The organism is Halobaculum sp. XH14, from assembly GCF_032116555.1.
Lineage (GTDB): Archaea > Halobacteriota > Halobacteria > Halobacteriales > Haloferacaceae > Halorarum > Halorarum halobium.
The window spans coordinates 1,334,038-1,389,037 of record NZ_CP134949.1; the positions used below are offsets into that span (position 1 = coordinate 1,334,038).

Annotated in this window: 56 protein-coding genes and 1 pseudogene (2 of these 57 running past the window's edge); 20 read left to right on the forward strand and 37 right to left on the reverse strand. The window is 69.3% G+C overall.

Going from position 1 to position 55,000, the window contains the following annotated elements; all coding sequences use genetic code 11:
• A protein-coding gene (locus tag RJT50_RS06750; protein WP_313695260.1) for an SOS response-associated peptidase crosses the window boundary here: on the forward strand, positions 1–301 show its end. Its footprint begins 395 nt before the window's first position; only the last 301 of its 696 coding nucleotides appear in the window; the start codon falls outside the window, past its left edge; it ends in the stop codon at positions 299–301.
• 1,225 nt (positions 302–1,526) lie between these two features.
• Here RJT50_RS06750 and RJT50_RS06755 read toward each other — a convergent pair.
• The 7 genes from RJT50_RS06755 to RJT50_RS06785 form a co-directional block, all read right to left on the reverse strand.
• Positions 1,527–2,585 (reverse strand): tyrosine-type recombinase/integrase, encoded by a 1,059-nt coding sequence (locus RJT50_RS06755; protein ID WP_313695262.1) that lies wholly within the window; start codon positions 2,583–2,585, stop codon positions 1,527–1,529.
• On the reverse strand, positions 2,578–2,985 hold the full coding sequence (locus tag RJT50_RS06760; protein WP_313695265.1) for a DUF5805 domain-containing protein: 408 nt from the start codon (positions 2,983–2,985) through the stop codon (positions 2,578–2,580). The genes RJT50_RS06755 and RJT50_RS06760 overlap by 8 nt, the downstream gene beginning before the upstream one ends.
• 1,027 nt (positions 2,986–4,012) lie before the next feature.
• Positions 4,013–4,819 carry a BtpA/SgcQ family protein gene (locus tag RJT50_RS06765; RefSeq protein WP_313695268.1) on the reverse strand — a complete coding sequence of 269 codons (807 nt, stop codon included), beginning with the start codon at positions 4,817–4,819 and terminating at the stop codon, positions 4,013–4,015.
• Positions 4,820–5,164: 345 nt separating this feature from the next.
• Entirely contained in the window at positions 5,165–5,833 is a 669-nt protein-coding gene (locus tag RJT50_RS06770) for a DUF2238 domain-containing protein (RefSeq protein WP_313695270.1), read from the reverse strand.
• Positions 5,830–6,435, reverse strand: a complete 606-nt coding sequence (locus RJT50_RS06775; RefSeq protein ID WP_313695272.1) for a hypothetical protein — start codon at positions 6,433–6,435, stop codon at positions 5,830–5,832. The genes RJT50_RS06770 and RJT50_RS06775 overlap by 4 nt, the downstream gene beginning before the upstream one ends.
• 182 nt (positions 6,436–6,617) lie before the next feature.
• Positions 6,618–6,788, reverse strand: a complete 171-nt coding sequence (locus RJT50_RS06780; RefSeq protein ID WP_313695274.1) for a hypothetical protein — start codon at positions 6,786–6,788, stop codon at positions 6,618–6,620.
• Between the two features lie 192 nt (positions 6,789–6,980).
• The gene (locus RJT50_RS06785) at positions 6,981–7,952 is read right to left on the reverse strand and encodes a formylglycine-generating enzyme family protein (RefSeq protein ID WP_313695275.1); all 972 of its coding nucleotides are present in this window, start codon (positions 7,950–7,952) and stop codon (positions 6,981–6,983) included.
• A 473-nt stretch (positions 7,953–8,425) separates the two neighbouring features.
• Here RJT50_RS06785 and RJT50_RS06790 point away from each other — a divergent pair, with 473 nt between their 5' ends.
• Positions 8,426–10,150, forward strand: a complete 1,725-nt coding sequence (locus RJT50_RS06790) for a SulP family inorganic anion transporter (protein ID WP_313695276.1) — start codon at positions 8,426–8,428, stop codon at positions 10,148–10,150.
• On the forward strand, positions 10,147–10,764 hold the full coding sequence (locus RJT50_RS06795) for a GAP family protein (protein ID WP_313695278.1): 618 nt from the start codon (positions 10,147–10,149) through the stop codon (positions 10,762–10,764). Before RJT50_RS06790 ends, RJT50_RS06795 begins: the two co-directional genes overlap by 4 nt.
• A gap of 241 nt (positions 10,765–11,005) precedes the next feature.
• On the opposite strand, the gene RJT50_RS06800 is transcribed toward RJT50_RS06795, so the two are convergent.
• From RJT50_RS06800 to RJT50_RS06835, 8 genes are all read right to left on the reverse strand, one after another.
• On the reverse strand, positions 11,006–11,464 hold the full coding sequence (locus tag RJT50_RS06800) for an LURP-one-related/scramblase family protein (RefSeq protein WP_313695279.1): 459 nt from the start codon (positions 11,462–11,464) through the stop codon (positions 11,006–11,008).
• 7 nt (positions 11,465–11,471) lie between these two features.
• The gene (locus tag RJT50_RS06805; RefSeq protein WP_313695282.1) at positions 11,472–13,790 is read right to left on the reverse strand and encodes an arylsulfatase; all 2,319 of its coding nucleotides are present in this window, start codon (positions 13,788–13,790) and stop codon (positions 11,472–11,474) included.
• A 483-nt stretch (positions 13,791–14,273) separates the two neighbouring features.
• Positions 14,274–15,590 (reverse strand): AI-2E family transporter, encoded by a 1,317-nt coding sequence (locus RJT50_RS06810; protein ID WP_313695284.1) that lies wholly within the window; start codon positions 15,588–15,590, stop codon positions 14,274–14,276.
• A 318-nt stretch (positions 15,591–15,908) separates the two neighbouring features.
• The gene (locus tag RJT50_RS06815) at positions 15,909–16,808 is read right to left on the reverse strand and encodes a phosphoribosyltransferase HisG-related protein (protein WP_313695287.1); all 900 of its coding nucleotides are present in this window, start codon (positions 16,806–16,808) and stop codon (positions 15,909–15,911) included.
• A gap of 46 nt (positions 16,809–16,854) precedes the next feature.
• On the reverse strand, positions 16,855–18,411 hold the full coding sequence (locus tag RJT50_RS06820; protein ID WP_313695289.1) for a hypothetical protein: 1,557 nt from the start codon (positions 18,409–18,411) through the stop codon (positions 16,855–16,857).
• A 76-nt stretch (positions 18,412–18,487) separates the two neighbouring features.
• Positions 18,488–18,934 (reverse strand): universal stress protein, encoded by a 447-nt coding sequence (locus RJT50_RS06825; RefSeq protein WP_313695290.1) that lies wholly within the window; start codon positions 18,932–18,934, stop codon positions 18,488–18,490.
• Entirely contained in the window at positions 18,838–19,365 is a 528-nt protein-coding gene (locus RJT50_RS06830; protein ID WP_313695293.1) for an ester cyclase, read from the reverse strand. Before RJT50_RS06830 ends, RJT50_RS06825 begins: the two co-directional genes overlap by 97 nt.
• Before the next feature lie 118 nt (positions 19,366–19,483).
• Positions 19,484–20,323 (reverse strand): MBL fold metallo-hydrolase, encoded by an 840-nt coding sequence (locus RJT50_RS06835; protein WP_313695294.1) that lies wholly within the window; start codon positions 20,321–20,323, stop codon positions 19,484–19,486.
• A gap of 177 nt (positions 20,324–20,500) precedes the next feature.
• On the opposite strand from RJT50_RS06835, the gene RJT50_RS06840 reads away from it, so the two are divergent.
• On the forward strand, positions 20,501–21,268 hold the full coding sequence (locus RJT50_RS06840) for an SIR2 family NAD-dependent protein deacylase (protein ID WP_313695295.1): 768 nt from the start codon (positions 20,501–20,503) through the stop codon (positions 21,266–21,268).
• Positions 21,269–21,370: 102 nt separating this feature from the next.
• On the opposite strand, the gene RJT50_RS06845 is transcribed toward RJT50_RS06840, so the two are convergent.
• The 10 genes from RJT50_RS06845 to RJT50_RS06890 all read right to left on the reverse strand — a co-directional run bounded on the left by RJT50_RS06845 (position 21,371) and on the right by RJT50_RS06890 (position 29,162).
• Complete coding sequence (locus RJT50_RS06845; RefSeq protein WP_313695297.1) at positions 21,371–21,934, reverse strand: DUF8173 domain-containing protein; 564 nt, start codon at positions 21,932–21,934, stop codon at positions 21,371–21,373.
• 81 nt (positions 21,935–22,015) lie between these two features.
• Complete coding sequence (dph2, locus tag RJT50_RS06850) at positions 22,016–23,053, reverse strand: diphthamide biosynthesis enzyme Dph2 (RefSeq protein ID WP_313695299.1); 1,038 nt, start codon at positions 23,051–23,053, stop codon at positions 22,016–22,018.
• A gap of 456 nt (positions 23,054–23,509) precedes the next feature.
• Positions 23,510–23,713, reverse strand: a complete 204-nt coding sequence (locus RJT50_RS06855; protein ID WP_313695300.1) for a hypothetical protein — start codon at positions 23,711–23,713, stop codon at positions 23,510–23,512.
• Between the two features lie 671 nt (positions 23,714–24,384).
• Positions 24,385–25,419, reverse strand: a complete 1,035-nt coding sequence (locus RJT50_RS06860) for a sodium:calcium antiporter (RefSeq protein WP_313695301.1) — start codon at positions 25,417–25,419, stop codon at positions 24,385–24,387.
• Complete coding sequence (locus RJT50_RS06865; protein ID WP_425499712.1) at positions 25,420–25,809, reverse strand: hypothetical protein; 390 nt, start codon at positions 25,807–25,809, stop codon at positions 25,420–25,422.
• Between the two features lie 170 nt (positions 25,810–25,979).
• Positions 25,980–26,606 (reverse strand): RAD55 family ATPase, encoded by a 627-nt coding sequence (locus tag RJT50_RS06870; protein WP_313695302.1) that lies wholly within the window; start codon positions 26,604–26,606, stop codon positions 25,980–25,982.
• Between the two features lie 35 nt (positions 26,607–26,641).
• Entirely contained in the window at positions 26,642–27,262 is a 621-nt protein-coding gene (locus tag RJT50_RS06875) for a nucleotide-binding protein (RefSeq protein WP_313695304.1), read from the reverse strand.
• Positions 27,263–27,344: 82 nt separating this feature from the next.
• Complete coding sequence (locus tag RJT50_RS06880; protein ID WP_313695307.1) at positions 27,345–27,746, reverse strand: YlbF/YmcA family competence regulator; 402 nt, start codon at positions 27,744–27,746, stop codon at positions 27,345–27,347.
• A gap of 141 nt (positions 27,747–27,887) precedes the next feature.
• Complete coding sequence (locus RJT50_RS06885) at positions 27,888–28,148, reverse strand: DUF8049 family protein (RefSeq protein ID WP_313695310.1); 261 nt, start codon at positions 28,146–28,148, stop codon at positions 27,888–27,890.
• Positions 28,149–28,163: 15 nt separating this feature from the next.
• Positions 28,164–29,162, reverse strand: coding sequence for an FKBP-type peptidyl-prolyl cis-trans isomerase (locus tag RJT50_RS06890; protein WP_313695312.1), 999 nt, complete (start codon positions 29,160–29,162; stop codon positions 28,164–28,166).
• Positions 29,163–29,383: 221 nt separating this feature from the next.
• On the opposite strand from RJT50_RS06890, the gene cyaB reads away from it, so the two are divergent.
• Positions 29,384–29,974, forward strand: a complete 591-nt coding sequence (gene cyaB / locus RJT50_RS06895) for a class IV adenylate cyclase (protein ID WP_313695315.1) — start codon at positions 29,384–29,386, stop codon at positions 29,972–29,974.
• Between the two features lie 60 nt (positions 29,975–30,034).
• Positions 30,035–31,234 carry a methionine adenosyltransferase gene (locus RJT50_RS06900; RefSeq protein WP_313695317.1) on the forward strand — a complete coding sequence of 400 codons (1,200 nt, stop codon included), beginning with the start codon at positions 30,035–30,037 and terminating at the stop codon, positions 31,232–31,234.
• A gap of 79 nt (positions 31,235–31,313) precedes the next feature.
• Here the strand turns inward: RJT50_RS06900 and RJT50_RS06905 are convergent, their stop codons facing one another.
• Positions 31,314–31,694, reverse strand: a complete 381-nt coding sequence (locus tag RJT50_RS06905) for a thioredoxin family protein (RefSeq protein ID WP_313695319.1) — start codon at positions 31,692–31,694, stop codon at positions 31,314–31,316.
• Positions 31,695–31,893: 199 nt separating this feature from the next.
• Here RJT50_RS06905 and RJT50_RS06910 point away from each other — a divergent pair, with 199 nt between their 5' ends.
• On the forward strand, positions 31,894–32,859 hold the full coding sequence (locus tag RJT50_RS06910; protein ID WP_313695320.1) for a PLP-dependent cysteine synthase family protein: 966 nt from the start codon (positions 31,894–31,896) through the stop codon (positions 32,857–32,859).
• Between the two features lie 41 nt (positions 32,860–32,900).
• Here RJT50_RS06910 and RJT50_RS06915 read toward each other — a convergent pair whose 3' ends face one another.
• From RJT50_RS06915 to RJT50_RS06925, 3 genes are all read right to left on the reverse strand, one after another.
• Positions 32,901–33,356 carry a DUF5804 family protein gene (locus tag RJT50_RS06915; RefSeq protein WP_313695322.1) on the reverse strand — a complete coding sequence of 152 codons (456 nt, stop codon included), beginning with the start codon at positions 33,354–33,356 and terminating at the stop codon, positions 32,901–32,903.
• 93 nt (positions 33,357–33,449) lie between these two features.
• Positions 33,450–34,916, reverse strand: coding sequence for a CoA-acylating methylmalonate-semialdehyde dehydrogenase (locus RJT50_RS06920; protein ID WP_313695324.1), 1,467 nt, complete (start codon positions 34,914–34,916; stop codon positions 33,450–33,452).
• Positions 34,917–35,005: 89 nt separating this feature from the next.
• On the reverse strand, positions 35,006–36,733 hold the full coding sequence (locus RJT50_RS06925) for a glutamate--tRNA ligase (RefSeq protein WP_313695326.1): 1,728 nt from the start codon (positions 36,731–36,733) through the stop codon (positions 35,006–35,008).
• A 229-nt stretch (positions 36,734–36,962) separates the two neighbouring features.
• On the opposite strand from RJT50_RS06925, the gene RJT50_RS06930 reads away from it, so the two are divergent.
• The gene (locus RJT50_RS06930) at positions 36,963–37,406 is read left to right on the forward strand and encodes a MaoC family dehydratase (protein WP_313695328.1); all 444 of its coding nucleotides are present in this window, start codon (positions 36,963–36,965) and stop codon (positions 37,404–37,406) included.
• Positions 37,407–37,485: 79 nt separating this feature from the next.
• On the opposite strand, the gene RJT50_RS06935 is transcribed toward RJT50_RS06930, so the two are convergent.
• Both RJT50_RS06935 and RJT50_RS06940 read right to left on the reverse strand, forming a co-directional pair.
• Entirely contained in the window at positions 37,486–38,310 is an 825-nt protein-coding gene (locus RJT50_RS06935) for an RNA methyltransferase (protein ID WP_313695329.1), read from the reverse strand.
• Entirely contained in the window at positions 38,307–38,897 is a 591-nt protein-coding gene (locus RJT50_RS06940; RefSeq protein ID WP_313695331.1) for a DUF8114 family protein, read from the reverse strand. The genes RJT50_RS06935 and RJT50_RS06940 overlap by 4 nt, the downstream gene beginning before the upstream one ends.
• 496 nt (positions 38,898–39,393) lie before the next feature.
• Between RJT50_RS06940 and RJT50_RS06945 the strand changes: the two genes are divergently transcribed.
• The 3 genes from RJT50_RS06945 to RJT50_RS06955 all read left to right on the forward strand — a co-directional run bounded on the left by RJT50_RS06945 (position 39,394) and on the right by RJT50_RS06955 (position 42,033).
• A complete protein-coding gene (locus tag RJT50_RS06945) occupies positions 39,394–40,539 on the forward strand; it encodes a dihydropteroate synthase (protein ID WP_313695333.1) in 1,146 nt (381 codons plus the stop codon).
• 136 nt (positions 40,540–40,675) lie between these two features.
• A complete protein-coding gene (locus tag RJT50_RS06950; RefSeq protein WP_313695940.1) occupies positions 40,676–41,350 on the forward strand; it encodes a 6-hydroxymethylpterin diphosphokinase MptE-like protein in 675 nt (224 codons plus the stop codon).
• 74 nt (positions 41,351–41,424) lie between these two features.
• Complete coding sequence (locus RJT50_RS06955) at positions 41,425–42,033, forward strand: Ntn hydrolase family protein (protein WP_313695334.1); 609 nt, start codon at positions 41,425–41,427, stop codon at positions 42,031–42,033.
• Here RJT50_RS06955 and RJT50_RS06960 read toward each other — a convergent pair.
• Positions 42,003–43,112: a DUF7351 domain-containing protein gene (locus RJT50_RS06960; RefSeq protein ID WP_313695337.1), complete on the reverse strand. Its 1,110-nt coding sequence runs from the start codon at positions 43,110–43,112 to the stop codon at positions 42,003–42,005. The genes RJT50_RS06955 and RJT50_RS06960 overlap by 31 nt on opposite strands.
• On the reverse strand, positions 43,109–44,107 hold the full coding sequence (locus RJT50_RS06965; protein WP_313695339.1) for a TIGR04024 family LLM class F420-dependent oxidoreductase: 999 nt from the start codon (positions 44,105–44,107) through the stop codon (positions 43,109–43,111). The genes RJT50_RS06960 and RJT50_RS06965 overlap by 4 nt, the downstream gene beginning before the upstream one ends.
• A gap of 222 nt (positions 44,108–44,329) precedes the next feature.
• Between RJT50_RS06965 and RJT50_RS06970 the strand changes: the two genes are divergently transcribed.
• Positions 44,330–45,748 (forward strand): cryptochrome/photolyase family protein, encoded by a 1,419-nt coding sequence (locus RJT50_RS06970; protein ID WP_313695342.1) that lies wholly within the window; start codon positions 44,330–44,332, stop codon positions 45,746–45,748.
• 66 nt (positions 45,749–45,814) lie between these two features.
• Complete coding sequence (locus RJT50_RS06975; RefSeq protein WP_313695343.1) at positions 45,815–46,417, forward strand: DJ-1/PfpI family protein; 603 nt, start codon at positions 45,815–45,817, stop codon at positions 46,415–46,417.
• A gap of 30 nt (positions 46,418–46,447) precedes the next feature.
• On the opposite strand, the gene RJT50_RS06980 is transcribed toward RJT50_RS06975, so the two are convergent.
• Positions 46,448–47,605, reverse strand: a complete 1,158-nt coding sequence (locus RJT50_RS06980) for an MFS transporter (protein ID WP_313695345.1) — start codon at positions 47,603–47,605, stop codon at positions 46,448–46,450.
• Between the two features lie 165 nt (positions 47,606–47,770).
• Here RJT50_RS06980 and sod point away from each other — a divergent pair, with 165 nt between their 5' ends.
• Entirely contained in the window at positions 47,771–48,373 is a 603-nt protein-coding gene (gene sod, locus RJT50_RS06985) for a superoxide dismutase (RefSeq protein WP_313695347.1), read from the forward strand.
• Positions 48,374–48,475: 102 nt separating this feature from the next.
• Here the strand turns inward: sod and RJT50_RS06990 are convergent, their stop codons facing one another.
• Positions 48,476–48,886, reverse strand: coding sequence for a DUF7522 family protein (locus tag RJT50_RS06990; RefSeq protein ID WP_313695349.1), 411 nt, complete (start codon positions 48,884–48,886; stop codon positions 48,476–48,478).
• A gap of 140 nt (positions 48,887–49,026) precedes the next feature.
• Here RJT50_RS06990 and RJT50_RS06995 point away from each other — a divergent pair, with 140 nt between their 5' ends.
• Together RJT50_RS06995 and RJT50_RS07000 are read left to right on the forward strand one after the other, a co-directional pair.
• Positions 49,027–49,353: a DUF5827 family protein gene (locus tag RJT50_RS06995; RefSeq protein WP_313695352.1), complete on the forward strand. Its 327-nt coding sequence runs from the start codon at positions 49,027–49,029 to the stop codon at positions 49,351–49,353.
• Positions 49,350–50,213, forward strand: a complete 864-nt coding sequence (locus RJT50_RS07000; protein ID WP_313695355.1) for an ATPase — start codon at positions 49,350–49,352, stop codon at positions 50,211–50,213. The genes RJT50_RS06995 and RJT50_RS07000 overlap by 4 nt, the downstream gene beginning before the upstream one ends.
• A gap of 29 nt (positions 50,214–50,242) precedes the next feature.
• On the opposite strand, the gene RJT50_RS07005 is transcribed toward RJT50_RS07000, so the two are convergent.
• Entirely contained in the window at positions 50,243–50,875 is a 633-nt protein-coding gene (locus RJT50_RS07005; protein ID WP_313695358.1) for an MBL fold metallo-hydrolase, read from the reverse strand.
• A 431-nt stretch (positions 50,876–51,306) separates the two neighbouring features.
• On the opposite strand from RJT50_RS07005, the gene thyA reads away from it, so the two are divergent.
• A complete protein-coding gene (gene thyA, locus RJT50_RS07010) occupies positions 51,307–52,308 on the forward strand; it encodes a thymidylate synthase (protein WP_313695361.1) in 1,002 nt (333 codons plus the stop codon).
• Between the two features lie 3 nt (positions 52,309–52,311).
• On the forward strand, positions 52,312–52,800 hold the full coding sequence (locus RJT50_RS07015) for a dihydrofolate reductase (protein ID WP_313695363.1): 489 nt from the start codon (positions 52,312–52,314) through the stop codon (positions 52,798–52,800).
• 14 nt (positions 52,801–52,814) lie between these two features.
• On the opposite strand, the gene RJT50_RS07020 is transcribed toward RJT50_RS07015, so the two are convergent.
• On the reverse strand, positions 52,815–53,498 hold the full coding sequence (locus RJT50_RS07020) for a helix-turn-helix domain-containing protein (RefSeq protein ID WP_313695366.1): 684 nt from the start codon (positions 53,496–53,498) through the stop codon (positions 52,815–52,817).
• Between the two features lie 213 nt (positions 53,499–53,711).
• Between RJT50_RS07020 and RJT50_RS07025 the strand changes: the two genes are divergently transcribed.
• Both RJT50_RS07025 and RJT50_RS07030 read left to right on the forward strand, forming a co-directional pair.
• Complete coding sequence (locus RJT50_RS07025; RefSeq protein ID WP_313695368.1) at positions 53,712–54,734, forward strand: lamin tail domain-containing protein; 1,023 nt, start codon at positions 53,712–53,714, stop codon at positions 54,732–54,734.
• Positions 54,735–54,871: 137 nt separating this feature from the next.
• Positions 54,872–55,000 (forward strand): annotated as a pseudogene (locus RJT50_RS07030) (HVO_2922 family protein); its annotated part runs 60 nt beyond the window's last position; the annotation flags it as partial.

Here is a 55,000-nt window from a genome sequence, read left to right on the forward strand (position 1 = left end):
GACTCGCCAGGCGGGCATCGGCGAGTTCGGACGCGACGAACCCACGGGCGAGGAGCGGGTCGAAGCGTTCACCGTTCTGACGACCGAGCCGAACGACCTCGTCTCCGAACTGCACGACCGGATGGCGGTCGTCCTTCGCCCGGAACACGAGCGAGCCTGGCTGGATGGATTCCTCGATCACGAAACGCTGGCGACCCCGATCTCCGACGACGAGTTCCGGGCGTATCCGGTTTCGACCCGGGTGAACTCGCCCGCGAACGACGACCCGTCGCTGGTCGAACCGGTCGAACTCGGTTCCTGAAGCGATTTTCGGCGGATTCGGCTGCACGGGCGGCCGCGCCTGTATAGCGACATTTGCTATAGCTGAATAGGGTTTATATGACTGTGAGGGGGCGCCCTCTGGATTATCTGAATTACGAAACAAAGTAGTATACTTGGGGTGATTTCATCCGACTCGGCCGTCGACGACCCCGGGCCGCGGGGAGAACGCAGGGTTTCGGACGTTCTTCGGAGGGGACCGATCGAGCGGACATGCCGGTGGAAGCTCCTCGTCGGTGACTCCGTCGTCCTCGGCTGGATACTGGCCGTTTCGGATCCCGAATCCCGGTTCGAGAACGCGACGACGTCGAGACGAGCGATCAGGTCCTTACCGAACCTTCTCGAACGCGTGTGCGGTCCTGCACTCGTTTTCGCCACGATTTGCGTCCCCTCAAACTGATGCTCTCTCGCGGGCGTGATACGGGAAATCGCGCCGGCCTCTGGAGCGAAACCTGGCCTGGGAACGCTTCCGAGGGGGACGGCTCTCGACCCGTCTGGAGGGGCTGACGGCCCGTTTCGCGAGGCAAGTTAGTTCGGAACGGTCGGGGAGGTTCCATCTGTGGACGTCCTCAGAGGCACAATTTCGTCCCACCGTCCTCCGACGACCGGAAGTGGGCTCGCTGACCGTCACAACGGTCAGGTTTCCGCTTCCGTCGGAGCTCACGAGGAATCGGCCCGCTCTGGTTCAGTGCCGTCAGAGCGACCCTGGGCACGTGCGGCTGTGCTCCAGGGGCGTCGTGACACTCCGGGGTAGTTCGCGTGCGAGCCGTCCCGTCGATAGGGATTGCCCGCTCTCCTCCCGCTTAGCGTTACTCCGATTCGGCACCACCAGCGGTGTCCTCGCCCTGAAAGCCCTCCCGAGGCGACGATGCACCGGTTCGCAACCCGGAGTCGAGCGCGTTCGACTGGGTGTGCAATCCGGGGGCGGCGATCCTCCGGCTACCGGATCAGCGTCCTGCTGCGGGGAGGTACGACCGCGCGCGGATCGTTCAGCCGGTAGCCGATCCGGAGGGTCGGTCTTCGAACCGGCCGTGGAAGGGTCTCGACGTTTCAACCGGGGCCGATCGAAGTCAGCGTCGGGACCGGGCAGGCACTCGGCTGGCTTGCTTCTCCGTCGGGATCGCACGATCCCGTGCCGTCCTGCTTTCGCGGTCCGCCTGACTGACCGATTACCGCTGAGGAACGCAGATATCTGTCGGCCAGTCCGTTCACAGGAGCGAGTAGATGTGGCGTTCGTACGTTTCGCGGACGTTGTCGCCCCAGTTGTGGGTGTACGTGTCGATGATGTCCTCGGCGACGTCCCCGCGGAGGTACTTCACGATCCCGCGTTCGCCGGTCCGGTCGCGGAGGTGCGTCGTGAAGAAGTGGCGGAAGTAGTGGGGCGTGACGTTCTGTGTCGCCCCGGCACCCGATTCGTACCAGCCCATCTCGGTCGCGTGTTCCCTGACGATCCGCTGAACCTGCTCGGGTGTGAGTCGTTCGCCCCAGCCGCGGGCCGTCCCGAGGAACAGCGGCTCCGCGTCCGAAACCGGGTCCGGACGGATCGCGAGCCAGCGGCACAGCGTCCGTTCGAGTTCCTCGTCGACGGGTACGACGGTCCCACGCTTTCGTTTGTTCGAGGCGCCCCGCATCTCGCCGTTGTACTCGGTCCCGACGCTCGGTTCGGCGGCGACGTACAGCGATTCCGGGCGGCCATCGAGCTGGGCTCGATCCCCGAGGCGGAGTTCGCCCGTCTCGACCGACAGCGAGAGGTCACGGAGGTCCAGGTTGCACAGTTCACCGACGCGCATCCCCGTCTTCAGGAGCGTCACGATCAGCGCCCGTTCCAGCGGGTGGCCGACGGAGGCGACGAACCGCCGCATTCGGGGGACGGAGATCTCCCGGCGGGCGGGGTCGGTCTCGATTCGCTCGTCGAGTTCCTCCATGACCAGCGCCATCGGGTTCGCGTCGAAGGCGCCCACCTGGGTCATGTAGGCGTAGAACCGGTGGAGGTACGCGGCGTAGGTGGCGACCGACGAGTCGGCGAGGTCGGGGTCACGACGCAGTTCGTGGACGAACGACATACAGTCCCGGTGTGATGCGTCTCCGGGCTCGACGGTCCCGGAACTGCCGGGTCCGCCGTCCGCGAGGAAGGACTCGAACCGACGGAGCACCCGACCGTACTCCTCTCGGGTCTGGTCGCTCTTGCCGTGTAGCTCCATGTCCTGAACGAAGTAGCCGATCGGGTCGGCCGGATCGTCGGCGTTCCGACTGTCGGTGCTACTCATCGGTCAACACGTACCCTCCGTCGCGCCCGCTGAACCGGACGCGACCGGACTGTTGCAGATCGCCCATCGTCTCGTCGAGCCGTTCCTCGACGTCGCCGACGACCGAGTCGAGGAGGTCGTCCCACGTCACCGCCCCCTCGCCACGAAGAGTGTCGAGGACACGGTCTTCGAGGCCTTCACCCCCGGGGTCGGCGGGGTCAGAACGGGGTTCCGTTTCGCCGGACGAATCCGGGGTCGATTTCAGATCCAGGCCGAGTTCGCTGCGGCCCGCCTGGACCATCGTTCGGACGAACTCGGTCTGGGACATGTCGAGCCGCTCCGCGTCCTCGACCCATTCGGCCTTCTGGTAGCGCGGGAGGTTCACCCTGACTTCGGTCCGTTCCGTGTCGAGTTCGCTCACGCACCCACGATACGGCGGGGTCCTTATCAATTCCACTGTTTCCCGTCTAAACTTACTAAGACCACGAACAGCGTGCAAAATCGGCGTAATATAGGCTTAGTAACTTGCCTTACATAAGAAGAAGACACGATATCCTGTCTTTCAATATACTCTACAGTTCCACAGGAACTTGCCTTACGAACTGCTTCGCGATTCGCCGCGCTCGTGTCGTCCCACTCGGTTACCTGTTCGAAGCGGACCACCGAACGGAACTGGTGTGGGTGATCGTTACTCGTCGTCGAGCGGGGAGGCAGCTCGTCGACGCACCGTCGAGAACGCCTCCCGACTGGTCGTGGGCGCGATCTCCACGACGAGTTACGAGTTCGCCGAACAATCCCGCCGACGGGGTTCCGGGATACTTCGCCGCCGGCGGCTCGGTCGATCCTCCGTCGGGGTCGATTCGGGATGGCGACCGGCTCCCGTCGAACGCCGAGCGTCGCCACCGCCCGTGGCGTGTGCTCCGTTTGCGGTCGCCCTCCCGTGGTTTTGACTCCGAGCGACCTCTAGGCAGGCTCGGCCGAACTCCCCGTGCCAGTTTCTCTGCGAGGAGAGGAATCCCGCTCTACTCAACTGCGGGTGAGGCTGGCGGCTGCGGTTTCCGGCCGTTCGCTGAAGCGGGGTGTCGTTACGGATTCGACGGACGTCCCCGAAACACTGGCTCCCACTGCCTCCGCCCGAGACCCGCAGACGGAACGGGGAAACGGAGACCGACTTCGTCGCCCGTCGGTGAGGCTCCGAGTGAGTCGGTACGGAGCTCGCAGCCGGTTTCGGCCGGTCCCGAAACAGCCTCCGTGGAGTGGCGCCGTCGATCCCGAAGGCGAGCCCGCGGAGGAACTGTCCATCCCCGGGTTATCGAAACGGAGTTCGGCGCGTGATCTCTCGACGCCCTCGATCACTGCTAGTCGATCCGACCTCGCTCCGATTCGCGCTCTCTGCTTGTGGTTTCCATGGTTCTATCGAACACGTGAGAACCGATGGACTGCGGTAGTTATCGCTCGGCGGCCTCGACGAGTTCGCGGACCCGCGGCTCGGAGACCGGCCCCCGGACGTCTCCGTCCTCCTTGAACGCCGTCCCGACGATGACGCCGTCGGCGACCGAGAGGATTTCCCCGACCGATTCGGTTGTCACCCCGCTCCCGACGAACAGCGGCGTCTCCAGGCCGAACTCGTCGTGTGCGGCCCGTGCGGCCTCGAGGTCGGCCCGCTCGACCCCCTGTCCGGTTCCCGACCCCGTGATGATCGTCCCGTCCGCGAGGCCACGCTGAACGGCGTCGACGATCGATTCAGCGCCCGCGGACTCCGTTCCCACTGCCGTGGAGTGTTTCACCTCGTGATCAGCGAGCACCCGCACGTCGGCGTCGATGCGGTCCTGCAGTCGGGCGGTCTCGTGGGCTTTCCCCTGGATGAGCCCCTGGTCGGTCAGTCGTGCCCCGGAGTGAACGTTCACCCGAACGAAGGACGCGGCGGCGGCCGCAGCGACCGAAACCGCGGCGTTCGCGTCGTTCCGGAGCACGTTGACGCCGACCGGGACGTCGACGGCGTCCCGGACCTCGCCGGCCGCACGGGTCATCATTGCGACGACGTGCTTCGGAACGTCGTCGGGGTAGAACGGGGCGTCCCCGAAGTTCTCGAGCATGACGGCGTCGACGCCGCCGTCCGATAGCCGCCCCGCGTCGCGGCGAGCGTCCGCGAGCAGTGCTTCGCGGGACCCGGCGTACTGGGGCGCTCCCGGGAGCGGCGGGAGGTGGACCATGCCGACGACCGGCCGCGCGGTTCCGAACGTGGATTCGAGCATGGTGTTCGACTGGTTCTCCGGGGGGTAAAGTCCGCCGCGTTCCCCCCGCTGTCGCGTCTCCATCCACTGTTTCGTTGCTTCGGAAGCGACGAAACGGTGGCCGCACCGCGACTTATACACTGTATGTGGCTATACCAAGCAAACGGCCGAACTGGCAGCGGTCTCGGGCGTGTGCCCCCTCGTTCGATGGGTGTGTCCCCCCGCTCGGCCAGCTCCGGATCACGTCGTCTCCCGGCGTCGAAACTACGGCGTCACCTTCGGATCGTGACGGATGGCGGCGCGTCACGTCCGTGGTGGTACTGGACGAGTACCGGCCCGTCCCGACCGACCTCCGGGAATCTCATGTCAACGGTTCGCGGCTCGCTCGTCGAGCCGCGCCGCGAGCTGATCGACGACGCCAGTCAGGTGGGCCGTGCCGACGACTGCGACGACGAGGCCGCCGACGGAGTCGTAGACGATGTCGAGGACGGTGTCCTCGAGTCCGTACTGCGTGAGAACGGCCTCGCCGCCGATCACCCCGGACGCGACGCTGATGTAGAACTCCAGCAGTTCCCAGACGACGCCGAAGGCCAGCACGAACACGAGGAGGTAGAGGGCGAGGAACCGCGGCGGGAGGGCGATCGCCTCCGAGTGTTCGTCGAGCGCTCGTGCACCCGTGTAGGCGACGCCGACGACCAGCGACGCGGATAGCGCGTGGGTCAGGTGGTCCCACCACCACGTCCCGCCGTACAGCGTTGAGAAGTCGAGCCCGGGGAGCGGAACCGTCCCGAACGCGTGCAGGAACATGGCGACGGCGATCCACAGGACGAGTCCGACGTCGACCGTGAAGCCGTAGTTTCGCTCGAGCGCCGCCGGGAGGAGACTCACCAGCAGTCCGGCGCCGGCGTTGACCATGATTCCCGGGTCCCGGTTCACGAGCCCGAGCAGGAAGATCCCGAGCATACAGAGCTGGAGCAGGCGCACGAGCGTCCACTCCCGCTCGGGTGTGAGTCCGATGCGACGAACGACGCTCACGTCGAGTTCACCTCGCCGGTCGCACCCGCCCCGTTCGAGCGCCGGAGCCGCCGACGGAACAGCCACCGGAACACGAGGCCGCCGATGACGCCTCCGAGCGCCGCGGCGGTGAAGACGGACATGAGTTCGGCGTTCGTCCCGACGAACGGCGTCCCGAGGACCGCCGCCGCGGCAGCGGCGAGGACCGTCCAGACGGCGGCCGTCGCAAGCGTCAGGAACACGACGAACGAAACGGCAAACGAGGGCGTCATGCTGACGCTCGTGGTGGCCTGTATCGTCGCGGCGGCGAGCATTCCGATCGCGGCGATGCCGACGCCGTCCACGACCAGCCCGAAGAACCCCGGGTCGACCGTCCCGACGACGTGGGGCGCCGTCGCGAGTGCCAGGACCGGCCACGGTACGAACCGCAGCGGCGACTCGCCGACCACGGCCGGGTAAACTGCCAGCGCCGCGGCCGTCCCCGCGAGCACTGCGTCGACCGGCCGTCCGGCGAGCAGGCTACCGACCGCAGCGAGTGCGAGCGCCCCGGTGAGCGTCAGACCGATCACCGAGTTCGCTCGGCTGTCGCCGAGATACCACCCGTCCGTTGCCGCCTGGCTCATGAGCTGTGCCTCGAACGAGGGCTGACGGTCTCAAAACGATAGTTTCGAGAAGCCGACCGTTTTCTCGACGGTTCGTTACCGGACGCTCGGGCGAGGCGCTCCCCATGAGTACGGCCCACCGACCGTTCCTACCGAGACTCCGGACCGGTCCCGCGGTCCCGACTCGCGCATAACCGGTCCGGTCAGGACGGGAGCGAAACGATCAGTTCGTGCTCGGTGCCCTCCAGAACGGGGTGCCCACAGAACGGGCAGTACTCGTACGTGTGGACGCCGGGTTTGACGTTGTACCCCCCGGTGTTGTCACAGTCGATCCGCGTCGTCGCCTTCGTCGTGTTCGGCGGTTTCGTGATCATCGTTGCGGTGCGGTACCGGCACACAGGGTAGGGTGATCATAAACGTTCTCCCGCCACGTTCCCTCCGCCCGTCGGGTCGAGCCGGGTCGTGGTGTAGGACGGACCTACCGGCGTCTCTCCGAGCGCCAACGACCACCGCAGAACCGGAGTCGCGACCGGCCACCACCTCCGCTCACCGGCCACCACCCCCGATCACCGGTCAGCCGGAACGATACACCGAAAGCCGACGTGGCTCGTGGAGGTGTCGACCGGCTCGGGGTACCGGGCGGCCGGCCGGTAGCGGAAGCAGTAGTTGGGTGCACAGAGATGCGAGCCGCCTTTCAACACCTTCCTGGGAACCTCGGCGGGGTCGCGCGGGTCGACGCTCTCGGCTTCCTGAACGCCCCGCGGGTTCGTCGGCGTACAGCACGAGGGCGAGTCCGCTTCGCCGGCCGTCGGGTCGGCGCTGAACCAGTCGCGGGTCCAGTCCCAGACGTTGCCCGCCACGTCGTGGAGGCCGAACTCGTTCGGGGGGAACGAGCCGACGGGCGAGGTGCGCTCGTACCCGTCGAGTTCCAGGTTCTCGTGGGGGAACTCGCCCTGCCAGGTGTTCGCCAGCAGGGTCCCGTCCGGGACGTGCTCGTCGCCCCAGACGAACCGCTTGCCGTCGAGGCCACCCCGAGCCGCGCGTTCCCACTGGGCCTCGGTCGGGAGGCGCTTGTCGGCCCAGTCGGCGTACGCCCGGGCGTCCTCGAAAGCGACGTGGACGACCGGGTGGTCCGGCTCGTCCTCGATGGAGCTGTCGGGGCCCAGCGGGTGGTGCCAGCAGGCGCCGGGGACGTACTCCCACCAGCCGCTCGGGTCACGGAGGTCGACGGGACCGTCGGGCGAGGTGAAGACGGCCGACCCCGGAACGAGGTCGGCGGGGTCCGAGCCGGGGTAGTTCGCCGGGTCGGGGTCTCGTTCGGCCAGCGTCGTGTAGCCGGCGTCCTCGACGAACCGTTCGAACTCGGCGTTGGTCACGGGCGTCTCGTCCATCCAGAACCCGTCGACGTCGACCTCCCGGGTGGGGGCCTCCTCGGGGTAGAACTCGTCGGATCCCATCCGGAACGTCCCGCCGGGAATCCAGACCATTCGGTCGTCCGGCGCGGTCGGCGGTTCGGGGTCGGTTCGGTGTCGAGTCATGAATCGTGATCGGTCGCCGGGGACGACCGAACTGGTACCCGATGACGACGTGCCGTGGACGCAGCTTTGTTATGCACACACGATTCTCCATGACGTCCGGCTTAGAAGCTGAAACGACGGATTAGCGGACGGATCGGGGGCTCAGGATGCGCCTACTCGGACGAGATCGCGTTCCCGGACGCGTGCGCCCGTGACACGACGCTCCGGGACGACTGGATCGCTCCTACGGGAACCCTTCGCGCGGACGCCCGTCCATTACAAAGGTCGTGCTCGACCAACGGCACGTTCACATGATCGTCACCGACCACGTTCGCGTTCGACGACGGTGAGGGTGCGATACGACCGTATCCGGGACGGAACCCTCCCGACGCACGTCCCGGTCCGGACCGGGCGTCCGCGGGGGGACGAGCCCGGACTCCGGGACGCGTCCCGTGCCCGCGGGCCGGTGATCGACCCCGTCGTTCTGGACGACCATGTCGACCGATAGTCCCTCCGAGCGCGCGAAGCGCTTCGCGGGGTCGGTGCTCCCGGTGACCGAGTGGCTCCCCGCGTACGACCGGTCGTGGCTTCGGACCGATCTCGTGGCGGGGATCACGGTCGCGGCCGCGGTCATCCCGGAAGGGCTCGCGTACGCCTCGCTCGCGGGACTGCCCCCCCAGACGGGGCTGTACGCCGCGCTGATGGGTGCGGCCACGTACGTGTTCTTCGCCTCGTCGCGCCAGGTGCTCCTCGGGCCGACGTCGGCGCTCGCCATCCTGCTTCTCGCCGGCGTGGGCCCGATCGCGGACGGAAGCGAACTGTCCTATCCCGCGCTCGTCACGGTGACGACGGTTCTCGTCGGCGTCATCGCCGTGGCCGCGAGGGTGTTCCGGCTCGGCCACCTCGTGAGCTTCATCTCGGGGTCGGTCCTGACCGGCTTCTCGACGGGGGCCGCGCTGTACATCATCTCCACGCAACTCGGGAAACTGCTCGGTATCTCGGGCTCCGAGGGCACGTTCTTCGAACGCGTCTGGTTCGTCCTGGTCAACCTGAACGAGGCGCAGGCCGCGACGGTCGCCGTCGGACTCATCTCGATCGCGCTCCTGTTGCTCGGAGAGCGGTACGTGCCCCGCTTGCCCACCGCGCTGGTGGTCGTCCTGCTCGCCATCGTCGCCTCGTCCGTCCTGAACTTTCAGGCGTGGGGAGTCGAAATCGTCGGGGAGCTCCCCGGCGGGCTTCCGTCGCTCACGGTTCCGTCGATCCCCTCGATCCCCGTCCTCGGAGCGCTCTTTCCGGTGGCGTTCGCGCTCTTTCTCCTCTCCTACGTGGAGGGGATCGGTGCCGTCCAGACGTTCGCGCGCCGGAACGGCTATCGGGCCGACCCCGACCAGGAACTCCTCGCGGACGGCGTCGGGAACGTCGCCGCGGGGCTGTTCGGCGGGTTCGTCGTCGGCGGGAGCATGTCCCGGTCGGCGCTCAACGACTCCATGGGCGGGAAGTCCCAGGTCGTCAGCGCGGTGATGGCGCTCGTCCTGGTCGTCGTCCTCCTGTTTCTCACCGGGCTGTTCACGACGCTGCCGGATGCCACCCTCGGGGCGATCGTCGCCGTCGCCGCGCTCGGGCTCGTCGACGTCGCGGGGATGGAACGGCTCAGGAGCGTCAGCCGGAGCGAGTTCGTCATCGCGTCCGCGGCGCTGCTCGGGGTGCTCGCCGTCGGCATCGTCTGGGGCGTGTTCATCGGCGTCGGCCTGTCGCTGCTTCACACGATCTCCCTGGCTAGCAGCCCGAAGACGGAGGTCCTCGGCCGAATCCCGGACACCGATCATTTCGTCAACCTCGGGAGCTATCCCGAGGCGGTCGAGGACCCCGGCGTGCTCGTCTACCGCGTGGACGCCGGGCTGTTCTACGCGAACACGAACGTCGTTCGGGAGGACCTCGAGGCGCGCGTCGAGGGGCGCGACTCGCCCCTCGATCTGGTCGTCTTCGACCTCTCCTCGTCGCCCATCGTCGACTTCGCGGGCGCGGAGTTCCTCGGCGAACTCCGGAGCGATCTCGCCTCCCGGGGGATCGACCTCCGCGTCGCGGGCGCGAACGCACAGGTCACGGAACTGCTCGCGGCCGCCGGCCTGGACGGGGAACTCGGCGGCGTCCGCGAGGACGAGCGGATCGCCTCCGCCATCGACCGATGGCGGCGCGAGGAGGAGGAGGAAACGTCGTGAGCTTCCTCACGGTGCTCCCGCTGGCAGTGGTGATGGTCGCGGGCCCGCAGATCCTGAGCGCCATCTTCCTCGCGACGAGCGACGGATGGCGGCGCAACTCGGCCGCGTTCGTCCTCGGCGCGGCGCTGTCGATATCCCTCGTGGTCGCCGCCGCGTTTCTCCTGGGGGACGGTGCCATCGGCCAGGGAGGGTCGAGGGAGACGCTCGATCTCCTCATCCTCGTGCTCCTCATCGTCGCCATGGTCCGCACGTTCCTGACGCGCGGGCAGTCGGAACCCCCGGAGTGGATGGGCAGGCTCCAGACCGCGAGACCGCGGCTCGCGCTTCGGCTGGGGTTCCTCCTGCTCGGGTTCTTCCCGACCGACGTCATCACCTCGGTCACGGTCGGCTCCTATCTCGCCGCCAACGGGTTCCCGCTGACGGAGGCGATCCCGTTCGTCCTCCTCACGCTGCTGTTGCTGGCACTCCCGTCGCTCGCGGTGGTCGCGCTCGGCGAGCGCGCCGAGGTCACCCTCCCGCGGATCCGGGACTGGATGAACGCGAACTCCTGGATCGTCAGCGAGGTCGTCATCCTCTTTTTCATCGTCATCGTCCTCGACGGCCTCCTGGGATAGGCGGGACGGCCGACGGCCACGAGTGGGTACAGGCGGCGGGTAGCAGTCGATACCGGCAACTTGTTGACGACGTCGGGGTCGTCCCGTGGGGTCGGTTCATTGGTCTCGAGTCGTCGATGTCTGTCGGACGGCTATCCCCCGTGTCCGATCGTGTCGATGGCGGCCGCGACCGCGAGGACGACGCGTTCGTCCTCGCGGTCGCGGCCGCCACCTCGACGCCGTAGGTGTCGCGGACGCGGTACTAGCGCTTCGAGACGGTCGCCACCCGTGCGCCCTCCCGGGTGATGGTGTACTCGTGGTCGAAGACGTTCCCCCGGACGTGCAGCGGCGGCCCGTCGGCGACCTGGACGGTGAACCGGTCCCTGACGGGCGTCACGAGCGCCCGGTCGATGGACGCCACCCGGCGGCCGTTCCGTTCGATCACCATCGTCTCCCTGAGCCGGACGACCCGCTCCTGGACGCGGTAGAGCGGTCGTCCCCGCGAGTCCCGGATCCGGATCGTGTTCCGGACTCTGAGGGCCTCGCCGTCGACCCTGAACGCCGGCACGCCCGCGCCCGTCTCGATGACGAAGTCGTCGCCGAACGAGAGCAGTCGTTCGCGCATCCGGTATCTGGTCGGCGCCGCGCGGGCCCCCGGTCCGCGTCCCCGCGACCGGCCGCGCTGGCCCTGCCGTCCCTGCCGGCGCCGGAGCGGACTCATCCCGCCATCACTCCCGGGCCAGGATGCGGTCCATCTCCTTGTCCTCGTGGACGAACGGCTCGCCGCTGACGTCGACCGTCACGCGGGCGATATCGCCGGTGAACGCAAACGGTGCCCGGTCCCGGTAGTCGTCGCTGACGGCGTCGACCGCGTCCCGGCCACAGCTCAACCCCGCGACGATGCTGACGGTGATCGGGATCGTCGTCGGGAGGTCGCCCTCGCCGACCTGTTCGTCGCCGTAGTAGAGCCTGACGGTGCCGGGGGCGCCCTTGCCGTCGGGGACGTCCGGGTCGCCGGTCGTCTCGAACTCCATGCTGACCGTGACCTCGCCCTCCGGGAGACGCTCGTCGGCGACGACCTCGTACTCGTCGACGCCGACGTAGTTGTGTACGTAGCGGAGCCGCCCGTCGTCCACGAACAGCGAGTAGCCGCCCGAGCGGGAGCCGTGGGCGAGGAGAACGCCCTCGGCACCGCCCGCCGGAACCGACAGGTCGGCGGTGATGCTGTGATCGCGGTTCAACACCTTGACGGCCGCGTTCTCGGGGACGTGCTGGCCGCCGGGGTAGTAGACGTACCTGTCGCGGGGCTTCCCGGGCTGGGGACGCGGCTCCGCGAACCGTTCCGTGCCGCGGCCGTCCAGCGGCAACACGTCGTGCTTCCCGGCTTCGGCCCACCACAGCTGGACGAGTTCGAGCACCTTCTCGGGGTGTTCGTCGCTGACGTCGTGGGCCTCCGAGAAGTCCTCGGCGACGTGGTACAGTTCCCACCCGGAGTCCTCCAGGCTGGTGGCCGAGAGGTCCTCGGCCGTGATCGGCTCGTTGAACGGCCAGGGGTGGACCGCGCGCCAGCCGTCGTGGTAGACGGCGCGGGTCGCGAGCATCTCGAAGTACTGGGTCGTGTGCCGCTCCGGCGCGTCGGGCTCCTCGAACGAGTACGCGAAGCTCGTCCCCTCGATCGCCGACTGTGAGTACCCCTTGATCTCGTCGGGGGCCTCGATGCCGATCGACTCCAGGATCGTCGGTACCAGGTCGATGGCGTGGACGAACTGGTCGCGCACCTCCCCCTCGGCGTCGATGCCGTTCGGCCAGGAGACCACGAGCGGGTCGCTCGCGCCGCCGCGATAGCTCTCGCGCTTCCAGCGACGGAACGGCGTGTTCCCCGCCCACGTCCACCCGTACGGGTAGTGGTTGTAGTACTCGGGACCGCCGAGTCCGTCCATCGCCTCGAGGTTCTCCTCCAGGTCCTCCTCGATGTTGTTGAAAAAGCGGTTCTCGTTGAGCGATCCCGTCGGGCCCCCCTCGGCGCTGGCGCCGTTGTCCGAGACGAGCAGCACCATCGTGTCGTCGAGTTCGCCGATCTCCTCGAGGAAGTCGAGGACCCGCCCGATCTGGGCGTCGGTGTGTTCGAGGAAGCCGGCGAACACCTCCATCATCCGGGCGTAGAGCCTCCGTTCGTCCTCCGAGAGCGAGTCCCACTCCCGGACGTCCTCGTTCTGTGGCGACAGCTCCGTGTCCTCGGGGACGACGCCCATCTCCTTTTGCCGTTCGAGGATCCGCTCGCGGGCCTCGTCCCAGCCCATGTCGAACTCCCCATCGTACCTGTCGGCCCACTCCTGTGGGACCTGGTGGGGCGCGTGACACGCGCCCGGCGCGAAGTACGTGAAGAACGGCTTGTCGGGGTCGACCTGTTTCGCGTCCCCGATGAAGTTGATCGCCCGGTCGGCGATGTCCTCGGTGAAGTGATAGCCTTCCTCGGGGGTCGCGGGGGGGTCGACCTGGTGGTTGTCGTGGACGAGCGGCGGCGTGTACTGGTCGGCGTCGGCGCCGAGGAACCCGTAGTAGCGCTCGAACCCGCGCCCGAGCGGCCACTCGTCGTACGGGCCGGCGGCGCTGTTCGACTCGGCCGGGGAGAGGTGCCACTTGCCGAGCGCGTGGGTACTGTAGCCCTGCTCGACGAGCATCTCCGAGAGGAACCCGTTCTCGTGCGGGACGTGACCGTTGTAGCCGGGGAAGCCGGTCGAGACCTCGGTGATGCCGGCCATCGCGTTCGAGTGGTGGTTACGCCCGGTCAACAGACAACTCCGCGAGGGCGAACACAGCGCCGTCGTGTGGAAGTTGTTGTACCGGAGCCCGTCCTCGGCCAGCCGGTCGACGTTCGGCGTGTCGATCAGCCCGCCGTAACACCCGAGCTGTCCGAACCCGACGTCGTCGAGGACGATCATCAGGACGTTCGGTGCGTCCTGGGGGGCCCGCGTCTCCTCGGGCCACCACGGTTCCGATTCGTCGTACGTGCGGCCGATCCGGCCGTGAAACTCCTTTCCTTGCATGTCTGCCCTCCGTCGTGTCCGACGGATTCGCGGCGCGACCCCCGCTGCTGCCGACCGCGTGACCGGACGCCCGCGGGGCTTCCGACCGACAGTTCGAACTGCGGTCGCGGGGGTATAGTTATAATATTCCATATGGTTTCGGGGCCGAGCTTACCGTCCGGAAAGCTCGACGTTTATCCAAAGGACGGTGACCGCTTCCGGACTGGATGCCGGTTTTCTGACCGTCGGTTCCGACGTGATGGTACGGGATACTGACGAGGTTCGACGGTCGTCGGTCACAGTTCGAGGCGTGCCCTCGCCTCCGTGTCGACGACTCGTCGCCGCGGGTCGGGTCTCGGATCCGTCGAGCAGTCCCGGGTCGCGAGTCCGAGTCCGGACGACCGGTTTTTCCGTTCCGCGGTCGGTACGTCGGACGGTAACGACGGATTACGCCGACGGGGCCGGCGTCGGATCCGGCCGACGATCGACCCGAGCGATCCGTTCTCAGGCCCGCTCGTCCCCGGCGTCCTCGGCAGTCCCCGATTCATCGCACTCCGGTCCGCCGTTCTCGCCCGTTCCTGGTCCCTCGTCTCCCGATCCGGCGCTCTCGCGCTCGTCCGCGTCCCCCCCGCCGCTTTCGCTCGCTCCGCCGCCCGTGTCGCGCCCCCTGCTCGGGTCGTCATCCTCGGCTTCCGTCGGTCGCGCCCCCACCGACTCGCCCATCGACACCGCCGGCGTCAGCGGGCGGCCCGAGACGAGTTCGGGCAGGACGATCCGGACGGTCTCGAGCAGCAGGACGAACAGGATGGGGAGCAGGAAGAACCCGTACCAACCGAACAGGATGGGGCCCAGCAGGTAGGCGAACAGCAGCACCATCACGTCGAGGTCCCGACCGGTGATGTACGGCTGGAGGAACGTCTGCGGGAGGATGTCCAGGACGAGGAAGTAGGCGACGAGCACGCCGCCGACGAAGACGAGTCCCCTCCCGTCCATGCGCAGGGATCCGAACGCGAGGTAGGCGACGACCGGCAGGTAGACGACCTTGCCGACGACGATGGGGATCAGGCTGGCGACGCCGGTGAGGAACGCGAGCACGAGCACCATCGGGACCGCCAGCCCCCGGGGGGCGAGCAGGTTCGTGCCGAAGTAGGCGACGGCGGCCACGACGGTCATGGCGAGGACGAACAGGAAGTTGCCGAAGAACACGGATTCGAGGTCCTCGTCGACGGCCGACGCGTAGGCGAACGCCGTCGTGTCCCGGCCGCCGAACAGCCGGACCAGCCCGGCCGACAGCGCGTCGTCGTTCTTCAACAGGAAGTACGACAGGGTCACCGACAGCGAGAGCAACAGCAGTCCGCCGATGACCGCCGTGACGGTGGTCACCCCCGCCTGCAGGATGGTCCGTGCGGTCCGCTGTGGGTCGGTGATGGCCCGTCTCGGGTTCCGAACCGTCGAGAGGAGCGTCCGCCGCTGTTCGGGCGAAAGCGCCTGCAGGGACTCACCGAGGAACGGGACGCCCGCGCCCCCGCCGAGTAACTGCTGGGCCTGCTGGAACAGCTGAAACCCGGCGTACCCGAGCATGAGGAGGATCGGGACGAGCACGACCAGGATGGTGAGCCAGGCCGCGATCCCGTCCGAGTCGATCCTCGTCGAGAGCCGCCGGTAGATCGGTCGGGTGGCGTAGTAGCCGAACACCCCCAGCACCAGGATGCCGACGAACGAGTAGGCGACGAACGCGGCCGCCAGGCCGAGTAGCCCGGTGAACGCCCACCAGCCGATGCGGGTCCGTCGTTCCCGGGGGCCTCGGTCGGCGTCGGTCATCGGCGGCGAGGTGGCGACCGGATCGACGGCGGGGCGACGTCGCGTCCGTGGCTCGCCGGGCCACCGGACGAGTATCGACGGCGGGAGTTCACCCGTCCCCGCGACCCGCCGAGGACCCGCCGACTCCCGTGAGTTCGACCGTCTCCCCTCGGTCACCCGTACGGCGTGTTTCGAGCGCGGGCGGCGTCGGGGTCGCCCGGACGGGACGGGTCGGCGATGCTGTCACGGCTCGCACGGTCGGCTCGAACCCACTTTGCAAATCGGTGCTTACCGGCCGGCTCCCGGCCGCCGTCGACGGACGCGGGTCGAGCGGCCGGATCAGTCCGCGCGGATCGCGGTCTCGACGCCCCTGCCGAGCGCCGACTTCAGCCGGTCGGTCGCGCCGGTCGCCTCGGCCTCGTTCTCCAGCAGGACGGTCTCGCTCGGGAACAGGTCCTCCCCGAGCACCAGCCCGTGGTCGCGGGCGGTCCCGCCGGTGACAGTGAGGTACACGCCGAGTCCGGCCTCGGCGATGGCCGCCTCCTCCTCGGCGGCCGCGTCGGGGTACACGAACTCGACGTCGTCGAGCGTGTCGGTCCCGAGCACGGCTTCGACCAGCCGCTCGTACCGCGGGGAGATACAGAGCGGGCCATCGTAGTCGGCGACGAACGAACGGTCGAGGTCGACGCCGGCCGGAAGCGTCCCCGGCGTCGCCATCAGGGTGTGGCGCACGGTGTCGCCGAGCCCCGTCGAGACGCGAACGTCCGTGTCGCGCGGGTCGATGCGAGCGTTCACGTCCGAGAGCCCGGCCAGCCCGTGGGGGCGGAGCTGGACGACCTCCTCCAGCACGAGGTCGGCCGAGTCGAACCCGAGTGCGAACTCGTGGGTGCGGAGCGCCCTGAACGGCTCCTCCCTGCCGACGAGCAGCACGTCGATCCCGGCGACGGGCAGGCGGGCGCTGTCGAAGACGACCCGGCGCGGGTGGCCCTCCCGGTCGTCGCGCACGAGGGTGTACTCCGGGCCGTCCTCACCGTGCTCGCTGTACTCGGCCAGTCGGTCGTACACCGAACGGTCGGCGGGCTGTGCCCCCTTGGTGATGGCCTTCTCGTAGCGGAGCGTCGACGACACGTCGTCGGCCAGCGCCGCGGCCGCCGGCCCGCCGACCGCCGCGAGGCGTTCGAGCGCCGCCTCCAGGGGTCGCCCCTTCCGTGGCACCGCCACCGCGACCGGTCCTGTCATTGTCCGTCCAACGGGGTCACACGTCAAAAACGGCGCGCTTCGGGCGTTATTCCGCGTCTCCGTTCCCCTCGTCCATGCCGGGGGCCCCGGCGCCGCCGGCGCCGAACACCGACGAGAGCCGCTCGCGGAACGCCTCGAACTCCTCGAGCTCCGTGTGCATCTCCGCGAGGTCGGCGCGGAGTTCGCCGACCTCCTCGTCCATCATCGCGGAGAGCGATTCGAGCTCGTCCTCGACGTCGGCCATCTCGTCGCGGACCTCCGCGACGGCGTCGTCCTCCTCGGCGACCTCGTCCTGGAGCTCCTCCAGTTCGGATCGGATCTCCGCGACGGACGCCTCCAGCCCCTCGGCACGCTCCGCCACGTCGTCGGTGACGTCGTCGACGGCTCCGCGAACGTCCTCGACGTCGTCGAAGAGTTCCGCGCGTTCGGCCGCCGCGCTCTCGACGTCGGCCTCGACGTCGTCGAGCGCGTCGCGGACCTCGGTCACGTCGGCCTGCAGCCCCTCGATGAGGTCGTCAGCGGTGCCGTTCTCGTCGATGAACTCCTCGAGCGCGTCGGTGTACGCGGCCAGATCCTCGACCGTCGACTGCAGCCGGGAGATGCGCGCGTCGACGCTCGTCGCGTGGTCGAGTTCGAGTTCGCGCTTCAGGAGTTCGCGGTCCGCCTCGGACACCTCGCCCGAGCGGAGTTCCGTGGCGAGCGCCGCCGCGATGCCGCCCGCGGCCGCTTGCGTCGCCCCCGCGCCGGCGTCGCCGGTCGGCTCGGTCACGTCGGGGTCCTCCGCCAGGCCGAGGTCGTCCTCGCCGGCTTCCTCCGTCGGCACGTCGAGGCCGCCCTCGTCGGCGTCCCCCTCGTCTGCGTCGAGTTCGGCTCCCGAGTCGTCCGAGCCGTCGTCGTCATCGTCGGCGGGTTCATCGTCGTCGTCCGCCGCTTCGAGCGGGTCGGCGAGCGGGTCCGGATCGTCGCCGACGGCGTCGGCCACCGCGTCGTCGTCCGCGGCCTGCTCGGGGTCCTCGTCCTCGTCCGCAGCCGGGTCGGTGAGCCCGAGGTCGTCCTCGGCGGCCGCGAGATCGATCGTCGCGTCGTTCGACCCCTCGGCTTCGGAGATCGCACCGGGCCCGGACGCGGGGGCGTCCTCGTCGCCCGGGATGGCGTCGCGGTCGCCCGAAAGCACGTCCCGGACGACCTGGGAGGAGTCCTCGCCGATGACGTCGGCGACGTCGCCGACCGGGTCGGCGTCCTCGTCCACCTCCTCGATGGTCGGCTCCCCGAGGAACGACGCGCCCGTGCTCGGATCGTCCGTCCGGATGCCGTACACCGTCGTCACTTCCTCGCCCGGTTCGAGCCGTCGGCGGTACTCGACGCGGTGGTCCTGGTAGGCAGTCCAGTGTTCGGACTCGTACTCCGGGTGGAAGCCGACCCGGTCCATCGGGAAGTCCTCCGGGATCTCGTCGACGAGTCGGAACTCGGCCGGATCGTCCCGCTCGGTCCGGAGGGTGAACGCGACTGCGGGCACGGGGAATTCGTCCGCGGTGAAGCGCTTTTCGACGGTGACCCCGTCGTGCTGGACGACGGTGTCGTCAAGATCGGACCCCTGACTCATGGCTACACCCACCTCGAGGCGACATAAAAAGGCCACGGGCCGATTCTCAGACGACGAAGCCGTCGGGGGCCGCGACTCACTCGGTGACGACCGTCACGGGAACGGTCGCGTCGAGGATCACCCGCTGGGTGTCGTCGCCGAACAGCGCCTTCCCCGTCGGCGAGCGTTTGTTCCCGGTCAGGAAGACGTGATCACAGTCGCGTTTGCCAGCCTCGGTGAGGACCGTCTCGGCCCGGTCGCCCACGCTCCCCACGGCGTCGTACTCGACGTCGATGCCGTCGAGCACCTCCCGGCCGATGTCGCCCGCGTAGCTTCGGGCACCTTCGACCGCCTGCCCGACGCTGTAGGTCGCGCTCGTCCCCGCGACTTTCGCCAGCTGCTCGCGCTGTTCGTCGTACTCCTCCTCGTCGGTCACGTGGATGAGCGTCAGGTCGGCACCGACGCCCTCGGCGAGTTCCCCCGCCTCACGGACGAGCCGCTTTGCCGTCTCCGTCGGGCCGACGACCGCGAGTGCGTGATCCATGCCCGCCGACTCGGCAGGTCGCCCCAAAAATATAGTGGCTGTCCGGCGGTCGCCGGGAGCGCTACTCGGTCAGTGGCTCCCGCCCGAGTTGCCCGAGCATGCCGAACACGTCGACGGTCGCCCACCGCTCGGCGACTCCCGTCCTCGACCCGAACGACGCTGATCACCATGACGTCGATCTGGTTGCCGGTCGGTTCGATTCCCATGAACGGCCCCTCGTGGGTCCCCGTCGCGCGGCCCCAGATGGAGACCAGGTCGTCCTCCGCGATGTAGCGGTCGACGGCGAGGGTGAGATCGGGGAACGCCTCGTGGTACCCCCGGATGAACTGCTTGAACTCCGAGAGCGGCTCCTCCCCGTCGCCGGTCGGGTCGTGGTAGCGCTGTGTTCGGTGAGTATCTCGTCCATCGCGTCCGTGTCGCCGTCGTTCCACGCGACCTCGACGTCGCGGCGGGCGACCTCCTTCGGGTCGAGTTCGTCGGTCCCCATACCAGCCATACGATTCGGGACCACGAGGCTGTTGCCCGCACCCCGGTCCCGCCGTGGCGAACTCAGAGGTCGACGCGGTCCCCGATCTCGACGATCTCCAGGCGTTCCGGGTGCTCGAAGCTCCCCGCGTGCTCGTGGAGCGCGGTCGGGTCCGCCGTCATCCCCTTCCACATGTCCCAGTGGCTCGGGAGCAGCCGGTCTGCCCCCAGCGCGCTGGCGATCTCGACCGCCTCGTTCTCGTCGCTGTACCACTTCCTCACGCGCGGTTCGCCCGTCTCCTTGTCCGGAATCCGGCCGACCGAGCCGAACGCGACGACCGCTAGGTCGACGTCGTACGCCTCGCCGACCGACTCGAACCCGTCGTGGGGCTTCGTGTCGCCGCCGTGGAACAGCGTCCCCGCCTCGTGCTGGATCACGTAGCCGACCGGGTGGCTCGCGTCGCCGTCGTTCACCTCGACCACGTCGACGTCGAACGTGCCGAACGACACCGAGTCGCCCTCGGCGAGTTCGACGAACTGGTCCTCGGTCACGTCCCAGTGGTCGGTCCAGGCCTCCGCCTCGCGGGCGACCGCGAGCGAGTCGTCCGGGCCGTACAGCGACGCGCCAGTGCCGGCCAGGATCGGTGCCTGCGAGGGACCGTGGACGTGGTCGGTGTGCTCGTGGGTGGCCAGCACTGCGTCGGCTTCGCTCACGTCGGCCGGGTCGAACGGGACGGGAATCATCCGGACCGTCCGCGGCGGGTCGCCGGTGCCGAGGTAGGGGTCGATCCAGAGCGTCGTCCCGTCGTCCGCCTTCACGGCGAAGCCGTTGCAGCCGAGATACCAGAGCGCGACGCCCTCGGGTTCGGCGGACTCGACCGCACGCGGGAGCCAGTCGCCCCAGTCGGAGGTGGTGTCTGCCATGGTTTTCACCTGCCGTGCCGGGGACTAAGCGTTGTCCACTCCGCCCGTTCTCGCCGGCGATGCGCCGCCCCGAAGACGTGTCGTTAATTCCCGGACTCGCACCAATGGACGGCCCACGCCGCGGGTTCCGACCGGAACGCACCGACCAGTTTTCCCCTCGCGGGACGACCCCGAAACATGGACGGTGACCCACGATCAGCGCTCGCCTCGCTGGCCGAGGAGGTCCGCGCGGCCGACCGCGCCGTCGCGCTGACCGGAGCCGGCGTCAGCGCCGCCTCCGGAATCCCGACGTTCCGAGGCGATGACGGCGTCTGGGGCGACCAGTTCGACCCCGCCGCGTTTCACGTCGACCGGTCCCGCCGGGACCCGGCCGGCTTCTGGAGCGACCGTCTGGAACTCCACGAGACGATGTACGCCGCGGACCCGGAGCCCAACGACGCCCATCGCGCGCTCGCACGGCTCGAACGCGAGGGGTCGCTCGACGCGGTGGTGACCCAGAACACCGACGGGCTTCACGCCCGCGCCGGCAGCACGACGGTCGAACTCCACGGCAACGCCCGGCGGGTCGTCTGCACGGGCTGTGGGGAGACAGTCGACGCCGCGCCGGTCCGCGAACGCACTCGGTCGGGGGAACTGCCGCCGCGCTGTGGCGCCTGCGACGGCCCGCTGAAACCCGACGTCGTGCTGTTCGGCGAACGGCTGCCCCCGGCGGCGTTCGCCGAGGCCCGGGAGTTCGCCCGCGAGGCGGACGTCGTCCTCGCCGTGGGCTCCTCGCTGACGGTCGAACCGGCCGCCTCGCTGGCGACGGCCGGCGACGGCACGCTCGCGGTCGTCAACTTCGACCCGACGCCGTACGACGACCGCGCCGAGTACGTCTTCCGCGAGGATCTGACCGACGTGCTCCCGGAACTCCTCGCGCGGGTCGGCACGGCCGAGGACGGGTGAGTCGGTGACGGGTCCGTCGAGAACGGTGACCCGGCGCCAGTTTCGGAGTGAACGGCCGGGGCAGGGACGGGTACGCGGAGAACGGGTCCGTCGCGGCTCCGTTCACCCGCGCCAGGAGACGTAGAGGGACTTCCCGACCATCCCGGTGCCGAACATCGTCGCGACGGTCGTGATGAGGTTCCCGAGGATCGGGATCGCGGCCAGCAGGCCGAGTACGACGGCGCCGACGAGCGCCGCCTTCCCCGACACTTCGCCACGCTCGCCGCCGAGCACGGCTCCGAGGGTGACGACGGTCACCGCGGTGCCGACGATGCCGATCGGGATGAGCAGCAGGATTCCGGGGATCGTCACGACGAGGCCGATGATCGTGAACGCGAGCAGGACGAGCACGATCGGGACGAGGATCGTCATCACCAGCCCCCAGCCGAAGGCCGCGATCGGGTCCTCGCGGATCTCGGTGCTCAGTTCGGTGGCGTACTGCGGGCCGAGCGCGACGAGCGCGCCGCCGAGCAGGAGGTAGACGACGAGGCTGACGACGAGTCGGAGTCCGATCCTGGTTCCGAGTCCGAGCGCCGCGTCGCCCGGCGACTGTGCGCTGACCGTTCCGACGAGCGCGAGCGCCGCGACCGCGGCGCTCGCGCGAACGAGCGTTCGTGCGGAGGGCATCGCCGGAAGGACCTCGCGCGATGCTAAATTCTTTGGGATATCGACGTCCGGGGACCGTCGCCGGTCACCGATCCGTCGGGCTCACCAGGTTCCGTGGAACGTGTCGAACTCGAGGTCCTCGAGCGGCTTGTTGCCGACGGCGATCTCGTACTCGCCGGGCGTGAGCATCGGCTTGTGGAACCTAGGGCCGTCGTCGGTCGTGATGCGCGGACAGCCGGTGTTGACGAACGCGTCGAAATCGAAGTTGCGGAGGCGGTCGGGCGTCACCTCGTCCATCGTGATGAGGTGGGCGTTCTCGTTCTCCTCGACGATCCCCTCGGCGGTGTCGAACCGGCCCTGGCCGATCTTCGTACAGAGGATGACGCCGAACGTGTCGGCGTCCATCGCGCGGTGGACCGCGCCGTAGCGCTGTTTGAGGAACTTCTCGGTGTCCGCGACGGTGACGACGTTGTTGACGGGGTCGGCGATGACGACCGTCTTCTCGGGGTGTTCCATCGCGAGGCCGAGCGGGTGGAACTTCCCGCCGCCGACGTACAGCACCTGGTCGGCGTCGATGTCGGCGGAGGCGTAGTTGCAGCCGAGCACCTGCCCCTCGTGGGTGAGTCGGTCGTCGCCCCGGCGGGTGTGGACCTCGAAGCCGCGCTCCTCCAGCCAGTCGTACATCTCCTCGAACAGGTTCATGTGCTGGGCGGTGGTGACGAGGCCGACGTCGGGGTCCTCGGCGGGGTCCGCGAGTTCCTCCAGCGACTCGTCCATGATGGGGAACGGGTCGACGTTCGAGAACAGGGGGACGTAGATGATCTTGTCCGACTGCTTCATCGGCGAGTGGCCGAAGTGGACGAACACGTCACACCGGCGCATCAGGTACGTGTCGAGGTCGCAGGCGCCGTAGCACGGCTGGCCCGAGATGAGATAGCGGACGCCCTCGGTGAGTTCGCGGAGGTCGTCGGCGACCGCGGGCGCGCGCCGCTTCAGCCCCTCCGGGAACTGGAGGCCGACCTTCTCGGCGTCGCGCTCCTCGACCGCCTCCACGATGCGGTCGAGTTCGTAGTCCCACTCGCGGTCGTGCTTGAGGGACATCCCGGTGTTCGTGAGGTCGCCCTCGCGTCGCTGGCTCATTGACGCGGCGTAGCGGGCGTAGGTGGTTAAACGACCCGCTTGAGCCGTGGCTGGTGGGTCGGTGACACGACCCCGTGTCCGCGAGTCACTCTCTCCCACACCCCGATAACGCCTTACTCCCTGCCGCCACAATAGGTGTCCCGTCGGTGACGGGAGAATCGGGGCGAGAGTGTCCGAGCGGGACAGAAATCGGGGTTTCAGACGTACCCTGTCTTCGTATGCAATAAACAGTATATCGGCTCTCCCGCCCGTTCTCCACCAGTTACCGCCCCTTCTTGTTCCCCGATTCCTCGTGTACGACGTAAGCGAGATACTGGGCCACGTTGTCGTCCGGCCCTTCGGCTTCGATGTCGTCCCGGTTCATGCGAGACGCACGACGGCTCCGTTCTGCGAGACGAACGAGGGCGTCATGCTTGCTACGGACACCGTCGTCGTCCACCCGGATTGTGTATTCTTTCATTCGTCCATCAGCCCGGCGTCGGCCAAGTCGTCCCGTACCAGTTCCTTCATGTACTGCGCAGCGTCGGCGTCCTCGACTTCCGCAGCGAGTTCGTTCCGGCCAGCGTTACGGAGTTGGCGGGCACGCTTGGACTGCAACTGTTCGATACGACGACGAACAACCTGCTCGTACTCGTCGGACACTTCCAGCGTCACCTTCATTCGTCGTCACCTCGCGCTTGCTGTACGGCGTGACGGACGGCGTGGCGCAGTCCGACGTGTTCGGTGTCGAAAACGTCGTTTCGGTACTCTCGAATCAGTTCTTTATCCGACCCGGTTAGCCACAGACTCGTGGCTTCGTCAGTTGCTTTGCTCATTGCGACGATTGCGACGGAAAGGGCCGTTGCCCGGTGTCTCGGACTACCCCGGCCATATTGAGTCGAACAGCCTGTATGCTGCTGCACTCAGCGGATCTCACACACACGCATAGAGGGGCATGACGGCCCGTATGCGAGAGGGAACACTGGCAGCCGACAATTATTACTTTCAGTTATACCTTGTAACTCAAACTACTTAAACCTTTCGGCAGTATGTACGTACCGATGGGAGAGATTCTGGTTCCATTCTGAGGCAGATTTCTGGCGGTAAGTCCGCCGGGGTGGGTAAGACCGAAGTGTTCTCTTATTTAAGAAAACTGTCTTAACTATCTAAAGTTCGAACTGACAGAAGAGCTATGTTAGTGTATGAACCTAACGCGAGAAGCATACGTTCGCCCCGGCGATGAATCAGTCACTCAATAATACACTCAACACCAGACTCGGATTACGGAGTGGCCCACCGACGACGACACCGATTTGTAGCCGACAATCCGGGGTATCGTCCCGAAATCTACCCTACACCCGGATAAGCCCGAACATCCCGATAGTCTCGCCGACAACCCACCCGACGAAAATGAGATAGGCGACGAGTAGACTGTATGATTCTACATCGGTGAGAGTCAAATCCGTTCGCAGCATGGTGAATAGGAGGATTGTAGCGACGGTTAGAACTCCCATCATCGGTGCTGCAACCGTAAATGATACGGGAGCACTCCCGGCGATGAGCACACCCACAGGAATGGCAACCAGCAAGTCGAAGGTGTTACTACCGAGCACGTTTCCGAGACTCGTCACACTCTTACCACCTCTTGCAGCCCGGACACTGACGAGTGCGTCCGGCAGGCTGGTGGCTGCTGCTATGATAGTCACGCCGGCCAGAAACTCAGGGATACCGAACGTGGCGTTTAGCCCTTCGACAGCACCGACAAGCGACTCGACAGCGACGAGAATCACGAGCAACCCGACGGCCAACCGTCCCCATTCACGGAGCACGTTCACGTCACCACCGGCATCGTCGCTTTCGTGATCCCCCACATCTTGCCACTGGATGAACAGATACAGTCCGTAGAGGAGCAACGGAATCAGTGCGAGCGGGCGGGTTACATTCCCCTCAAGTGCTGCCCCACCATCCACAGGGAAGTAGATAATTGCAAAGGCGAAGGTAATAACCAGTGCAGATACAGCAAGCATGTAAAATTGCGCTTCTTTATACACAATCGTTCGGCTTACGTCGAGCGGTTCATGGGTTGCTATTCCAGAGAGGGCCGGAATGACAAGAATATTGAATATTGCCGAACCGACGACAGCACCCACCCCCATCCCGAATGAGTCCCCGAGTGCGGTAATGACGACGGAGGCCAGTTCGGGGAAACTTGATCCGACAGCAACGACGACAGAACCCTGCACTACCGCAGGCAACCCGTAGTATGCCGAGAGATGTTCTGCCGAACTCTCCAACCACCCGCTGCCTAACCATATCAGGCCGGTAGTGACAGCGATGACAGCCACATGCACAAGAGTCGAGTCGGGCAGGAATCCGCCAAGCACCATCTACCGAGCACCTCCGACGCCCGAATTGTTATCAATTGATAACTGCCATGAGTAGAACTGGGCCTCCTTGTACACCACGTCGCGGTCGGCGGTCAGCCCCTCCCCCCGGATCGCGCTCCAGGCTGGGATGATGAGGATGTTGAACACGGCCGAGCCGACGATGGCGCTGACCCCGAGATCGAAGTTCCCGTGCACCAGCACGGCGATGACCGAACTCGATAGCTCCGGGAACGACGACCCGACGGCGGCGATGACGGCGCCCTGGACGACCGGCGGGAAGCCGTAGTGTGCGCCGAGTCGTTCGCTTGCGGACTCCAGACGTCCCCCGGCGAGCCACACCGTGACCGTGCCGCCGACCGCGAGCGCGAGGGGAACGAGTAGGGAGATCATACCGGGGGCACCGGCCCCGAACGGGTAAAGCCGGTCGATTTCCCGCGGTTGCCGTCGGAACGTGAAGCCCGACTGCCCACGCGAGCACCAGGGGTTCACGGGAGCACCAGCGACTGTACCGCGGGGGAGACCGACGGCCGACCGAGCGAGGAAGGCCCTCGATGGAGGTGCTATGCGATGTCGCGGCTCGTGTCGATGGTGACCGACTCCTCAAGCTTCAGCTTGATCGTCTCGTCGAGCGCGCGTCCGCCACGGAACTTGGGCACCGCGAGCTGGTTCACCACGTCCGTCCCGCGGACCGTCGTGCGGAGGTCCCAGACGACGTCCGCGACGTGCTCGGTCACGGCCCTGTTCTCGGGGGTGTCCTCGCTCTTCATGCAGTGGAGGAACGCGACGCTGTTCGTGTTGACCATCGTCGTCTGCAACTCGTTGAGGAAGCGCCGGTAGCGCCCCCCGTCCAGCCGTTCGAGCGGGTCGAGCACGTCGATGACGAGGTTCGCTCCCTCCGGGAGCGTCCCGACGAGCCGGTTGGCCGCGTCCAGCGGCGCGTCCCCGTCGATCTCCCGGACCGTGGGGTTGCCGACGCGGGTACCCGTCGCGTCGAAGGCGTCCGTGACGGCGGTCTGGGAACGAAGGGTCGAGAGGTACAGCGTCCCGCGGGCGGCCGTCAGTTCGTACAACAGCAGCTCCGACTGGCTCGCGGGGTCGGCCGCGAACTGGACGACGCTCCCCGCGGGGAGTCCGCCGTCGAACCGGCGGTCGAGCACGTCGACGCCGGTCGGGAGCCGGTCGGTCATGCCCCAGCCCATCCACCGGGCCCAATTAACGGTTGTCACCCGACTCTCCGCGTTGATAGCGCCGGCAGTTCCGCCGCGGCCGACTCGTAGGCGGACCGAACGCGGGCGGTCGAGAGCACCTCGGGGTCGACCGCCGGGATTCTGGCGAGCACCGGACAGTCGAGCACGTCGTCGATGCCGGGTGGAACCGCGTGGGCACGGGTGAGCACGGCGCCGACGACCGGCGTCCCGACCCGTCGGGCCATCGCGGTCGCCTTCGCGGCGTCGCGCACCGCGGGCGCACACGGGGTGACCGCGAGTATCGCGGCGTCGGCGACCCGGAGCGGCGCGACCGCGTCGGGGCCGGCACCGGCCGGACAGTCCACGAGCGCGAGCCGATCCAGCGAACCGACCGCGTGGAGCACGGCGTCGACTTCCCGGTCCTCGCGGTCGGCCGGCGCGGGGAGGACGCGCGTCCCGTCGGCGGCGGCTGCCTCGGCCGCCGCCCGCTGGACGGAGTCACCTTGCCACGCGCTGGAGACGCCCGCGAGCGCGTGGAGGTCCGGGAGGTCCCAGTCGGCGTCGACCGCGAGGGTCGGGGCGTCGATGGCGCGGGCCAGCCCGAGCGTCGTCGTAGTCTTGCCGGAGCCGCCCTTGCCGCCCGTGACTGCGAGCATGGGCGGTCTGGTCGCGTCCTCGGGTTTGAACCTTCACCCGGCCCGAACGACGCCGTCGACCTGGTCCGGGAAAATCAGTTCCTCAGTCCTGACAGCAGCCGCCGGCCTCGCCGCCGAAGTCGACCGCGAGCGGCTCCGAGACGGCCTCGTTCAGCGTTTCGAGCCGGTCCTGGAGTTCGTCCTGCGCCTCGACGTACTCGGCCATCACGGGCAGCGAGTGGAGGTCCGCCTGGGCCTCCCGAACCTTCTCCAGGCTCTCCTCGTCGGCGTTGCCCATCTGGCGCGCGAAGGCGAACTCCTGGCGGAGCTGTTCGAACTCGGAGATACGTTCCTGGGCCTCCTCGTCGTCCTCGACGGCCGCCTTCGCCTCGGCGAACCGGCGGTAGGCGGGCAGGTCGGCGATCGCCTCGCCGAGCCGGCCCGCGAGCGCGTCCACGTCCTCGCCCGTCGTCGCGTCGGCGTCGACCTCCGTCTCGATGCTCATGGACGAGCGTTGGTGTTGTGGTGGTAAAAGCGCCGCGACTGTGACGGCGCGGGTTCGGCCCCGCCGGCGGTCTGGCGAGCCCGGTCGGGCGAGCGCGGTCGGACGAACTCTGGTTCCGCGACCCCGCTCGATGGAACGCGTTCAGCCGAACAGCGCGTACGCGCCGGCCGCGACCGCGACGACGAGCGCGAGGACGGCCCAGTTCCGCGCGGTGTCGAACGAGCCGTACGGGCCGCCCTTCCGCGTGAACAGGTACGCGAAGTAGACGACGAGCGGCGAGGCTCGCAGCGGGAACGACACCGCGACGTTCGCGCCCAACTCCAGAACCAGCGTCATCGCCACCGCGGACCCCGCCGCCGCACCGGCGACGAGCAGGTCCTCCCGGACTGATTCGAGATCCATCGGGGGCCGGGGTGCTTACTCCTCGTCGGCGTCGAGCTCCTCGACGAGTTCGTCCGCATCCACGTCGACGTCGTCGAGCGCCTCCTCGACGTCCTCGACGTCGCCGCCGCCCATTCCGCCCATGCCACCCATCATGCCGCCCATGCCGCCCATCATGCCGCCGGAGCCGTCGATGACCTCCTCGACGATGACCTTGTCGAGCCCGAGCCGGCCCATCAGGTCCTGGGCGATCTGCTGTTTCGAGAACATCCACTGCTGGTTCATCTGCATCATGGGGGACGCCTCGATGTACAGCGTCTCCTTCTCGACGTCGCGGAGCTCGGTCTCCTTTTCCATCTCGCCCTCCTCGTTCTCGGTCGCCTCGAGGGTGACCTCCTCCTCGACGGTCTCGGACTCGATGCGGACCTCCGGCGCTTCCTGGAGGTACATCGCCAGCATGCTCGCGGCCTGCTCCTCGCGGTCCTCGACGATCCCGACGATCTCGTACTCGTACTCGAGGTCGTCGCCGGCCAGCGGGTGGTTGAAGTCGACGCGCGCGCGGCCGCCGATGACGGTCTCGAGGTAGCCCTGATCGCCGTCGACGGTCACCTGCGCGCCGGGGTAGCGGTCGTCCTCGGGGATCTTGTCGACGCTGACGGTCCGCACGTCGTCGGGGTCGAACGAGCCGAACCCTTCCTCGGCGGGGACGGTGACGACGTTCGAGTCGCCCACGTCCTTGCCGAGCAGGTCGTCGTCGACGCTCTCGAACACGTGGCCCTCGCCGACGACGACGGTGCGCGGGGAGAAGTCGTACTCCTCGTCGTCGATGCCGGCCTCCTCGGCGACCTCCTCGCTGGTGGTGTCGACGACCTGGCCCTCCTCCTCGTCCTCGCCGGGGACGGTCCGGACGGTGTACTCGAGCGTGACGAAGTCGTTCCGCTGGATTCCGTCCTCGCTCTCCTCGTCCGCCTCGGTCTCGCCGTCCGCGCCGGCATCCGCGGACTCGGCCGCGTCTGCCTGCTCTTCTTCGCTCATGTCCTGACGGTCGCTCGTCTGCTTCTTAACAGTCACGTTTCGGTCGGGGGCCGAAATCAGGGACGAGGGGGCTCACGGACGCGCCGGATCGCTGATGGCGTCGGAACGTCGGAATCTGGTCCCGACCCGGAAAACGCGACGCCGGGTCGGGCGAACACGACGCGGGGTCGCTCGAACGCGACGGGCACCCTTTTTCAGCGTCACGGCGCGTGGGTACGCACATGTACGAGGTCGAGGTGAAGGTGCGGGCCGACCACGACGCCGTGCGGGACCGACTCGCCGAACTCGGTGCCGAACGGGTCGGCGGGGTCACACAGACGGACGTGTACTACGACGCGCCCCACCGCGAGTTCGCCGAGACGGACGAGGCGCTTCGGCTCCGCCGCGAGCGGGGATCCGAAGACGGCGACGGGAACGCCGACGGACGGGCGGACGAATCGACCGAAACCCGGCTCACCTACAAGGGGCCGCTCGTCGAGCGGGCGTCCAAGACCCGCGAGGAACGCGAGACGGCGGTCGCGGATCCGAAGGCGATGCGGGGGATTCTCGACGGGCTCGGCTTCGAGCCGGCGGCGACCGTGGAGAAGGAGCGGGAGCGGTTCCTGCTCGACGGCTACACCGTCACGCTCGATTCTGTCGTGGGGCTGGGGGAGTTCCTCGAGGTCGAGGCGGAGGCCGCCGAATCGGAGATCGAGACCGTCAGGGAGGGTGCGCTCGACGTCCTCAGGGACCTCCGTCTGGACCCCGAGGAGAGGATCAGGACCTCGTACCTCGGCCTGCTGCTCGCCGCCGGGAGAGATGTCTCACAGTAATCGGCCGGCCTCGAATCGTTTCCGGAAGTTATAGTTCGAGCGCTCTCGACCGACTCGGTAATGAGGAACATCCAGGTGTCCGAACTCGACCGCGCGGCGGTCGAGGATCAGGACGTGGAGATCGTCGAACGGAAGGGGCTCGGCCATCCCGACTCCATCTGTGATGGCATCGCGGAGTCGGTCTCGCGGGCGCTCTCGCGGCTGTATCTCGACCGCGTCGGCAAGGTCCTCCACTACAACACCGACGAGACCCAGCTCGTCGCTGGCTCCGCCTCCCCGGCGTTCGGCGGCGGCGAGGTGCTCGAACCGATCTACGTGCTCATCGTCGGGCGCGCCACGAAGAAGTACGAGGGGCAGACGCTCCCCGTCGAACGGACGGCCATCGAGGCCGCGCGGGCGTACCTCCGGCGGAAGTTCCCCGAACTCGACGTCGGCGGGGACGTCATCCTCGACGTGAAGCTCGGCGAGGGCTCGGGCGACCTCCAGCAGGTGTTCGGCGAGGAGGGCGCACAGGTGCCCGAGGCGAACGACACCTCCTTCGGCGTCGGCCACGCGCCCCGGACCGAGACCGAGCGGATCGTCCTCGAGGCCGAGCACGCGCTCAACGGGCGGTACGGCGACGACCACCCAGAACTCGGCCAGGACATCAAGCTGATGGGCAAGCGCGAGGGCGACGAGATCGACATCACGGTCGCGGCCGCGATGGTCGACGCCCACGTCGAGGACATGGACGACTACGTGGCGGCCGTCGACGCGGTCGAGGCGTACGTCACCGACCTCGCCGAGGAGTACACCGACCGCGAGGTCCACGTGCAGGTGAACACCGCCGACGACCTCGCGGAGGGCGCGATCTACCTCACGACGACCGGCACCTCGGCCGAGCAGGGCGACGACGGTTCCGTCGGGCGCGGCAATCGAGCGAACGGGCTCATCACCCCGAACCGGCCGATGAGCATGGAGGCGACGTCCGGGAAGAACCCCGTCAACCACATCGGGAAGATCTACAACCTGCTTTCGACCGACATCGCCGAGGCGGTCGTCGCGGAGGTCGACGGCATCCGCGACCTCCAGGTCCGACTGCTCTCCCAGATCGGCCGCCCCATCGACCAGCCCCACGTCGCCGACGCGCAGGTCGTCACCGAGGACGGCGTCGCGGTCTCGGACGTGGAACCGGAGGTCCGCGCGATCGTCGACGAGCGGCTGGCGAACGTCACCGACGTCACCCGCCGCGTCATCGACGGCGACCTCTCCACCTTCTGACCGGCATCGGACGCACCTCGTCTCCGGTCCCGGCTGACGCCCCGGAACCACAGCACCGGGCTTCCGCGAAAAATCGGACCTACGCGTCGTCTTCCGCCAGCTCCGCCGCGAGGAACGCCGCGATGGACGCGTCGGCGCTCTCGACGAACCTGGCGACTTCCGTCCCGTCCCGCTCCACGACGACGGTCGGGATGAACTCGACGCCGTACTCGTCCATTCCGGGCCCCCGCTTCTCGCCGTCGACCTTCTCGACCGGGTACTGTTCGATCCGCTCGTCCGGCACGCCAGCCGCACCGAGCGCGGCCGCGAACGCGGGCAACTGGCTCGTGCAGTCACCACACCAGTCGCCGCCCCAGACCCTGAACGTCAGCGAGTCGTCCGCGAGCACGTCGATGGCTTCCGGCGGGGCCGCTCGGGACCCCACCGGATCCGGCCGCATCGTGTCGAGTCGGCTGCTCATACCCGGCGTAGGGAACCGGCCGGCATAACCCCGACGCCCGCGGCAGCGGCTGCACAGGACCGTGGCGAGCGTGGCGACCGTCCCGCGGGCCTGTCGGGTGCGGGGTCGAGTCGGCGGCCGGACGGCTAGGTGGCGTCGTCCCGTCGAGCGTTTGCCGGTGTCGGCGAGTGATTAAGGGGCACGTCCCGTAGCCACGTCCATGGACGACTCCGTGCTGGAGACGATCGGCTCGCCGCTCGTCCGGGTCGACTCGCCGCCCGGGACGACAGTCGCGGCGAAGCTGGAGTCACACAACCCGGGCGGGTCGGCGAAGGACCGTCCGGCGCGGTACATGGTCGAGGCCGCCGAGGCGGACGGCCTGCTGGAGCCGGGGGACGCCATCGTCGAACCCACCTCCGGGAACACGGGCGTCGGCCTCGCGCTCGTCGGCGCGGCGACGGGCTACGACGTGACGCTGGTGATGCCGGCCTCGAAGAGCGAGGAGCGCCGCCGGGTGATGAAGGCGTACGGCGCGGACATCGAACTCGTCGAGGGGAGCATCGAGGACGCGAAGGAGCACGCGGACGAACTGGAGGCCGACGGGATGGTACAGCTCCGCCAGTTCGAGAACGAGGCGAACCCGCGCTCGCACTACGAGACGACCGCCGAGGAGCTCCTGGACCAGCTCGAGGGACGAACCCCGGACGCGCTGGTCGCCGGCGTCGGCACCGGCGGCACCGTCACCGGGATCGGCAGACGGCTCCGCGAGGCGTTCCCGGCGATGGACGTCGTCGCGGTCGAACCGGAACGGAGCGCCGTCCTCTCGGGCGGGCCGGTCGAGGCTGACGAGTTCCAGGGGATGGGCCCGGGCTTTCTCAGCCCGAACCTGGACGTCGACCTGCTCGACGGCGTGTTCACCGTCGGCATCGGGGAGGCCGAAGCCGAGTGCCGACGGATCGCGCGCGAGGAGGGCGTTCTCGTCGGCCAGTCCGGCGGCGCGTCGAACCTGCGGGCGCGGGACGTCGCCCGCGCGTTCGCGGCCGGCGAGGACCCCGGCTACGGCGACGTGACTGCGGCGGGCTGGGAGCCGCGACCCGACGCCGGCGAGTCGGGCGCGGACCCGCTGGTCCTCACGGTGTTCCCGGACTCGGGCGAGCGGTACATGTCGACCGGGCTGTTCGACTGACGGCGACTCGGCGGGGGGAGCGCCCGACGCGGCCCCGGCGGTCAGCCCTCGAACTCCGCTTCGGTGACGCGCACCCTGACCGTCTCCTCGACGTCGTGCAGGTCGTACTCGGGCAGCGGCGCGTCGTCGCTCCGGGCGAGATACATCGGCTCCAGCAGTTCGCCGTCCTCGACGCCGTACACCTTCAGCAGCCGGTCGGTCTCCTCGGGCCTGACGTCGTCGTTCCGGACCTCGGTCGCGAGTTCGCGCGAGAGCCACTCGTCCTCGGAGACGGAGGGGTCCTTGACGAACGCCTCGTCGACGAACCGGACCAGATACCAGTTCAGGTCGTTCAGCAGCGAGACGGCCGCGCCGAGGCTCACGGTCTCGACGGCGATGCTGTTCTCGAACGGGGACGTGCGGTCGTAGGTGGAGAGCGCGTCCCGAGCCGTCTCCCGCGAGAGGAGCTCGTACCGGAGCTCCGAGCCCGGCTCCCCGACGAGACACACCGTTGGCATGGTTTCGCCTCGCCGCGGTCCGGCAAAGCGGTTACGCTCCTCGGCCCGATTCGTCGGGTCGCTGAACCGACCACGGGTGGAGGTGCCAGCCTCTCAGGCGTCGGGCCAGCGCTCGATGTACACCGTCTCGTCGGTGTAAAAGCGGATCGCGTCCTCCCCCTGCGCGTGGAGGTCGCCGAAGAAGGACTCCTTCGCCCCGCCGAAGTGGAAGAACGCCATCGGCGCCGCGGTACCGACGTTGACCCCGAGGTTCCCGGCGTCGACCTCGTGGCGGAACCGCCTCGCCTCGCCGCCGTCGCGGGTGAAGAGCGAGGCGGCGTTGCCGAACCGCGAGCCGTTCACGACGTCGAGCGCCTCCCCGAAGTCGGACGCGCGGACGAGCGCGAGCACCGGGCCGAAGATCTCCTCGCGGGCGAGCGCGTCGTCGGGGTCGACGTCGCCGAAGATCGTCGGGCCGAGATACGACCCCTCGCCGGGGACGTCGCGCTCGCGCCCGTCGAGCAGCAGCCGCCCGCCCTCCGCCACGCCGGTCTCGACGTACTCCAGGACGGACTCGCGGTGGGCCGCCGAGACGAGCGGCCCCATCTCCGTGTCGGCGTCCAGCCCCGGGCCGACGGTCAGGTCGCCGGTCGCGTCCACGAGCGCCTCGGCGAACGGCTCGTACACCGCGTCCTCGACGACCGCGACAGGGTTCGCCAGACAGCGCTGGCCGGCGTTCGCGAACGCGGAGCTGACGGTCTGTTCGACCGCGTGCTCGAGGTCGGCCTCCGCGGAGACGACGATGTGGTTCTTCGCGCCCCCCTGCGCCTGCACGCGCTTGCCCGCCCCGGCCGCCGTCTCGTACACGTGTCGGGCGATCGGCGTGGAGCCGACGAAGGAGACGCCCTCGATCCCGTCGTGGGTGATGAGCCGGTTCACCGTGTCCGGCCCGCCGTGGACGACGTTGACGACGCCGTCCGGGAACCCTGCCTCCTCGACGAGTTCGGCGATGCGGACGGCCGTGAACGGGTCGCGTTCGCTGGGCTTCAGCACGAACGTGTTCCCCGTGGCGACGGCGTACGGCAGGAACCACAGCGGGATCATCGCGGGGAAGTTGAACGGCGTCACCGCGAGGAACGTCCCGAGCGGCTTCCGGACGGCCGTCTCGTCGATGTCCGGCGCGGCGTGCGGGAGGTGACCCGCCTGCATGAGGCTGGGCGCGCCACAGGCGACCTCGACGTTCTCGATGCCGCGACGAATCTCGCCGAGCGCCTCGTCGGTCGTCTTGCCGTGTTCGGTCACGAGCGTCTCGGCGAGCGACTCCTGGTTCCCCTCGAGGAGCCGTTTCAGCCGGAACAGCGGCTGGATCCGCGCCTCGACGGCCGTCTCGCTCCAGTCCTCGAACGCCTCGTTCGCCGCGGCGACCGCGTCGTCGACGTCCCCCGCCGAGGAGAAGTCGACGCGGCCGACCGACTCGCCGGTCGCGGGGTTCACCACGTCCCGCCCCTCGTCGCCGGCGGGTCGCCGCCACGTTCCGCCCGCGTAGTTTCGCACCGTCTCGGCCGTGGGTGGTCCGTCCATGTCACTCGGTGACGTCTCCCGGTGCAAAGAACTGTGGTCACCGGCCAGCGCTTCCGTTCGGGAACGACCTTCGGGTCGGTCTCGTGGACTCAGGGGTGTGCGTAGTAGGCGACCGTCTCGTCGGGGTCGACGCGGTCGTAGCGCGCGAAGCCGACGCGCTCGAACTGGACCACATCGTCCGGTTCGTACGAGGCGTAGCCGGGTTCGGCGCGGCCGTGGACGTCGCCCTCGACGGTCCGGAGCCTGACCGGGACGTTGTCGCCCGCGGGCACCCAGTGGACGACCGGGACGCCCTCCTCGCGGACCATCTCGATGTCGGTGCCGACCCAGTCGAGCGCGTCGCCCTCGCGCCGGAGACAGCCGTACCCCTTCAGCCAGACGCGCTCGCCCTCGGCCGGCAGGTCGTCGGGTTCGACGAGCACGGCGTCGTCGACGGGGATGTCGCGCCGGCCGCGGTCCTCGTGGTTCGGGTGGAGCGGCGGGGTGCCGGCGGCGGGCCTGTCCGCGCCGGTCACGGCGATTCGCTCGCCGTCGCGCACGAGGAACCGGCGGTCGGTGTCCTCGTCGATGGCGTTGCGGTTGTTCGCGTACACCGCCGACATCGCCAGATCGACGTCGCTGGTCGACATGCCGAGTTCGACCATCGCGTCGACGAGCGCCTGGCCGCGGATGCCGCGGCGGCGGATCGACTTGATCGTCGGGACGCGCGGGTCGTCCCAGCCGTCGAGTTCGCCGGTCTCGATGCGCTCCTTGATCGTCGAGGTCGACAGCTTCACGTCGTACTCGTCGACCTGGACGTGGCCCCAGTGGAGCACCTCGGGGTACTCCCAGCCGAAGTAGTCGTAGACGAACCCCTGGCGCTTCGCGGAGTCCTGCAGGTCGATGCCGCGGACGATGTGGGTGACGCCCGTCAGGTGGTCGTCGATGCCCGACTGGAAGTCGAGCATCGGCCACGCGCGGTACGACTCCGCCTCGGGCCGCGGGTGGGGCGTCTCGACGACGCGGAAGGCGACGAAGTCCCGCAGCGCCGGGTTCTTGTGTTCGATGTCGGTCTTGACGCGGAGGACCAGCTCGCCGTCGCCGTACTCGCCCGCGACCATCGCGTCGAACTCCTCGCGGACCGTCTCGGCGTCCTTGTCGCGGTGGGGACAGGCCTCGCCGTCGGCCTTCAGGCTACGGAACTCCTCGGCGGGACACGAGCAGGTGTACGCGCCGCCCAGGTCGATGAGCTCCCGGGCGTGCTCGTAGTACGTCTCGACGCGGTCGGAGGCCCGCAGCACCTCGTCGGGCTCGAACCCGAGGTAGTCGACGTCCTCGAGGATGGCGTCGTAGGCCCACAGGAGCGGGCGGCCGACGCCAGTGTCCGGGTTCGTGTCGTCGAAGCGGACGATGAAGTGGCCGTCGTAGCGCTCGGCGTACGTGCCGATGACCGAGGGCATCCGCGCGTGGCCGATGTGCCACGGGCCGTTGGGGTTCGGCGCGGCGCGCATCCGGATCTCGTCGTACTCGTCCGCGTTCGGGAGGTCCGGAAGGGCCCGCTCGTCGGTCTCCTCGTCGGCGTCGAGTTCCGCCAGCAGGTCGGGCGCGAGTTCGGCCAGGCGGTCGCGTCGGGCCGACTCGTCCATGCCCGCGACCTCGTTCGCCACGGGCGCGACGACGCCGGGGATCTCGTCGCCGTGCTGCCGGAACTCGGGGTTCTCACCCATCAGCGGGCCCATGATCGCGCCGACCTCGGGGTCGGAGCCGTGTTTCAGCGCGTTGTACAGCGCGGCCGTCTCGGCGGCCGCGCGCACGCGCTCTCGCATGTCGTCGTCCATTGGAGTCGGCTTCGCCGGCCGCACCAAAAAGGGGCGTGAAACGTCGGGCACACCCGGGTAGGGGCAACCGGCGTGACGGGCGTCCGGGGGATATGGATGTCGACGTTTCACGCGGTTTCAGCCGTCACCCGGCCGGTAAGACCCGCCTACGCGGCGTCCGAACCGTCGGTCCGGGTCCTCGACCGCCTCGACGGGTAACGTTTTGCGCGTGCCGCGCGTTCGCCCGCCAATGACCGTGTTCTTCGAGGACGTGAGCGAGGGTGACCGGTCCGAGTACGGCAGCTACGAGGTGACCCGCGAGGAGATCATCAGGTTCGCCGAACAGTACGACCCGCAGTGGTTCCACGTCGACGAGGAGCGGATCGAGCGAGAATCGCCCTACGGCGGGCTCATCGCGTCCGGCTGGCACACCGCCGCGATGACGATGCGCATGCTCGTCGAGGCGGAGTTCAGGGATGCCGCCTCCGTCGGCGCGAAGGGCACCGACGAACTCCGCTGGTGGCGACCGGTTCGTCCCGGCGACACGCTCCGCATCGAGACGGAGATCGTCGAGACCGTCCCCGAGTCCCCGGAGCGCGGGCTGGTTCGCGTGCGGGTGGAGACGTACGACGGCGACGACGAGCGCGTGTTCTCGATGATCGGCAACGTGATGTATCTCACCCGCGACGGCTGATCGGTCGGTTCATTCCCCGTGGCGCTGGCCGGAGCGGGATCGTCTCACCGATCCGAGAATCGTCCGTTGCCGAGTCGTCTCACCGATCCGACTCCCGGTCGAGGTCGGCCGCCTCGAGGTCCCGTGCCGCCTTCCGGAACACGCCGGTGAGCGTGCTCACCTCCTTGTCGGTCGGGTGCGCCCGGCCGACCAGCCGCCGGATCAGCCGCTCGGTGCGCTCCCGCTTGTGGTCGCGGTGTTCGACCGAATCGAGGAACGACGAGAACTGCTCGTAGAGCCGTTCGACGTCGGGTTCGGCGGCCCGCTCGCGCTCCACGTCCGGCAACTGCGTCTCCTCGACGAACAGGGTTCGTAGCTCGTACAGCGTCACCGTCGCGGCCTGGCCCAGGTTGAGCACCGGGTACTCGGCGCTCGCCGGGATCGAACAGATCTCGTCGATGCGCGCGAGTTCGTCGTTGTTCAGCCCGCGGCCCTCGCGGCCGAACACGAGCGCCGTGTCGGCCTCGACGGTCGCCAGCGACTCGCTCACATCCGCGGGGGTCGAGAACGGGAACCGGACGTGTCGTCGGGCGTCCTCGCCGGTGATCGCGGTGCAGCCGACGGTGTGGTAGCGCTCGACCACCGAGTCGAAGGTGACGGTCTCGGCGTTCGGGAGCACGTCCTCGCGCGCGTGCCCGGCGAACCCATACGCCTCGCCACCCTCGGTCAGTTCGGGCGGGTTCACCAGCTTCAGGTCCGAGAGCCCGAAGTTCTTCATCGCCCGCGCGACGGTGCCGACGTTCCCCGGCGTCTCGGGCTCGACGAGGACGACGACGTACTCGCTGTCGTCCCCGGTTTCCCGGCCGCCTCCGGCGCCCTCCTCGGCGTCCAGTTCGTCGTCGCCGTCGGACCCGCCGCGGCTCATTGGGGGTACTCGCGATTCAGGTCGAGGTCGTCGATGCCGTCGAGTCCGTCGTCGCCGTCGGTCCCGGCAGACTCGGCACCGTCGCGCTCGCCGTCGCCGTCGAAGTCCGACCGCTCGTCTTCCAGCAGTTCCTGCTCGCGCTCGTAGATCTCCTCCGGGTCCGGGAGGTTCGGCAGGTCGTCGGGGTCCGTCTCGACGTGATCGACGCCGCCGTAGCCGTCCGGCGCGCGCCCGCCGTCCGCGAACCACTCGTGGAACTCGTCCCGCAGTTCGGGCTCGCCGGCGAGCCGCGTGCCGCCCTCCTCCTGGAACCAGTAGCTGAAGTCGGGTTCGTGCCGATCACACAGCAGGATCTCCTCCAGGGGTTCGCCGTACACGACCGTCGCCTCGCGGCAGCGTCGCTTCTCCTCCTCGCCGTGGATCAGGTAGCACGCGTCACACGGTTTGCCCATGACGACCTGGAGCCGGAGCAGCCGGTGTCGCGGCCCCTTCGGCATCTCCTCCAGGGGTCGCCACGTCCCCGCCTCGGTGAAGACGTCCGCCTCGTCGAAGCGCCAGCCGCGCAGGCCGATGCTCACCTTTCCCATTGGTTCGGGGTAGCGGGGCAGGTGGGATAAACGACGCGTTCGCTCGATGATATCCTGCTTGGGGCCAGAAACTCGTGGTCGAGCAGGTGGTGACGACCGCCTCGAAAGCCCCCGGCTGGCTACGCTCCCGCGGCACGCGCTGCGCGCTTCACGCTCACTTCGTTCGCGTTGCAGTGCTTGCGGCGCCGGGGTTCGCGTAGCCAGCCGGCCCCTTTCATTCCCACCCGACCACCCAGCACCGCAGCCTCGCCCTCCCTTACCTCGGAGCACGCTCCTCGGAACTCACCCTCGCTCCGCTCGCGTGAACAGCCTCCTGCGCTCCTCGCTCGCAGGCTCGCTCAGGTGCTCGTCCCTCGCGCGCGTCGTCTCGCCCCTCCGGGGCTCGCCGTCACGCGCGCCAGTCGGCTGATTCCCATCCCGGAGCGAATAGCCAACGACCCCGAAGCGCCGTTCCGCGACCGCAACACCGAAGCGCGCGCCGGCCGACCGCCCACCAATGCGAACCGTCGACGCCGCGGGCCTCGGAATCGGCGACGAACACCCGCCCCGGATCATGGGCGTGCTCAACGTCTCCGCGGAGTCGCCCTACTCCCCGAGCGTGTTCGACGACCCGGGCGAGGCGGCCGCCTACGTGGACGAGGAGCTGATCGACGAGGGCGCGGACGTCGTCGACGTCGGCCTCGAATCGGCGAACAAGCGCTTCGAGGTGCTCTCGGCGGAACAGGAACTCGACCGGCTCGACACTGCGGTCGAGACCGTCGAGTCCGTCTCGGGCGACGCCGTGTTCTCCATCGAGACGCGCTACCACGAGGTCGCCGACGCCGCGCTCTCGCGCGGGTTCGACATGGTGAACGACATCTGCGGCTTCGCCGACCCGGAAATGCCCGCGACCTGCGAGGAGTACGACGCCGCCGTGGCGAAGATGGCCTCGCCCCCCGACCTCGAACGCCCCGGCGCGGTGGAGGACGTGGACGACATCTACGAGGCGCTCTCGCTCAACGGCTTCACCGAGAAGACCATCCTCGACCCGGCGTTCGGCGGCTGGTCGGAGGCGAAGACGACCGCGGACGACCGCGAGACGTTCCGCAGGCTCCGGGAGTTCCGCGGCTACGGCCGACCGCTGCTCGTCTCCATCAACCGCAAGAACTTCCTCCGCGAGGTCGCCGGCCGCGACACCGAGGACGCGCTGCCCGTCTCGCTGGCCGCGACGTCGATGGCCGTCGAGCGCGGCGCACACGTGATCCGAACGCACGACGTGGCCGAGACGCGCGACGCCGCTCTCATCGGCGAGGCGTTCGCGGGGGACCGGGTCCGCCGGGACGGCGACGTCTCGGTGGAGGAACTCGACGTGACCACGCCTGACGAGGCGCGACGGCACCTCGACCGCCTCGGCGGCGACGCCGAACGCGCGGCGGACGCCGTGACGCGGGTGTTCGAGTTCGACGGCCTCTCGGCCGAGGAGGCGGGCGCGTTCCGGGCCGGCGCGGCAGAATCGGGTGCAGTCGCCGTGATCGGCGCGGAGGGAACGGCGGCGCTGTTGATCGGCACTCCCGCGGACCTCGAACGGGCTGGATCGGCGATATCGGGCGTCTCCACCGCTCTCGACGCCGCTCTCGGCCCGCTCGTCACCTCGGCCGAGTGAGAAAACTTATACCATCAGCCCCGGTACGACCGGCTGGAAGCCGGAAGGGCGCTACGGGTAGGGGTACTTGGGTGCGCTTCCGGCCCAAACCGTATCTTTGACTGCCGAGCGGTGCATCCACCCGGTAGTGACGACCATGGAGTTCGCCGAGTGGGAGCCGATCTACGAGCGGATTCTGGCCGACTTCGGCTACGACCGGGCCGGCGACGAGTCGATCCGTGACCGGCTGGCCGCGCTCGCGGAGCCGTTCGACCTCGACCGCCTGGACTGTACGGGACTGACGGTCGCGGTCGCCGGTGCCGGCCCGTCGCTGGAGTCGGACCTCGACCTCGCCCGCGGGGCCGACCGCGTCTTCGCCGCCTCCACCGCGACCGACAGGCTCGTCGACGCCGGCGTCGCGGTCGACGCCATGGTCACGGACCTGGACAAGAACCCCGAAACCGGGCTCGAACGCACCGAACGCGGGGAGCCAGTCGTCGCGCACGCTCACGGCGACAACGGCGACCTGGTGGACGAGTGGCTCCCGCGGTACGACTCCGCGCACGTGCTGGCGACGACCCAGGCGGCCCCTGCCGGCCCGGTTCGCAACTTCGGCGGGTTCACCGACGGCGACCGGGCGGCGTTCCTCGCGGACGCGCTCGGTGCCGATGCCCTCCGGTTTCCCGGCTGGGACTTCGAGGACGGTTCCCTCACGCCGGGGAAGGCCCGGAAGCTGCGGTGGGCCGAGCGTCTGCTGTACCTGCTCGAACGCCGCCGAGGCGAACGGTTCGCCGTCCTCGACGGACGGCGGGAGGCCATCGACGCCCTCTGAGGGACCGACCCGCACTCGCCTGCCTAAAACATATTTTAGCGGACACTTATCCGGACGAGGCCGGAACGGACGGTATGGTTCAGGAGACCGAGTTCGGGACGACCATCGTCGGCCTCGTCGCCGACGGCCGGGTCGTTCTCGCGTCTGACCGGCGTGCGAGCGCCGGCGGCATGGTGGCGAGCAAACGGGCGGACAAGGTGTTCCCCATCGGCGACCGCGCGGCGCTGGCGTTCACCGGCGCGGTCGGCGACGCACAGGGGCTGGTCCGGACGCTCGAAAGCGAGGTCAGGCTGTACGAGACGCGTCGGAACGCGGCGATGTCGGTCCCGGCGCTCGCGTCAGTGACCGCGAGCACGATGCGGGAGAACCCAGTTCGGGTCCAGCACGTCCTCGGCGGCGTCGACGCCGACGGCCCCCACCTCTACACGTTCGACGCCGCCGGCGGGGTGCTCGAACAACCGTACGCCGCGGACGGGTCGGGCGGCCCCACGGCCTACGGCGTGCTGGAGAACGAGTACCGGGAGGACGTCTCGGTCGAGGCGGCGCGCGCACTCGCCGGGCGAGCCGTGGCGGCCGCCTCCGAGCGCGACCTCGCGTCCGGTAACGGACTCGCCGTCGCAACCGTCGACGAGAAGTCGGTCGAACTCGACCGCTACGACGACCCCGCGGCCGTCGCGTCGTAGTCCTCGGCGTCGTCGGTCGAGGTCGGCCCCGGCTCAGCGCGAGTCCGGTCGGCGTCGGCCGCCCCGTCGTCGTCGATCGACACCTCCCCGTCAGTCGATCCTTCCTCCTCGATCGGCCCCTCCTTATCGATCGATTCCTCTTCGTCAGTCGACCCCTCGTCGACGGTCACCCGCTCCACGTCGACGACGGTCGGTCCATCCCCGACGAGCAGCCCGAGCGTTTCCCCGCCGAGCCGGATCCGCACCCTCACGGCCGGTGGATCCTCGGACAGCACCGTTTCGCTCCACTCGGAGCCCAGGTTCCAGATCGGCCGGTCGCGGATCGACCCGCCGTGTTCCCGGAAGAACGCGACGGCTTCGGGGTGGCTCGTGACCGCGAGCGACACCGGGGCGCGCACCCGGAAGTCACAGTCCGAACACCGGCCGGCGAGCACCGGTCGCCGCTCGTCCCCGGGAAGCGCCGGCGTCTCGACGAACGTGATCTCGGCCCCGGCGCGGCCCGCACAGTCCGGGCAGACGCCCTCCGCGAGCAGGCCGAACCTGTGCCGATGGTGCGCGTCGAACGCAGCCGCCGTCTCCGCCGCGTCGCGGTCGCGGGAGCCGCTCGGCGGGAACGGCAGCGAGAGGAGTTCCGTCCCGCACCCGGTGCAGGCGACGGCGACGAAGTTGTCCGCGACGCGGGCTTCCAGGCTCGGTTCACCACAGACCGGGCAGTCGCCCTCGATCGGCTCCGGGTCGCGGGTGACCTGCTCGGTGTAGGTGCCGGCCGCGAGCGCCCGGGCCGCCTGCCGGCCGGCGTACGTGAGCCGGTAGCGCTCCGTCTCCTCGTCCTTCCGGACGAACCGGTCCACGAGCTGCCGGAGGTGGTACGCGAAGCCGGCGCTCGTCTCCTCGTCGCTCGCCTCGAACAGCTCCGTGAACGTCGGCGGCTCGTCGGCGTCCGCGAGCGTCCGAAGCACGCGCAGGCGGGTGTCGTTGCCCAGCGCCGCAAAGGCGTCGTCCGCGTTCGCGTCCGGGGCCAGTTCCCCTCCGTCGCCCGGTCCGGCGTCCGCGCGTTCGGTCGACTCCGCGTCCGTCACGGCGCCAGCACCTCCATCGTGGTCCGGATCCCCTCCCGGTCGGCCTCGCGCGGGAAGCCGACCGTGAGCGCGTCGACGCCGTCGATCCCGGCGAACTCGGCCAGCCGCTCGCGCGCCTCGTCGGGGGTCCCCGCGACCGCGAGGTCCCCGAGCAGATCGTCGCCGAGCGCGCCCATCGCGGCGCGCCGGTCGCCGTCGTTCCAGTTATCGTACACGGCGTGGGCGGTGTCCTCGTACCCCTGCCGGGCGAGCGCGTCGCGGTAGAACGTTCCCATGCCGCCGATGTAGAAGCAGAGGTGCTGGCGAACTTGCTCGCGAGCGCGGTCGCCGTCCTCGTCGACGTAGCAGGTGAGCGACATCGTCACCCGCGCGTCCTCGGGGTCGCGGTCGCCGAGGTCCGCGCCGCGTCGGAAGTCGTCGAGCCGGTCCTGGAGCCCCTCGGGCGTGAGCATGAGCGCGTGCCAGCCGTCGGCAAAGCGCCCCGCCAGCTCAACGGACTTTGGCCCCATCCCGGCCGCGTCCACGGGCGGGGGGATCTCGGGCGGCCCCTGGCGGAGTCGGAACCCGCCGAGCCGGAACACGTCGCCGTCGTAGCGCACCTCCTCGCCCGAGACGACGCGCCTGAGGATCTCGACGTACTCGCGGGTCCGCTTCAGGGGCCGGTCGAACTCCACGCCGTGCCAGTTCCGAATCACCGCCGGCCCGGAGGGACCCAGACCCACGCGGAACCGTCCGTCGCTGGCCTCCTGGAGGGTTGCGGCGGTCTGGCCGACGAGCGTCGGCGAGCGGGAGTAGACGTTGAGGATGGAGGCTCCGAGCCCGACGTCGTCGGTTCGCTCCGCCGCGAGCGCGAGCGTCGTGACGCCGTCCCGACCCCACGTTTCCGGGAGCCAGACGCGGTCGTAGCCGTGGTCCTCGGCCGCCTCCGCGAGCGAGACGACGTCCTCGAGCGAGGGCTGGGCCGCGACCGGCAGCGAGACGTCCAGTTCGGTCATACCCCCGAGAAGTCGGGCGTCGCGTAAGAAACCTCCCCCTCCGGGACCGTGGCGACCGGAATCGGGAGGGTGGGTCGAGCGGCATCAGGAGCGGGGACCGACCGGCATGGGAGCGGGGACCGAAGGGAGAGAACGCGGACGGCGTGTCGATGTTCGTGATCGGACCGTCGCGCGGCCGGCGTGACAGAAGCGTTAGGGGCCGTGCGTTCGTGTGCCCCGACGATGCGACTGTTCTGGCACCGGCGCGACCTCCGGCTCGCCGACAACATCGGGCTCGCCGAGGCGGCGTCCGGCGACACCGTCGTCCCGGTCTTCGTCTTCGACGACGACGTGCTCGCGCACGCGAGCGACGCCCGCGTGCGCTTCATGCTCGACGCGCTCGCCGAGGTGCGCGAGCGCTACCGGGAGCGCGGCTCGGACCTCCTCGCGGTCCGTGGCGATCCGGCAGAGGCGCTTCCGGGACTGGCGGCGACCCACGAGGCCGACTCGGTGTACTGGAACGTGGACTATTCCGGGCTCGCCCGCGAGCGCGACTCGGCCGTGGGGCGCGCGCTCGACGAGGCTGGCCTCGGCCGCGAGACGTTCCACGACGCGGTCCACCACGAACCGGGCGAGATCACGACGAACGAGGGGGAGCCGTACTCGGTGTACACCTACTTCTGGCGGAAGTGGCGCGACCGCGGGAAGGACGCGGCCGTTCCCGCGCCCGGCGCGGACGCGCTCGCGGACGTGTCGGGCGACCCGCTCCCGGCGATCGACGACCTCGGGTTCTCGGAGCCCGATGCGGACGTGCGGACGGCCGGGACGGCCACGGCCCGCGAGCGGCTGGCGTCGTTTTGCGACGGGCCGATCTTCGAGTACGCGGAGTCGCGCGACTACCCGGCGCGGGAGGGGACCTCACGGCTCTCGACGGACCTCAAGTGGGGAACGATCGGCGTGCGCGAGGTGTCCGAGGCGACGGCGGACGCCGCCGAGGAGGCGGCCGAATCCGGCGACGACGCCGCGGTCGAGTCCGTCGAGGAGTTCCGATCACAGCTCGCCTGGCGGGAGTTTTACGAGCAGGTCCTCTGGGCGAACCCGAACGTCGTCTCCGCGAACTTCAGGTCCTACGAGCAGCCCATCGGGTGGCGGGAGGACGACGAGGACCTTCGGGCCTGGAAGGAGGGACGGACCGGCTACCCCATCGTCGACGCCGGCATGCGCCAGCTCCGGGAGGAAGCGTACATGCACAACCGGCTCAGGATGATCGTCGCCTCCTTTCTCACGAAGGACCTCCGCATCGACTGGCGGGAGGGGTACGCCCACTTCCGCGACCTGCTTGCGGACCACGACACCGCCAACGACACCGGCGGCTGGCAGTGGGCCGACTCGACCGGCACGGACGCCCAGCCGTACTTCCGCGTGTTCAACCCCGTCACGCAGGGCGAACGCTACGACCCCGACGCCGAGTACATCAGACGGTACGTGCCCGCGTTCGAGGGCGTGCCGGCCGAGGAGATCCACGGCTGGACCGACCTCACCGGCGAGCAGCGCGAGCGGACCGCCGACCACCCGCACCTCATCGTCGACCACTCGGAGGCGCGGGAGGCGGCCATCGAGATGTTCGAGCGCGCCCGCGGGGACGGCAAGGAGTCGGACTGAACCGACGTCGTCGTCGCCGCTTGCCCGCCGCGACACGACTTTCTCCCCTCCGTCCGAGTCGGGGGTATGGACGTCGACGTGCTGCTGTTCGAGGGGTTCGACGAACTGGACGCTGTCGGCCCGTTCGAGGTGTTCCGCACCGCCGCGGCCGAGGGTGCCGACTTCGACACGCGACTCGTCTCCATGGAGGGTCCGGGGACGGTGACCGCGAGCCACGGGATGCGCGTGGAGGCAGAGGCCGCGCTGGGGGACCCCGGTGAGGTCGACCTGCTCGTCGTCCCCGGCGGCGGGTGGAACGACCGGAGCGACGCCGGCGCGTGGGCCGAGTACGAGCGCGGCGCAATCCCGGACGCCGTCGCCGCCCATCACGGGGCCGGGGCGACGGTCGCCTCCGTCTGTACGGGCGGGATGCTGCTCTCGAAGGCGGGGGTCCTCGCCGGCAGGCCGGCGGTGACCCACGGGAGCGCGCTGGCCGACCTCCGGGAGACGGACGCGGAGGTACGCGAGGAGCGCGTCGTCGACGACGGCGACGTGCTCACCGCCGGCGGCGTCACCTCGGGCATCGACCTCGCGCTCCACCTCGTCGAGCGCGAGGCGAGCGCCGAGGTCGCCGACGCGGTGGCGACGGTCCTCGAGTACGAGCGCAGACACGAGACGTTCTCGCCGTAGCGGGGTGGAGCGCCCGGTCGGCGGAGGTCGCTACGAACGGGCGACCGGGATCACCGAGACGGCGGCCAGCACCGCGACCACGGCGAGCCCGTACCACCCGACCGCGTAGCCCGCGGTGTCCGCGAGGTAGCCGAACGCGGGCGGGGCCAGCAGGCCGCCGAGGTTGAGCGCCGTCTGGCCGCCGGCGGTCGCCGCGCCCACCTCCTCGTCCGGCACGAGCGCGGTGAGGCAGGCGTAGTAGACGCCGGGGAAGCCGAGGACGACGAGTCCCAGCGCGAGGAAGGCGACGGCCGCCGGGACGGGCGTGCCGGCGAGCGTGACCGCGAGGAACCCGACCGCCGTCAGTGCGGACTGACAGACCAGGACGAGCGCGCTCGCCCCGGCGTCGCCGGGGAGGCGGTCCGCCACCGCGCCGCCGCCGAGGCGGCCCAGGCTCCCGGTCACCTGCAGGCCGGCGAACGTGGCGCCGGCGAAGGCGGCCGTGGCTGCGACGGTCGAGTCGCGCATGTACACGACGACGTAGCCGGTCGTGGTGAACACCGCCGCGCCGAGGAAGAAGCCGGCGAGCAACAGCCCACGGTAACCCGGGCCGCCGAGCAGGCTCCGCACGTCCGGGACCGAGAGGGTGCCGCTCCCGGGTCGGCCCTCGTAGCCGCGTGCGAACGCGAGCGCGACGACCCCCGCGACGGCAGCGGCGACGAGAAAGCCCGTCCGCCAGTCGCCGTTCGTCCCGGCGGCGGTGACGAGTAGCGCCGACAGGCCCGAACCGGCGGTGACGCCGACCTGCTTGACGTTCATCGCGACGTTCCGCCGGCCCTCGGGGGCGACGACGAGCACCGCCCTGTTCGTCGCCGGCATCGCCGTGGCGTACGCCAGGCCGACGAAGACGAGCGCGGCCAGCAGCAGCGGGAACGTCGGCGCGAGGGCGACGGCGACCGAACCGACGCCGAGCAGCGTCAGGCCGACCAGCATCGCCGGGTATTCGCCGTAGGCGTCGACGGCCGCACCCGCGCCCCAGAGCGCGACGGTGTAGCCGAGCATCACGGCAGTCACTGCGACGCCCGTCAGGAACCCCGAGAGGCCGAACCCCTCGCTGATGAACCCCGTCGAGGCGAACACGGCATAAAAGCAGAGGCTCGCCGTCACCTGCCAGCCGCCGACGAGTCCGACGCCGCGCCACCCCTTCACGGCAGGGTGGACGGCCGGCAGGTACCTTCCCCCTTCGGTGACGGCGGGCCTCGCCGGTGGCTGGACAGGAGCGACGGCGTCCGTGGGGCCCGCGCGTGGCGTGCTAGCAATCCCTTTCTCAAAGTTTAACAGCTATCCGAATCATCTAGACGGCGAGGTGATTCCATGAGTGAGTACGAACTCGATCCGTTACCGTACGAGTACGACGCGCTGGAACCGCACATCAGCGAGCAGGTGCTGACGTGGCACCACGACACGCACCATCAGGGGTACGTCAACGGCTGGAACGCGGCGGAAGAAACCCTTGCAGAGAACCGTAAATCCGGAGAGTTCGGGTCGTCGCCGGGAGCGATCCGGAACGTGACGCACAACTCGTCGGGGCACATCCTGCACGACCTGTTCTGGCAGAACATGAGCCCGGAGGGCGGCGACGAGCCGTCGGGTGCGCTCGCCGACCGGATCGCCGAGGACTTCGGTTCCTACGAGGCGTGGAAGGGCGAGTTCGAGGCCGCCGCGGGCAACGCCTCGGGCTGGGCGCTGCTCGTCTACGACACGTTCTCGAACCAACTGCGCAACGTCGTGGTGGACAAGCACGATCAGGGCGCGATCTGGGGCGGTCACCCCATCCTCGCGCTCGACGTGTGGGAACACTCCTACTACTACGACTACGGCCCCGCCCGCGGCGACTTCGTCGACGCGTTCTTCGAAGTCGTCGACTGGGAGGAACCCGCAGCCCGCTACGACCAGGCCACCCAACTGTTCGAGTAACGTCCTCGAACGCGCGTCGAGCTCCGACTTTTCTTTCCGCAGTGGGGTCGAACGAGTCACGGTCGGTCCCGAGCCCGCAGCGTCCGGGACAGCGACGACGAGTTACTCGCCGGGACCGGCGAGGTCGAACCGATCCACCGCCCCCGTCAGGTCCGCGATGCGGGCTGCGAGCCCGTCGAAGTCGTAGTTTCCGTCCGGGTCGAAGCTGGCGAGCACGCCCACGTGGCCGTCGCCGACCCGCTCGAACGTCCGGAACTGGGTGAAGGCGTCGAACGCGCGGACGGTGTAATTGTAGCCAGTGTAGTGGAGTTCCTCGAACGTCCGGCGGGTGATGTAGCCGTAGCGTTCGTTGTCCAGATACTCCGCGACGTCGACGTCGGCCACGCGCCGCTCCACGTCGTCCCGCACGTACAGCGGTTCGTGGGTCTCCTGGTCGAACAGCCAGGCGTCACGGAGCGCCTCGCCGCCGAACTCCCGGAGTCTCCCCCGGAGTTCATCCTTCGGCTCGTCCATGCTACGGAACGCCAAACAATGTCGGTTGAAAACCGTTCCGGGTCGCAGTCGGCCCCGCCAGCGACCCGGGCGACGGGACCGATTCGACCGAGTAGACCGCATCCGTCGGTATTTACGGGCGGGAACGCGAACTGCCGGACGTGCCCATCCCGAAAACCGAGTTCCCGGCGCTGCACCCGTGTGACTTCTACACGCCGGAGGAGCTCCTCGACCCCGAGCGGATGTACACCGTCTACGAGATCGCCCGGCTGCTCCAGGGACTCGACCCGGACGCGACCATCGACGAAGGGACCGAGGAGATCCTCCTCGACTGGACCATCCCGTGGATCATGCGCAACGCGGCGGAGCTGGTCGTCGCGGAACCGCGCACCGACGACGAACCGGGCTACTACGGCCTGAAAGAGCCCGGCGACCTCGACCGCGAGTCGGACGAGGACGCCGACGGGCCCCCCGCCCGCGGGGAATGAGGCTGCTCGTCGCAGGGGGCGACCGCGTCGACGCGGGCAAGACGACGTTCGTGGTCGGGCTCGCAGCCCGCCTCGTCGGCGACGCCGAGGCCACCGCACCTCCGGCCGCCGGCGACGACGTCGCCGCGTTCAAACCCCGCGCCGGCAACGACGTCTGGTTCGACCACGACGACGTTCGGGCGGCGACGGCCGACGGTCGCCTCTACGGCAAGGACGTCCGCCGACTCACCGCCGTCGCCGGCGGCGTCCCCGAGGAGCACAATCCGGTCCACCGACTCTGGCGACCGACGCCCGGCCGGACCGGCATGCTCGGCGACCCGAACCGCACGTTCCTGCTGGACCGCGTCACGACGCCCGACGGCACGGCGTGGGTCCGGAACGCGAACGTGGACCGATCGGACCTCCCGGCAAGCGTCCGCCAGAAGCTGCCGGTGGCCGACGCGCGGGCGGTCGAGTCGGTCGCGGCGTTCAACGAGACGATGCGCGAGCTGCACCTCTCGGCGCTCGAACGGGTCGCCGACCGCATCGACGGAACGGACGCGGCGCTCGTGGAGTCGTACGCCGACATCGCCGACCCGCTCCCCGACGCCGACGTCGGGTACGACGCGGTCGCGGTCGTCGACCCCGGCCGGGCGCGAGTGTTCGACGGCCCGCGCTGGGAGGCCGCACGCCGGACGGCCGCCGGGAGCGACGCCGAGGGCCAACTGGAGGAGCGCGTCGAGCGCGTCGCCGGGCTGGTCGAACCGGTCTCCACCCACTCGCTCCCGGCGCTCACGGGCGAGGAACGCGCCGATCCCGCCCGGATCGCGGAGGCGAACGGCGAGGCGTACGAGTCGCTCCTCTCGCACGCGAGGGACTGAGCAGACTTCGACCGAAACGTCGCCTCGCGTCAACCCATCCTCGCCGACCGCACGGCGAGTTCGACGTGTTCGCCCGGCGCGTCGAGCACGCTCGGCCCGTGACCGACGTGCATCTCGCGGAGGTCCCCGTCGAGGCGCTCTCGCACCCGGTCGATGCTACGGATCAGCGCGTCGCGGTCGCCCTCGGCGAGGTCGGTCCGACCGAAGCCGCCGTTCTGAAAGATCAGGTCGCCCGCGAACAGCACCCCGGCCTCGGGCGCGTACAGGCAGAGGTGGTCGTCCTTGTGCCCGGGCGTGTGGAGCACCTCGTACTCGGCGGTTCCCATCGTCACGGTGCCGCCGTCGGGGAGTTCGTTGTCGACCTGGTCGAGCGACGCGTCGAACCCCCACGTCTCCACGTCGAACGCGTCGCGGACGGCCGCGAGGTTCCCGACGTGGTCGGGGTGCGTGTGGGTCAAGACGACGGCGTCGAGGTCCTCGACGTGCTCGCCGATGCGGGCGACGACGTCGAAGTTCGAGCCGGCGTCGACGAGGACGCGCCGGCCCGCGTCGTTGGCGTCGTTGGCGTCGTTTCGCGGCGGGGAGTCGGCGCCGGGTTCGCCGGCGACGAGGAACGCGTTGCTGGTGAACGCCTGCACGCCGGCAGCGAGGTTCTCGATCATGTGCTGGGAGTTGGCGGGGGTGGGACTTGCCGTTTCCCATCGATTCCGGCGTGTCCGCTCGATCGTTGGTTCGGTGGTCGCTTCGACCGCTTCGAAAGTCCCACCCGCTGTGACCGCCCCGCACCTCACCCTCCCTTACCTCGGAGCACGCTCCTCGGAACTCACCCTCGCTCCGCTCGCGTGAACAGCCTCCTGCGCTCCTCGTTCGCAGGCTCGCTGTCGTTCGAAATGCGCTTCGCGCCTTTCGTGATGACGAGACGCCAAGGCGTCTCGAACCACGGTACTCGTCCCTCGCGCGCGTCGCCGTCACGCGCGCCACCGCACTCGGCCGATTCGGTGCGGGGGGTCGGGTGCCGTCGCCCCACTCGGTCATGCTCGTGGGGGTCGCCCGCTCCGGAACAATTTAGCCGGGCGGGGTCCCCTCCTCGCACATGCAACAGTACCTCGACCTCGTCGAGCGCGTCCTCCGGACCGGGACGCACAAGCCCAACCGCACGGGCGTCGACACGGTCTCCTCGTTCGCCGAGCAGTACGAGGTGGACCTGTCCGCGGGGTTCCCGCTGCTGACGACGAAGGACCTCTCGGGGTTCCGCTGGAACTCGCTGATCCACGAGTTCTGCTGGTACCTCTCGGGCGAGGAACACATCCGCGAACTCCGCGAGGAGACGGGCATCTGGGACGCCTGGGCCGACGAGGAGGGCCACCTCGACACCGCCTACGGGCGCTTCTGGCGTCGCTACCCCATCCCGGAGGAGGGCCTGCCGGGCGAGACCTGGGCCGACGAGGGCCACCGCTGGGTGAACGAGGACGAGCGGACGTTCGACCAGATCCGGTACGTCCTCGACACGCTGCGCGAGAACCCCAACTCCCGCCGCATCGTCGTCGACGCCTGGCACCCCGCGAACGCGACCGTCTCGACGCTCCCGCCGTGTCACTACACGTTCGTCTTCAACGTGCAGGGCGACCGCCTCAACCTCCAGTTGACCCAGCGCTCGGGCGACATCGCGCTCGGCGTGCCGTTCAACGTCGCGGCCTATTCGATGCTCCTGATCGCCGTCGCCCAGCGCACCGGCTTCGAGCCCGGCACGTTCGCCCACACAGTCACCGACGCCCACGTCTACTGCGGGAGCGGCGACAGGGGGGCGTGGTACGGCGACCGCGGCGACGAACTCGCGGACCGACTGGCCGACGTGAGCGACCGGCGGGAGTACCGCGACGTCGCCGACTGGGTGGAGCGGCGGGCGCCGCCGGAGGCCGAGGGCGAGCGGGATCAGGACCACGTGCCGGGTCTGCTCCGCCAGCTCTCGCGAGAGCCCCGCGAGCGCCCACGGATCGAGATCGCCGACGTGCCCCTCGACGAGTTGACGGCCGAGGACGTCCGGCTCCGCGAGTACGACCCGGCCGACGGGATCCGGTTCGCGGTCGCCGAGTGAGCGATGGAGCTGGTCATCATCGCCGCGGTCGCCGACAACGGCGTCATCGGCGCCGACGGCGACATCCCGTGGCACCATCCCGAAGACCTCCGCCACTTCAAGGAGACGACGATTGGCTCGCCGGTCATCATGGGCAGGCGTACCTACGAGTCGATCGCGCGTGATCTGGGCGGCCCGCTCCCGGGTCGCACGAACGTCGTGCTCTCGCGCTCGAACCCCGATCTCCCCGACGACGTCTTGGTGGCCGAATCGCCCGACGAGGCCGTCGAGGCCGCCGAAGCGACCGGCGCGGACGTGGCGTACGTCGCCGGCGGCGGCGCGGTGTACGAGGCGTTCCTCGACCGCGCGGACCGGATGGTGCTCACCGAACTCGACGAGGCCCACGAGGGCGACACGACGTTCCCGGCGTGGGACGAGACGCGGTGGCGGGAGCGACGCCGCGACCGGGGTGACGGGGTCGCGTTCGTCCGGTACGAACGGGTTGAGGGATAGACGCCCGGGGCCGATCAGTCGCGGCGTCGCCGCTCCGCGTGCCGGTCCAGCGACTCCCGGGCGGTGAGCGTGTTCCTGAGGAGGTTCGAGACGCCCCGGCGGAGTCGCTCCGAGACGGCGTTCGTCGAGACGCCGAGGTCGGCGGCGAGTTCGGACGCGGTCGCCCGCCGCGGGATGTCGAAGTAGCCCCGCTCCAGGGCGGCAACGAGCGTCTCCCGTTGCACACCGGTCAGCGTGAACTCGGGGTGGCGCGGATCGGTCGGACTGTAGAGCCGCTCCAGCGAGAACGTCAGGTCGCCGTCGTCGAACCGCGACTTGAGCGCCGACAGCTCCGACCGGTCGTGAACCCGCAGTTTGATCCTCCACCCGTTCCGGTTCCCGGCGACCGCGACCAGCGTCCCCGACCGCTCGAAGACCTCAGTGACGAGTCGTTCGACCGCCTCCGCCCACCTGACCCGGTAGAGGACGACCGACTCGAACTCGTCGCTCACCGTCGCGGACCGGACCGTCGGGTCGTCGTCGACCTCCGCCCGGAACGCGTCGACGTCCCCGCCGCTCACCCAGAGACACGGCGTGACCCACTCCCGGCTGCGGGTGACGACCCGTTCGAACTCGGCGGTCGCGTCCGGCGCGGCGTTCAGTGTCCGGCCGAGCGCGAACTGCTCGGCCGGCACCGAGAAATCCGCGATGATGCTCATGGGAGACGTCTGACGCCGTGTTCCATAGTTCCACGGCACCGCCGCGCTGGCGCCTCCTGTACCGAGAACGGGGTTTCCGGCCGGGGTCGAGACTGGGGTGTCGAAACTCGAGTGTCGAGACTGTGATTCCCCGTGGGTTCGCTGCCGGGTCGAGAGCGCGCGCGTGGACCGTCGTGCGAAACCGATTTCCCCCCGGCCGCCGCCGGTCGCGGTATGGAGCGTCCGCTCGGCTCGCTCGCCTGCTGTCTCCTGCTGGTCCTGGCCGGGTGCGCGTCGGTCCCGGCACCCGAGGGGCTGCCGGACCAGCCGGGCGCTGGAACCGCCGACGCCGACCCGTCGCCCTCGTCGCTCCCGCCGGTGACGCCGGGGTCGACCACCCCGCCTCCCGACGGCACGACGGTGACGGTCGTCGAAGTCGTCGACGGCGACACGGTCCGGATCCGATACGGGAACGGGACGCGCGACACGGCGCGCCTGCTCGGGGTCGACACCCCGGAGGTGTACGGCGAGAACACGCCCGGCGAGTTCGAGGGGGTCCCCGACACGGCGGCCGGCCGGTCCTGTCTCGGCGAGTACGGGGACCGCGCGAGCGCGTTCGCCGACCGTCGGCTCGCGGGCGAGGAGGTGACCGTCAGCTTCGACGCGAACGAGCCGAGACGCGGCTACTACGACCGCCTGCTCGTCTACGTCCACCACGACGGCCACGAGTTCAACCGCCTGCTCGTCCACCGCGGACTCGGCCGCGTCTACGACTCCTCCTTCGAGAAGCGGGACGCCTACTACGCCACGGAAGCCGACGCGATGGACGCCGGGCGCGGGCTCTGGACGTGCCGCGACGGCGAGGCCGGAACGCGCACGTCGACCGTCACCGCGCCGGCGCCCGCGACCGGGACGCCCACGTCGGAAACCGGGGTCGTCATCTCGAAACTCCACGCCGACGCCGAGGGGCCGGACGGCGAGAACCTGACCGACGAGTACGTCGTCGTGACGAACCGGGGTGAGGACCCGGTCGAACTCGCCGGCTGGACCCTCGCCGAGGCCGCGGGCCGGACCTACACGTTCCCGGGATCGACGACGCTCGCGGCGGGCGAGTCGGTCACCGTCCACGTCGGCGAGGGGACCGACGGCGACGGCCACCTGTACTGGGGACGGACGAGCCCGATCCTGAACAACGACGGCGAGACGGTCACGCTCCGTGACGCCAGCGGGGCGGTGGTCGCGGAACGGTCGGGGTGAGCGGTCCAACGTTGGCCGTTCAACGTGAACGGTCCAGCGTGAACGGTCGGCGTGAGCGGTCGGGCGAGCGTTCACGTGACGTGTGATACCACCGGCCACAGCCTATTTCTCGCTGGACTGGGACCGACCCACGTATGTCCAGCAAGGCGACCTTCGAGCTGTACGAGGACAGCGCCGGCCAGTGGCGCTGGCGACTCGTTCACGACAACGGTCGGATCATCGCGGACTCGGGTGAGGGGTACGCGAGCAAGCAGAAGGCGACGGAG

Excerpts from the sequence above, each read along its gene's own strand:
- RJT50_RS06755 (WP_313695262.1), bottom strand. The coding sequence starts at position 2,585 with ATGAGTAGCACCGACAGTCGGAACGCCGACGATCCGGCCGACCCGATC.
- RJT50_RS06765 (WP_313695268.1), bottom strand. The coding sequence starts at position 4,819 with ATGCTCGAATCCACGTTCGGAACCGCGCGGCCGGTCGTCGGCATGGTC.
- RJT50_RS06775 (WP_313695272.1), bottom strand. The coding sequence starts at position 6,435 with ATGAGCCAGGCGGCAACGGACGGGTGGTATCTCGGCGACAGCCGAGCG.
- RJT50_RS06780 (WP_313695274.1), bottom strand. The coding sequence starts at position 6,788 with ATGATCACGAAACCGCCGAACACGACGAAGGCGACGACGCGGATCGAC.
- RJT50_RS06785 (WP_313695275.1), bottom strand. The coding sequence starts at position 7,952 with ATGACTCGACACCGAACCGACCCCGAACCGCCGACCGCGCCGGACGAC.
- RJT50_RS06790 (WP_313695276.1), top strand. The coding sequence starts at position 8,426 with ATGTCGACCGATAGTCCCTCCGAGCGCGCGAAGCGCTTCGCGGGGTCG.
- RJT50_RS06800 (WP_313695279.1), bottom strand. The coding sequence starts at position 11,464 with ATGAGTCCGCTCCGGCGCCGGCAGGGACGGCAGGGCCAGCGCGGCCGG.
- RJT50_RS06805 (WP_313695282.1), bottom strand. The coding sequence starts at position 13,790 with ATGCAAGGAAAGGAGTTTCACGGCCGGATCGGCCGCACGTACGACGAA.
- RJT50_RS06810 (WP_313695284.1), bottom strand. The coding sequence starts at position 15,590 with ATGACCGACGCCGACCGAGGCCCCCGGGAACGACGGACCCGCATCGGC.
- RJT50_RS06815 (WP_313695287.1), bottom strand. The coding sequence starts at position 16,808 with ATGACAGGACCGGTCGCGGTGGCGGTGCCACGGAAGGGGCGACCCCTG.
- RJT50_RS06820 (WP_313695289.1), bottom strand. The coding sequence starts at position 18,411 with ATGAGTCAGGGGTCCGATCTTGACGACACCGTCGTCCAGCACGACGGG.
- RJT50_RS06825 (WP_313695290.1), bottom strand. The coding sequence starts at position 18,934 with ATGGATCACGCACTCGCGGTCGTCGGCCCGACGGAGACGGCAAAGCGG.
- RJT50_RS06835 (WP_313695294.1), bottom strand. The coding sequence starts at position 20,323 with ATGGCAGACACCACCTCCGACTGGGGCGACTGGCTCCCGCGTGCGGTC.
- RJT50_RS06840 (WP_313695295.1), top strand. The coding sequence starts at position 20,501 with ATGGACGGTGACCCACGATCAGCGCTCGCCTCGCTGGCCGAGGAGGTC.
- RJT50_RS06845 (WP_313695297.1), bottom strand. The coding sequence starts at position 21,934 with ATGCCCTCCGCACGAACGCTCGTTCGCGCGAGCGCCGCGGTCGCGGCG.
- dph2 (WP_313695299.1), bottom strand. The coding sequence starts at position 23,053 with ATGAGCCAGCGACGCGAGGGCGACCTCACGAACACCGGGATGTCCCTC.
- RJT50_RS06855 (WP_313695300.1), bottom strand. The coding sequence starts at position 23,713 with ATGAAGGTGACGCTGGAAGTGTCCGACGAGTACGAGCAGGTTGTTCGT.
- RJT50_RS06860 (WP_313695301.1), bottom strand. The coding sequence starts at position 25,419 with ATGGTGCTTGGCGGATTCCTGCCCGACTCGACTCTTGTGCATGTGGCT.
- RJT50_RS06865 (WP_425499712.1), bottom strand. The coding sequence starts at position 25,809 with ATGATCTCCCTACTCGTTCCCCTCGCGCTCGCGGTCGGCGGCACGGTC.
- RJT50_RS06870 (WP_313695302.1), bottom strand. The coding sequence starts at position 26,606 with ATGACCGACCGGCTCCCGACCGGCGTCGACGTGCTCGACCGCCGGTTC.
- RJT50_RS06875 (WP_313695304.1), bottom strand. The coding sequence starts at position 27,262 with ATGCTCGCAGTCACGGGCGGCAAGGGCGGCTCCGGCAAGACTACGACG.
- RJT50_RS06880 (WP_313695307.1), bottom strand. The coding sequence starts at position 27,746 with ATGAGCATCGAGACGGAGGTCGACGCCGACGCGACGACGGGCGAGGAC.
- RJT50_RS06885 (WP_313695310.1), bottom strand. The coding sequence starts at position 28,148 with ATGGATCTCGAATCAGTCCGGGAGGACCTGCTCGTCGCCGGTGCGGCG.
- RJT50_RS06890 (WP_313695312.1), bottom strand. The coding sequence starts at position 29,162 with ATGAGCGAAGAAGAGCAGGCAGACGCGGCCGAGTCCGCGGATGCCGGC.
- cyaB (WP_313695315.1), top strand. The coding sequence starts at position 29,384 with ATGTACGAGGTCGAGGTGAAGGTGCGGGCCGACCACGACGCCGTGCGG.
- RJT50_RS06900 (WP_313695317.1), top strand. The coding sequence starts at position 30,035 with ATGAGGAACATCCAGGTGTCCGAACTCGACCGCGCGGCGGTCGAGGAT.
- RJT50_RS06905 (WP_313695319.1), bottom strand. The coding sequence starts at position 31,694 with ATGAGCAGCCGACTCGACACGATGCGGCCGGATCCGGTGGGGTCCCGA.
- RJT50_RS06910 (WP_313695320.1), top strand. The coding sequence starts at position 31,894 with ATGGACGACTCCGTGCTGGAGACGATCGGCTCGCCGCTCGTCCGGGTC.
- RJT50_RS06915 (WP_313695322.1), bottom strand. The coding sequence starts at position 33,356 with ATGCCAACGGTGTGTCTCGTCGGGGAGCCGGGCTCGGAGCTCCGGTAC.
- RJT50_RS06920 (WP_313695324.1), bottom strand. The coding sequence starts at position 34,916 with ATGGACGGACCACCCACGGCCGAGACGGTGCGAAACTACGCGGGCGGA.
- RJT50_RS06925 (WP_313695326.1), bottom strand. The coding sequence starts at position 36,733 with ATGGACGACGACATGCGAGAGCGCGTGCGCGCGGCCGCCGAGACGGCC.
- RJT50_RS06930 (WP_313695328.1), top strand. The coding sequence starts at position 36,963 with ATGACCGTGTTCTTCGAGGACGTGAGCGAGGGTGACCGGTCCGAGTAC.
- RJT50_RS06935 (WP_313695329.1), bottom strand. The coding sequence starts at position 38,310 with ATGAGCCGCGGCGGGTCCGACGGCGACGACGAACTGGACGCCGAGGAG.
- RJT50_RS06940 (WP_313695331.1), bottom strand. The coding sequence starts at position 38,897 with ATGGGAAAGGTGAGCATCGGCCTGCGCGGCTGGCGCTTCGACGAGGCG.
- RJT50_RS06945 (WP_313695333.1), top strand. The coding sequence starts at position 39,394 with ATGCGAACCGTCGACGCCGCGGGCCTCGGAATCGGCGACGAACACCCG.
- RJT50_RS06950 (WP_313695940.1), top strand. The coding sequence starts at position 40,676 with ATGGAGTTCGCCGAGTGGGAGCCGATCTACGAGCGGATTCTGGCCGAC.
- RJT50_RS06955 (WP_313695334.1), top strand. The coding sequence starts at position 41,425 with ATGGTTCAGGAGACCGAGTTCGGGACGACCATCGTCGGCCTCGTCGCC.
- RJT50_RS06965 (WP_313695339.1), bottom strand. The coding sequence starts at position 44,107 with ATGACCGAACTGGACGTCTCGCTGCCGGTCGCGGCCCAGCCCTCGCTC.
- RJT50_RS06970 (WP_313695342.1), top strand. The coding sequence starts at position 44,330 with ATGCGACTGTTCTGGCACCGGCGCGACCTCCGGCTCGCCGACAACATC.
- RJT50_RS06975 (WP_313695343.1), top strand. The coding sequence starts at position 45,815 with ATGGACGTCGACGTGCTGCTGTTCGAGGGGTTCGACGAACTGGACGCT.
- sod (WP_313695347.1), top strand. The coding sequence starts at position 47,771 with ATGAGTGAGTACGAACTCGATCCGTTACCGTACGAGTACGACGCGCTG.
- RJT50_RS06990 (WP_313695349.1), bottom strand. The coding sequence starts at position 48,886 with ATGGACGAGCCGAAGGATGAACTCCGGGGGAGACTCCGGGAGTTCGGC.
- RJT50_RS07000 (WP_313695355.1), top strand. The coding sequence starts at position 49,350 with ATGAGGCTGCTCGTCGCAGGGGGCGACCGCGTCGACGCGGGCAAGACG.
- RJT50_RS07005 (WP_313695358.1), bottom strand. The coding sequence starts at position 50,875 with ATGATCGAGAACCTCGCTGCCGGCGTGCAGGCGTTCACCAGCAACGCG.
- thyA (WP_313695361.1), top strand. The coding sequence starts at position 51,307 with ATGCAACAGTACCTCGACCTCGTCGAGCGCGTCCTCCGGACCGGGACG.
- RJT50_RS07015 (WP_313695363.1), top strand. The coding sequence starts at position 52,312 with ATGGAGCTGGTCATCATCGCCGCGGTCGCCGACAACGGCGTCATCGGC.
- RJT50_RS07020 (WP_313695366.1), bottom strand. The coding sequence starts at position 53,498 with ATGAGCATCATCGCGGATTTCTCGGTGCCGGCCGAGCAGTTCGCGCTC.
- RJT50_RS07025 (WP_313695368.1), top strand. The coding sequence starts at position 53,712 with ATGGAGCGTCCGCTCGGCTCGCTCGCCTGCTGTCTCCTGCTGGTCCTG.